The 56,096-nt window shown below is 65.3% G+C and carries 53 protein-coding genes and 1 riboswitch (2 of these 54 cut by a window edge); of the genes, 27 read left to right on the top strand and 26 right to left on the bottom strand.

All coding sequences use genetic code 11. The features are described from left to right. From EC845_RS05590 to EC845_RS05550, 9 genes are all read right to left on the bottom strand, one after another. On the bottom strand, positions 1–817 hold the 5' portion of the coding sequence (locus EC845_RS05590) for an NAD(P) transhydrogenase subunit alpha (RefSeq protein ID WP_123296180.1). The gene continues 329 nt to the left of window position 1, outside the view; 817 of the gene's 1,146 nt are visible here — the first part of the coding sequence; the start codon lies at positions 815–817; its stop codon lies beyond the left edge, outside the window. A 90-nt stretch (positions 818–907) separates the two neighbouring features. After that, a complete protein-coding gene (locus tag EC845_RS05585) occupies positions 908–1,660 on the bottom strand; it encodes an SDR family NAD(P)-dependent oxidoreductase (protein WP_123296179.1) in 753 nt (250 codons plus the stop codon). A gap of 98 nt (positions 1,661–1,758) precedes the next feature. Next, complete coding sequence (locus tag EC845_RS05580; RefSeq protein ID WP_123296178.1) at positions 1,759–3,180, bottom strand: mannitol dehydrogenase family protein; 1,422 nt, start codon at positions 3,178–3,180, stop codon at positions 1,759–1,761. A 28-nt stretch (positions 3,181–3,208) separates the two neighbouring features. After that, positions 3,209–4,348: a YncE family protein gene (locus EC845_RS05575; protein WP_123296177.1), complete on the bottom strand. Its 1,140-nt coding sequence runs from the start codon at positions 4,346–4,348 to the stop codon at positions 3,209–3,211. Further along, positions 4,345–5,406, bottom strand: a complete 1,062-nt coding sequence (locus tag EC845_RS05570) for an Ldh family oxidoreductase (RefSeq protein ID WP_123296176.1) — start codon at positions 5,404–5,406, stop codon at positions 4,345–4,347. Before EC845_RS05570 ends, EC845_RS05575 begins: the two co-directional genes overlap by 4 nt. 46 nt (positions 5,407–5,452) lie before the next feature. Further along, positions 5,453–6,184: an amino acid ABC transporter ATP-binding protein gene (locus EC845_RS05565; protein ID WP_123296175.1), complete on the bottom strand. Its 732-nt coding sequence runs from the start codon at positions 6,182–6,184 to the stop codon at positions 5,453–5,455. Then, positions 6,165–6,821, bottom strand: coding sequence for an amino acid ABC transporter permease (locus EC845_RS05560; RefSeq protein ID WP_199739743.1), 657 nt, complete (start codon positions 6,819–6,821; stop codon positions 6,165–6,167). The genes EC845_RS05565 and EC845_RS05560 overlap by 20 nt, the downstream gene beginning before the upstream one ends. Continuing rightward, complete coding sequence (locus tag EC845_RS05555) at positions 6,821–7,522, bottom strand: amino acid ABC transporter permease (RefSeq protein WP_123296173.1); 702 nt, start codon at positions 7,520–7,522, stop codon at positions 6,821–6,823. Before EC845_RS05555 ends, EC845_RS05560 begins: the two co-directional genes overlap by 1 nt. A 75-nt stretch (positions 7,523–7,597) precedes the next feature. Further along, positions 7,598–8,404, bottom strand: coding sequence for a transporter substrate-binding domain-containing protein (locus EC845_RS05550; protein WP_123296172.1), 807 nt, complete (start codon positions 8,402–8,404; stop codon positions 7,598–7,600). 282 nt (positions 8,405–8,686) lie between these two features. Here EC845_RS05550 and EC845_RS05545 point away from each other — a divergent pair, with 282 nt between their 5' ends. The 6 genes from EC845_RS05545 to EC845_RS05520 all read left to right on the top strand — a co-directional run bounded on the left by EC845_RS05545 (position 8,687) and on the right by EC845_RS05520 (position 16,105). After that, complete coding sequence (locus EC845_RS05545) at positions 8,687–9,445, top strand: FadR/GntR family transcriptional regulator (RefSeq protein WP_123296171.1); 759 nt, start codon at positions 8,687–8,689, stop codon at positions 9,443–9,445. Positions 9,446–9,488: 43 nt separating this feature from the next. Further along, positions 9,489–10,703: a D-mannonate dehydratase ManD gene (gene manD, locus EC845_RS05540; RefSeq protein WP_123296170.1), complete on the top strand. Its 1,215-nt coding sequence runs from the start codon at positions 9,489–9,491 to the stop codon at positions 10,701–10,703. Between the two features lie 25 nt (positions 10,704–10,728). Then, entirely contained in the window at positions 10,729–11,688 is a 960-nt protein-coding gene (locus EC845_RS05535; protein WP_123296169.1) for a sugar kinase, read from the top strand. Between the two features lie 216 nt (positions 11,689–11,904). Beyond that, complete coding sequence (locus EC845_RS05530) at positions 11,905–12,807, top strand: transporter (RefSeq protein WP_123296168.1); 903 nt, start codon at positions 11,905–11,907, stop codon at positions 12,805–12,807. A 36-nt stretch (positions 12,808–12,843) separates the two neighbouring features. Next, positions 12,844–14,289: an aldehyde dehydrogenase family protein gene (locus EC845_RS05525; RefSeq protein WP_123296167.1), complete on the top strand. Its 1,446-nt coding sequence runs from the start codon at positions 12,844–12,846 to the stop codon at positions 14,287–14,289. Between the two features lie 34 nt (positions 14,290–14,323). Then, positions 14,324–16,105, top strand: coding sequence for a GMC family oxidoreductase (locus tag EC845_RS05520; RefSeq protein WP_233597933.1), 1,782 nt, complete (start codon positions 14,324–14,326; stop codon positions 16,103–16,105). An 89-nt stretch (positions 16,106–16,194) separates the two neighbouring features. Here the strand turns inward: EC845_RS05520 and EC845_RS05515 are convergent, their stop codons facing one another. The 10 genes from EC845_RS05515 to EC845_RS05465 form a co-directional block, all read right to left on the bottom strand. Then, complete coding sequence (locus EC845_RS05515; RefSeq protein WP_158615630.1) at positions 16,195–18,111, bottom strand: sigma-54-dependent Fis family transcriptional regulator; 1,917 nt, start codon at positions 18,109–18,111, stop codon at positions 16,195–16,197. A gap of 274 nt (positions 18,112–18,385) precedes the next feature. Further along, positions 18,386–20,053 (bottom strand): tannase/feruloyl esterase family alpha/beta hydrolase, encoded by a 1,668-nt coding sequence (locus tag EC845_RS05510; RefSeq protein WP_158615629.1) that lies wholly within the window; start codon positions 20,051–20,053, stop codon positions 18,386–18,388. Positions 20,054–20,285: 232 nt separating this feature from the next. Then, the gene (locus EC845_RS05505) at positions 20,286–21,656 is read right to left on the bottom strand and encodes an ATP-binding protein (protein WP_158615628.1); all 1,371 of its coding nucleotides are present in this window, start codon (positions 21,654–21,656) and stop codon (positions 20,286–20,288) included. Beyond that, positions 21,646–22,338: a response regulator transcription factor gene (locus EC845_RS05500; protein ID WP_123296162.1), complete on the bottom strand. Its 693-nt coding sequence runs from the start codon at positions 22,336–22,338 to the stop codon at positions 21,646–21,648. Before EC845_RS05500 ends, EC845_RS05505 begins: the two co-directional genes overlap by 11 nt. A 14-nt stretch (positions 22,339–22,352) precedes the next feature. Beyond that, positions 22,353–23,120, bottom strand: a complete 768-nt coding sequence (locus tag EC845_RS05495; protein ID WP_158615627.1) for a MipA/OmpV family protein — start codon at positions 23,118–23,120, stop codon at positions 22,353–22,355. A gap of 432 nt (positions 23,121–23,552) precedes the next feature. Then, complete coding sequence (locus EC845_RS05485) at positions 23,553–24,719, bottom strand: HlyD family efflux transporter periplasmic adaptor subunit (protein WP_123296159.1); 1,167 nt, start codon at positions 24,717–24,719, stop codon at positions 23,553–23,555. Beyond that, positions 24,706–26,844, bottom strand: a complete 2,139-nt coding sequence (locus EC845_RS05480; RefSeq protein WP_123296158.1) for an ATP-binding cassette domain-containing protein — start codon at positions 26,842–26,844, stop codon at positions 24,706–24,708. Before EC845_RS05480 ends, EC845_RS05485 begins: the two co-directional genes overlap by 14 nt. Next, positions 26,841–28,091 (bottom strand): TolC family protein, encoded by a 1,251-nt coding sequence (locus EC845_RS05475; RefSeq protein WP_158615626.1) that lies wholly within the window; start codon positions 28,089–28,091, stop codon positions 26,841–26,843. The genes EC845_RS05480 and EC845_RS05475 overlap by 4 nt, the downstream gene beginning before the upstream one ends. A 318-nt stretch (positions 28,092–28,409) precedes the next feature. Further along, entirely contained in the window at positions 28,410–29,207 is a 798-nt protein-coding gene (locus EC845_RS05470) for an alpha/beta fold hydrolase (RefSeq protein WP_123296156.1), read from the bottom strand. Between the two features lie 42 nt (positions 29,208–29,249). Next, the gene (locus EC845_RS05465) at positions 29,250–30,230 is read right to left on the bottom strand and encodes a tripartite tricarboxylate transporter substrate binding protein (protein ID WP_123296155.1); all 981 of its coding nucleotides are present in this window, start codon (positions 30,228–30,230) and stop codon (positions 29,250–29,252) included. A 96-nt stretch (positions 30,231–30,326) separates the two neighbouring features. Between EC845_RS05465 and EC845_RS05460 the strand changes: the two genes are divergently transcribed. Beyond that, entirely contained in the window at positions 30,327–31,268 is a 942-nt protein-coding gene (locus tag EC845_RS05460) for a LysR family transcriptional regulator (RefSeq protein WP_123296154.1), read from the top strand. A gap of 70 nt (positions 31,269–31,338) precedes the next feature. Here EC845_RS05460 and EC845_RS05455 read toward each other — a convergent pair whose 3' ends face one another. Next, complete coding sequence (locus EC845_RS05455; RefSeq protein ID WP_123296153.1) at positions 31,339–32,124, bottom strand: IclR family transcriptional regulator; 786 nt, start codon at positions 32,122–32,124, stop codon at positions 31,339–31,341. 141 nt (positions 32,125–32,265) lie between these two features. Here EC845_RS05455 and EC845_RS05450 point away from each other — a divergent pair, with 141 nt between their 5' ends. The 3 genes from EC845_RS05450 to EC845_RS05440 are packed head-to-tail and all read left to right on the top strand — an operon-like array spanning position 32,266 to position 35,408. Then, positions 32,266–33,111 (top strand): sugar phosphate isomerase/epimerase, encoded by an 846-nt coding sequence (locus EC845_RS05450; RefSeq protein WP_123296152.1) that lies wholly within the window; start codon positions 32,266–32,268, stop codon positions 33,109–33,111. Between the two features lie 31 nt (positions 33,112–33,142). Continuing rightward, positions 33,143–34,519, top strand: coding sequence for an aromatic acid/H+ symport family MFS transporter (locus tag EC845_RS05445; RefSeq protein WP_123296151.1), 1,377 nt, complete (start codon positions 33,143–33,145; stop codon positions 34,517–34,519). Positions 34,520–34,532: 13 nt separating this feature from the next. Further along, on the top strand, positions 34,533–35,408 hold the full coding sequence (locus tag EC845_RS05440; RefSeq protein ID WP_199739726.1) for a shikimate dehydrogenase: 876 nt from the start codon (positions 34,533–34,535) through the stop codon (positions 35,406–35,408). A 54-nt stretch (positions 35,409–35,462) separates the two neighbouring features. Here EC845_RS05440 and glmS read toward each other — a convergent pair whose 3' ends face one another. Then, positions 35,463–37,355, bottom strand: coding sequence for a glutamine--fructose-6-phosphate transaminase (isomerizing) (gene glmS, locus EC845_RS05435; protein WP_123296150.1), 1,893 nt, complete (start codon positions 37,353–37,355; stop codon positions 35,463–35,465). A 185-nt stretch (positions 37,356–37,540) separates the two neighbouring features. Here glmS and EC845_RS05430 point away from each other — a divergent pair, with 185 nt between their 5' ends. From EC845_RS05430 to EC845_RS05410, 5 genes are all read left to right on the top strand, one after another. Beyond that, positions 37,541–38,044 carry an Lrp/AsnC family transcriptional regulator gene (locus EC845_RS05430; protein ID WP_123296149.1) on the top strand — a complete coding sequence of 168 codons (504 nt, stop codon included), beginning with the start codon at positions 37,541–37,543 and terminating at the stop codon, positions 38,042–38,044. A gap of 104 nt (positions 38,045–38,148) precedes the next feature. After that, the gene (ppk2, locus tag EC845_RS05425; protein WP_123296148.1) at positions 38,149–39,075 is read left to right on the top strand and encodes a polyphosphate kinase 2; all 927 of its coding nucleotides are present in this window, start codon (positions 38,149–38,151) and stop codon (positions 39,073–39,075) included. Between the two features lie 183 nt (positions 39,076–39,258). Next, positions 39,259–40,098 (top strand): GNAT family N-acetyltransferase, encoded by an 840-nt coding sequence (locus tag EC845_RS05420; RefSeq protein ID WP_123296147.1) that lies wholly within the window; start codon positions 39,259–39,261, stop codon positions 40,096–40,098. 85 nt (positions 40,099–40,183) lie between these two features. Further along, positions 40,184–40,645 (top strand): histidine phosphatase family protein, encoded by a 462-nt coding sequence (locus EC845_RS05415; RefSeq protein WP_123296146.1) that lies wholly within the window; start codon positions 40,184–40,186, stop codon positions 40,643–40,645. 167 nt (positions 40,646–40,812) lie between these two features. Beyond that, a riboswitch (FMN riboswitch) is annotated at positions 40,813–40,989 on the top strand. 114 nt (positions 40,990–41,103) lie between these two features. Then, a complete protein-coding gene (locus EC845_RS05410; protein WP_123296145.1) occupies positions 41,104–41,640 on the top strand; it encodes a 6,7-dimethyl-8-ribityllumazine synthase in 537 nt (178 codons plus the stop codon). A 119-nt stretch (positions 41,641–41,759) separates the two neighbouring features. On the opposite strand, the gene EC845_RS05405 is transcribed toward EC845_RS05410, so the two are convergent. After that, positions 41,760–42,428: a hypothetical protein gene (locus EC845_RS05405; protein WP_123296379.1), complete on the bottom strand. Its 669-nt coding sequence runs from the start codon at positions 42,426–42,428 to the stop codon at positions 41,760–41,762. A 151-nt stretch (positions 42,429–42,579) separates the two neighbouring features. Between EC845_RS05405 and EC845_RS05400 the strand changes: the two genes are divergently transcribed. The 3 genes from EC845_RS05400 to EC845_RS05390 all read left to right on the top strand — a co-directional run bounded on the left by EC845_RS05400 (position 42,580) and on the right by EC845_RS05390 (position 45,203). Then, entirely contained in the window at positions 42,580–43,407 is an 828-nt protein-coding gene (locus tag EC845_RS05400; protein ID WP_123296144.1) for a response regulator transcription factor, read from the top strand. After that, positions 43,404–44,807 (top strand): ATP-binding protein, encoded by a 1,404-nt coding sequence (locus EC845_RS05395; RefSeq protein WP_123296143.1) that lies wholly within the window; start codon positions 43,404–43,406, stop codon positions 44,805–44,807. The genes EC845_RS05400 and EC845_RS05395 overlap by 4 nt, the downstream gene beginning before the upstream one ends. Positions 44,808–45,002: 195 nt before the next feature. Further along, positions 45,003–45,203: a hypothetical protein gene (locus EC845_RS05390; protein ID WP_123296142.1), complete on the top strand. Its 201-nt coding sequence runs from the start codon at positions 45,003–45,005 to the stop codon at positions 45,201–45,203. Between the two features lie 456 nt (positions 45,204–45,659). On the opposite strand, the gene EC845_RS05385 is transcribed toward EC845_RS05390, so the two are convergent. Further along, positions 45,660–46,124 carry a cell division protein ZapA gene (locus tag EC845_RS05385; protein ID WP_123296141.1) on the bottom strand — a complete coding sequence of 155 codons (465 nt, stop codon included), beginning with the start codon at positions 46,122–46,124 and terminating at the stop codon, positions 45,660–45,662. Further along, a complete protein-coding gene (locus tag EC845_RS05380) occupies positions 46,121–46,351 on the bottom strand; it encodes a DUF904 domain-containing protein (protein WP_123296140.1) in 231 nt (76 codons plus the stop codon). Before EC845_RS05380 ends, EC845_RS05385 begins: the two co-directional genes overlap by 4 nt. Positions 46,352–46,488: 137 nt before the next feature. On the opposite strand from EC845_RS05380, the gene EC845_RS05375 reads away from it, so the two are divergent. From EC845_RS05375 to EC845_RS05360, 4 genes are all read left to right on the top strand, one after another. Further along, a complete protein-coding gene (locus tag EC845_RS05375) occupies positions 46,489–47,631 on the top strand; it encodes an NAD(P)/FAD-dependent oxidoreductase (RefSeq protein ID WP_123296139.1) in 1,143 nt (380 codons plus the stop codon). Between the two features lie 141 nt (positions 47,632–47,772). Further along, on the top strand, positions 47,773–48,087 hold the full coding sequence (locus EC845_RS05370; protein ID WP_123296138.1) for a DUF883 family protein: 315 nt from the start codon (positions 47,773–47,775) through the stop codon (positions 48,085–48,087). A gap of 166 nt (positions 48,088–48,253) precedes the next feature. Further along, complete coding sequence (locus tag EC845_RS05365; protein ID WP_123296137.1) at positions 48,254–48,655, top strand: phage holin family protein; 402 nt, start codon at positions 48,254–48,256, stop codon at positions 48,653–48,655. Beyond that, positions 48,652–49,074: a hypothetical protein gene (locus tag EC845_RS05360; protein WP_123296136.1), complete on the top strand. Its 423-nt coding sequence runs from the start codon at positions 48,652–48,654 to the stop codon at positions 49,072–49,074. The genes EC845_RS05365 and EC845_RS05360 overlap by 4 nt, the downstream gene beginning before the upstream one ends. 116 nt (positions 49,075–49,190) lie before the next feature. Here the strand turns inward: EC845_RS05360 and EC845_RS05355 are convergent, their stop codons facing one another. Continuing rightward, on the bottom strand, positions 49,191–50,270 hold the full coding sequence (locus tag EC845_RS05355; protein ID WP_123296135.1) for a quinone-dependent dihydroorotate dehydrogenase: 1,080 nt from the start codon (positions 50,268–50,270) through the stop codon (positions 49,191–49,193). 105 nt (positions 50,271–50,375) lie between these two features. Here EC845_RS05355 and rpiA point away from each other — a divergent pair, with 105 nt between their 5' ends. Further along, the gene (rpiA, locus tag EC845_RS05350; protein ID WP_123296134.1) at positions 50,376–51,059 is read left to right on the top strand and encodes a ribose-5-phosphate isomerase RpiA; all 684 of its coding nucleotides are present in this window, start codon (positions 50,376–50,378) and stop codon (positions 51,057–51,059) included. A gap of 49 nt (positions 51,060–51,108) precedes the next feature. Here rpiA and EC845_RS05345 read toward each other — a convergent pair whose 3' ends face one another. Beyond that, positions 51,109–51,702, bottom strand: a complete 594-nt coding sequence (locus EC845_RS05345; RefSeq protein WP_123296378.1) for a GbsR/MarR family transcriptional regulator — start codon at positions 51,700–51,702, stop codon at positions 51,109–51,111. Between the two features lie 213 nt (positions 51,703–51,915). Between EC845_RS05345 and EC845_RS05340 the strand changes: the two genes are divergently transcribed. The 4 genes from EC845_RS05340 to cysW form a co-directional block, all read left to right on the top strand. Next, complete coding sequence (locus EC845_RS05340) at positions 51,916–53,133, top strand: PA0069 family radical SAM protein (protein WP_123296377.1); 1,218 nt, start codon at positions 51,916–51,918, stop codon at positions 53,131–53,133. A gap of 234 nt (positions 53,134–53,367) precedes the next feature. Then, positions 53,368–54,384 carry a thiosulfate ABC transporter substrate-binding protein CysP gene (gene cysP / locus EC845_RS05335; protein ID WP_123296133.1) on the top strand — a complete coding sequence of 339 codons (1,017 nt, stop codon included), beginning with the start codon at positions 53,368–53,370 and terminating at the stop codon, positions 54,382–54,384. A 397-nt stretch (positions 54,385–54,781) separates the two neighbouring features. Then, on the top strand, positions 54,782–55,657 hold the full coding sequence (gene cysT / locus EC845_RS05330) for a sulfate ABC transporter permease subunit CysT (protein WP_123296132.1): 876 nt from the start codon (positions 54,782–54,784) through the stop codon (positions 55,655–55,657). 1 nt (position 55,658) lies between these two features. Beyond that, positions 55,659–56,096 carry the 5' portion of a sulfate ABC transporter permease subunit CysW gene (gene cysW, locus EC845_RS05325; RefSeq protein ID WP_123296131.1) on the top strand. The gene runs 408 nt beyond the window's last position, so the window shows 438 of its 846 coding nt (coding positions 1–438); its start codon is at positions 55,659–55,661; the stop codon falls past the right edge of the window.

The raw sequence follows: 56,096 nt of genomic DNA, 5'->3' as shown, positions 1-56,096 counted from the left end.
CGGTCACCAGGGTGGGGGCGGTCCGGCCGGGGATCAGGGCCGTCGTGATCACGACGTCGGCACCGGCCACCCGTTTGGCGACTTCGACCTGCTGGCGCGCGAGCCAGCCGGGCGGCATGGGACGGGCGTAGCCGCCGGTTCCTTGCGCGGCCTCCTGTTCTTCCGGCGTTTCGTAGGGGACATCGATGAACTTGGCGCCGAGCGATTCCACTTGCTCCTTCACGCCGGGCCGGACATCGCTGGCCTCGATCACGGCGCCCAGGCGTTTGGCGGTGGCGATGGCCTGCAGGCCGGCAACGCCCACGCCCAGAACCACGACGCGCGCGGCCTTGACCGTGCCGGCAGCCGTCATCAGCATGGGGAAAAAACGAGGGTAATGATGGGCCGCCAGCAGCACGGCCTTGTAGCCCGCCACATTGGCCTGGCTGGAGAGCACGTCGAGGCTCTGTGCGCGGCTCGTGCGCGGGGCGGCTTCGAGTGCGTAGGCGGTCAGTCCCGCGTCTGCCAGGCGGCCGAGGCCGTCCCGGTCGAACGGATCGAGCATGCCGATCACCGTCGTGCCCCGCTTCATGTGGGCGATCTCGGACGGGGAGGGCGCACGGACCTTGAGCACCGCTTCGCAGCTCAATGCACCGGCTGCATCCGTGAGGTCGACGCCCACGGCCTCGAAGGCTGCATCGGTCAGCTGGGCCGCCACGCCGGCTCCCCGTTGCAGCCGGATCGTGTGGCCGCCGGCCTTGAGTTTTCGGGCTGTTTCCGGGGTGAGGGCCACCCGCCGTTCTCCCTCCGCAGTCTCTGTGGCTACGCCTATCAGCATGTTGTCTCCATGATTAAGATGTCAAGACGCCAAACGGGAACAGGGCCATCATGCCGAGCATGCCCCACGAGCGCAAGCGACGTGCCGTGTTCAATCGAACTGCAGGCCACCGTTGAGGTCGAGCACTTCGCCGGTGATGAAGCCGCTCAGCGGATGGGCAAGGAACAGCACGCAATGGGCGAGTTCCTCGAGTTCGCAGAAGCGGCCGACCGGGATCTTCTGCCGCAGTTCGGCCTGCCGTTCGGCGCTGACCTGGTCGGTCAGCATCTGTGTTTTCACGAAAGTCGGCGCGAGCGCGTTGCAGGTGACGCCGAAGGCAGCATACTCGCGGGCAAAACTGAAGGTCAGGGAAATCACGCCGCCTTTGCTTGCCGCATAGGCGGGAACCGGGGAGAGTCCACCGGTCTTGGCACCGAACGAAGCCATGTTGACGATGCGCCCGAATCCCCGGGCTTTCATGCCCGGTGCCACCCGCTGGCTGACGTAGAAGACGCCGTCGAGATTGACCTGCAGGGTCTTGCGCCACAGCTCCGGGGTGGTCTGTTCGCAGTTGGCGTATTGCAGATAGCCCGCATTGTTGATGCAGACGTCGATGCGGCCGAAGTGGGCCTCGATCTGCCCGCATGCGGCATGCACCTGGTCGACATCCGTGACGTCCATGGTGAAACAGGCCAGGCGATCTCCGTGCTCGGCCAGCGCGGCCGCCACGTTGTCGGTCCGCAGGTCGGTGGCCGCAACGCGGTAGCCCGCATCGAGCAGGGCGCGGACCGTGGCGAGCCCCATGCCGGTGTTTGCTCCGGTGACGAGTGCGACCTGGTCGTGAATGGCGGGTGAGGTGTTCATGGCATGCAAGGGGTGATGGGAAGGATCGGACGATCGGCAACCGGAGGCGCGGAAATCCGTTCCGGAAGCCGAGGGAGGTGCGGATGAGGGGCCGGCGTTCAGCGCGGCAAGTGCGGCGCCGAGAGCAGCGTCGCGAGTGCCGCTTGGCTTCCGCTCGACTCGATGCGTGTCAGCCAATCGGTGACGCACTGGCGGAAGGGGGTGTCCTGTCCCACGTCCCGGCCCCAGATCGATTCCAGTGCCAGCAGTGCCCTCACAGTTGCCGGGACATCGCCCGCATGGCTCTGGACGATGGATTGCAGCAGCGCAGCCTGCGGGTCGGAGACGGCGTAGGCCTGGCCGCGTTCGTCGACGGCCGTCAGATAGCGCATCCATACCGCGGCGGCAAAGGCCAGGGGCTCCAGCTCTTGCCCCTGGCGAAGAGCGTCTCGCAAGGTGGGCAGCCAGCGCAGCGGGATCTTGAGTGAGCTGTCGGTGGCGATCTGGTGCACCTTGTGATGCAGTGCCGGATTCGCGAAACGTGCCAGCAGGGCATCCCGGTACTCGGGCAATCCAGGGCGCTGCAGATGGGGCATCACGATGTCCGTCATCAGCCGTTCGATGAACGAGCGCACGGCCGGCTGCTGCAGACCCTCGGCCACGGTCGCCCAGCCCTGTACGGCGCCCAGAACCGCGATGGCCGTGTGGCTGCCGTTGAGCATGCGCAGTTTGGCTTCCTCGAAAACCGTCACGTCGTCGACCACGTTCACGCCCGCCGAGCGCAGGGCCTGTGCATCGGACGGGTCGGAGAGCCGGTCTTCGATGACCCATTCCCAGAAGCCCTCGGTGGCCAGTGCACAGGCATCGACGAGGCCCAGTGCCTGAGCCGCCGCGTCTCGTTGGTCGCGGGTCGAGGCGGGCACGATGCGGTCGACCATGCTGTTGGGAAATGCGCAGCGGCTGGCGATCCAGTCTGCGAGGGCCTGGTTTTTCTGTGCGGCGGTGTCGACACACAGTCTTTGCAGGCGGCGCCCGTTGTCGGACAGGTTGTCGCAGGATGCGATCGTCAAGCCGCCCAGCCCCGCCTCGAAGCGCGCGGCCAGGCCCTCGATCAAGAGCTCGGCCAGCGGTGCGCCGTAGCCTTTTTCAGTCACGGTGAGGGTGATCCAGCGCGTGGCGGGTGCAGCGATCGCTGCGATGACGACCGAGGGCTCGCGTGCAGCCACGCAGGTCTCGACGAGCGAGCCGGGGATATGCCAGGCCAGGCCGTCCGCGCTGGCGACCTGCACGGCGTAGAGACCGTCCTGTGCCTGCAGGTCGTCGGCGAGGGTCGTGCTTCGCATGGCCACCCCGAGTACCGCCCAGCGCCGGTCGCCTGCATGCAGCAGCCGATCGAAGACCATGGCCTGGTGGGCTCGCTGAAACGCGCCCAGTCCCAGGTGGACCACCGACGCCTGCAGCGTCTCGCGGTCGTAGCTCGGCCGGATGACCCCGGGCGCAACCGTGGCGCCGATCATGGTGGATGAATTCAGTGGCTGCATGACGATGTGGAAGGTTGAGGGCTGGAGTTCAGATGGCGGCGAGGGGCGCGCTCGTGAAGTCGGCTGTGCGGATGGCCGCGAAGCTGCCTTGCGAGATCGGCAGCCGTACGCCGGAGTCCGCCGGCCCCTCCTCGTCGGTCACCCGAAAGACTTGCAGTTCGCGCTCCACGGTGTTCTGCACCACGAGAACCGAACCGTCGAGCGAGAACGTCGCCCCCTGTGCCCACCTGCCGATCGCATGCTCGGCATGCCTGACGAGCCGGTCGGACGCGACGCGAAAGACGATCAGGCTGCCTTGCGGATGGAAGAGCGCGGAGTCCTCGGTCCGGGTGCTGCCGTTGTGGCACACGGCCACGACCCATTTGCCGTCGGGCGATATCGCAACGGCCTCGGGGGTCGCGGCAACGCCCAGCGTATCCACGACCCGGAAAGGCTTGCGCGTCAGGTCGATGACACCGATCAAATCCGCATCGCCGCTGACACGCCCCACATTCGCGACGACCGCAAACCGGCCGTGTCCGGCCACGCACAGGCCGTAGGGCTTGAGGCCCGCACTGAGATGCCGGTCGGTGGGCTGAAGGGTGCCGTCGATCACGTCGAAGACGGATACATAGTGGTCGCCGTCGCGCGAGACCAGCAGGGTCTTGCCGTCGGGCGTGAATGCCGTGGATGCCGGCTGGCAGTGCGCGTCGCCGACGACGACGGTCGCGAGTGCCGCCAGCGTCCGGCCCTCCACACCAAAGACGGACAGGGTGCCGTCGTTGCGATTGGCCACGACCACCCTGCGGCCGTCGGGAGAGAACGAGACACCCGTGGGGCCGAGGCCGGCCGTCACGGTTTGCGCGACCCAGGCCGCATCGCCCTCGATGGCGATGAGCGTCACGCGGTTGTCGGGAACCGTGCGGGTGGCACATTGCGGATCGGTTGTCTGGGCTGCCGTCACCACGGCCAGCCGCTGGTCGGGCGAGACGGCCACGCTTTGCGGCGGCCCCGCAAGACTGGTGGGCACGGGCAGCGTGGCCAACTCGCGGGGCGGAAACACACCCAGGTCATAGACCGTGGCATGGTCGTGTTCGCCCTGGTTGATCACCCGAATGGCACCTTCGGCCAGCACGAGCTTGCCGTCCACTGCCGAAACCGCAATCTGCCGGCGGCGGTCGACGCTCATGCCTGCTCCAGTGGGGCGACGCCGAGCCGGTCGGCGCTGGCCGCCAACTGCGCCAGGGTGGCTTCGCTCAAGGCAATGCCCTGTTGCATGGCACGCAGGATGTTGCCGCTGGCCTGGTCGCCCGGCAAGCGGACCAGGCCCCCCTCCGCAACGGGCGTGCTGTCCCGGCAGGCCGCGCCGATGAAGTCCATCTGCGTCAGGAAGTGATCGCGGCCCGCAAAGGCATCGGGGTCCATCACCTGCAGAAACACGTTGGCGCCCCACCGGTTCGGCGCGTCGATGCGGCCGTGGCCCGACAGACCTTGCGTCAGGGCCTCGACCATCAGGGCCAGGCCGAAGCCCTTGTGACCGTACTCCGCGCCACCGAGCAGCATCAACGAACCGCGGGGAGACGTCTGTTCCAGCACGCGGGGTTCGGTGGTCGGGTGGCCGCTGTTGTCCATCAGCCAGGGGTGTTCGAACTGCGCGCCGGCGGCCGCTTTGGTTCGAGCCATCGACACCGTCGTGATCGATGCACAGATGTCGACCAGCACCGGCGACTGGGTGCCGGGGTAACCGATGGCAAACGGATTCGGCGTCAGCACCGGGTCGCGGCCGCCAAAGGGCGCGACGAACTTTCCGCCGGGATCGGAGGTCGCCAGAATGGCCACCAGGCCCCGGTCGGTCGCTTGCTTGACCAGCGCCGCCAGGCATGCGATGTGATGGCTGCGGCGCATGGCGAAGGTGACGACGCCGTGTTGCGCGACCCGTTCGAACGCCATGCCGAGGGCCTTGTCGACCAGCCAGAGTCCCGGCAGGTAATGGCCGTCCCAGACGACCGTGGAGCCGGTGTCGCGCACGACTTCCGGCTCGCCGCCGTCGCCCATGAGGTTCTTCTGGAGCTGGTCGATGTAGAGCGGGCAGAGTGCGACGCCGTGCGTGTGGCGCTGCATCATGTCGGTCAGGACCAGCAGCCGTGCTACCGTGTCGGCTTTGTCCTGGGGCATGCCGGCCGCCGCCAGCAGGCTGCTGGCGAACCGTGTCAGATCTGCGGGACTGTGTTTGGGCGTGTGTGTCATGACGTCTCTGGATATCGATTGAATGATGGGACGCAGCCGCGCCGGGCTACTTGAGGCTTCCGCCGATGAATTGCCTGAGTTCGGGGGTCTGCGGCGCCGAGAACAGCGTGGCCGATGGGCCGGACTCCCAGACCTTGCCTTGGTGCATGAACACCGTGATGTCGGCCACGCTTTTGGCGAAACCCATCTCATGGGTGACCAGCAGCATGGTCATGCCTTCCTTGGCCAGGTTTTCCATGACCACCAGCACTTCGCCGGTGAGCTCGGGGTCGAGCGCAGAGGTCACTTCGTCGAACAGCATGACCTTGGGCTGCATGGCCAGCGACCGGGCAATGGCCACGCGCTGCTGCTGACCGCCCGACAGCTTTTCCGGATAGGCGTCGAACTTCTCGGACAGGCCGACCTGCGCCAGCTTGTCCTTGGCGATCCGGTGCACGGCGTCATGCGACAGGCCTTTGGTGATGCGCGGCGCCAGCATGATGTTCTCGCCCACGGTGAGGTGGGGAAAGAGGTTGTAGCTCTGGAAGACGATGCCGACATCCTTGCGCAGTTCGCGCAGATGGTGGCCGCCGCTGTCCAGCCGGTGTCCGGCAATCTGGATGGAGCCCGAGGAGACGGCTTCGAGCCCGTTGAGGCAGCGCAGCATGGTGCTTTTGCCGGAGCCGCTGCGGCCGATGACGGCCACGACCTGGCCGGCGTCGACATTCAACGACACGCCTTTCAGGACTTCGATCGAGCCGAAGTGCTTGTGGATGTTTTCAACTTGAACGATGGGCATTCATTTTCCTCTCGAGAGCTTTGCTGAGATGCGACAGGGGGAAGCACAGCAGGAAATACATCAGCGCCACGATCCCGTAGATCTTGAATGGCGAGTGCAGACTGGCCTCGATGTGTTCGCCTGCACGCATCAGGTCGATGTAGCCCACGACGGAGACGATCGATGTGTTCTTCACCAACTGGACCAGGAAACCCACGGTCGGCGGCAGCGAGATGCGGATCGATTGCGGCAGGATGATGTAGCGGAACTGCTGGACTCGCGTCATGGCCAAAGACGAAGACGCTTCCCACTGCTGGAAGGGCACCGACTCCATGGCGCCGCGCCAGATGTCGGCGAGATAGGCCCCCGAGTAGAGTCCGAGAGCGACGGTCGCAATCACCAAGGCCGGCGGATCGAAGCCCAGGTAGGCCAGGCCGAAGTACGAGAGAAACAGCACCAGCAGGACGGGCAGGCCTTGCAGCAGCTGGATGTAGGCCACGGCGAACCGGCGTAGCAGGTTGTTGTGCGATACACGGGCGATCGCAAAGAAGCCGCCGATCAGGCTGCCCAGCAGCATGGCGCAGGCCGTCAACGCAAGGGTCCAGCCGAACGAGCGCAGCAGGAACATGAACTCGGGAAACCCGAAGCTTTCGATCATCATCCCAGACCTTTCGACGCCGAGGCGGAACGGGCATCCTGCAGGGCAGGGAACAGGGTTCGGCCCAGCCGGTTCAGCGCCCACTTCATGAGCAGCGCCACGAGCAGATACAGCGGCGCCGGGATCAGATAGGCTTCGAAGCCACGCGACGTATTCGCCTCGATGAACTTCGTGGCCGCCATCAGATCGGTGACGGGAATGAAGGAGCAGACACTGGTCGCCAGCATGGTCAGCACGAATTGGCTGCTGAGGGCCGGCCAGACCTTGCCGAGGGCCGGCATGATGACGACATGCCGGTACAGCTGCATGCGAGTCATGGCCAGCGACAGGCCCGCCTCCAACTGCGATTTGTGGATGGAGTCGATGCCTGCCCGGATGATTTCGGTGGAGTAGGCGCTGAGGTTGAGGGTCAGCGCCAGCAGCGCTCCCATGACGGGTGGGATGGGGAAACCGAGCGAGCCCAGTCCGAAGTAGATGTAGAACAACTGCACGATGAACGGCGTGTTGCGCAGGAACTCGACATACACCGTGACGAAGCGGGGGAAGGGCTCGGGCGCCAGCTTGCGTATCAATGCCAGCGCGACCGCCAGCGCGAATCCGAGCGGGATCACGCAGACCAGAAGGCCCAGCGTGCCCAGAAGCCCTTCGGCATACAGCTGCCAACTGGCAAATATGGTTTGGAAATGAAGCTCAGCTTTCACGGACTACTTTCACATGAAGAGTCAAGATGCAGCCGTCGCCCGTGTCTCCGGCGAACGGCTGACCGGGCCGGTTGCTCAGAACGTCGGGAGTTCGGGCAGCGAGGAGCCAATCCACTTGCGGGCGATCTCGTCGAGCTCGCCGTTGAGCTTGATGTAGTAGATGGTGTTGTTGAGCCATTGATGCAGTTCGAATGCATCCTTGCGTGTCGCCATGGAGTTGGGCTGCGTGCTGAAATTGAACTTCAGCACCATGTCGCCGTCGGGACGTGCCTTGATGCTCCGGTTGGCCACGGTGTCGGGTTCCGCGCAGGCATCGATCTGACCTGAGAACAGGGCTTGAATGACCGCCGCGTCGCTGTCGAACCGCACCACCTTGAGCCCGGTTGCCGCCGCCTGCTTGACCAAGGTCGGTTCGACACTCGAGCCACGGTTGACGCCGACGGTCTTGTCCTTGAGGTCGGCCCAGTTCTCGATCTTGCTGCCCTTCTTGGCGTAGATGCCGACCTGGAATCCGTTGTATGGAATGGTGAACATCACCGTCTTTGCACGCTCGGGTGTGGGCGCCAGCGTCGACACCAGGAAATCGACTTTTCCGGATTCAAGCGCAGGGATGCGGGCAGGGGGTTCCAGCGGCACCAGTTCGACGGGGACACCCAGATATTTGGCAATCAGCGTCGCGGTGTCGGCGTCATAGCCCACCGGACTGCCGGACGAGTCGACGGCACCCATCGGCGGTGCGCCGACCAGCACGCCGATCTTGACTTTGCCGCGCTTGACGATGTCCGAGGTGGTCTGGGCCCAGGCGCCGCTGGCACCGATGGCAGCGGCCGCGGACAGGGCCACTCCGGCCGTGGCGAGTCGAAGGATTTTCTTGATCTGCATAAGAGCTCCGCTTGGTTTGGATGACGCAGCGACCGGGACATGCAAGTCACCGCAACGCTCAGGCAGTGTATGTTTGGCAACCAAAATCACCATAGTGGTAAACCAGAAATGGCAAAATTGGTGTGCCAAATACAATCCGGTCACACCAGATCGATCCCGATGGTTTAAAAAAACGGCCGGATCGACGCTGCATCAGAGGAGAGGCCCCACGGAATGGCGCATTCAGCCAAAAATCTGGCTTAATTGGTAAACCACTTTGTCGAGCTCCACCATTACCCATCTATGAAGACTTCGTCACCTTCCCCCAGCACCGAAGCCTCCGTCTCCCCTGAAGATCAGGGCGTGGAGCGTCCCTATCTGCGCCTGGCCACACAGATCGGACATCTGCTTGTGCAAAAGGGCATCAAGGTCGGAGAGCGCCTGCCCTCCGAGCGCACGCTGGCCGACCACTTCGAAGTCAGCCGGACCGCCGTGCGCGAAGCCATCATCGCGCTCGAGCTGCAGGGCATGCTGGAGGTGCGTGGCGGCTCCGGCGCGTATGTGGTCCAGCTTCCGTCTGCCACGGGATCGACGGCACGCGCAGGTGCCGGCGCACCGTTCATGCCGAGTGCCGGACCCGGTCCCTTCGAGCTGCTTCGCGCCCGCTGCCTGATCGAGTCCGAGATCGCGGCCGTGGCCGCCGAGACCCGCAAGGACTCCGACCTCGATCTGATCTTCGAGGCCCTCGCCGACATGCGTCTGCACATGGACGACAAGGCGCTCAACGAAGCCGCGGATCGCCGGTTCCACCTGCGCATCGCCGAGTCCACCGGCAACAGCGTTCTGCTGCAGATGGTGACGGCGATGTGGGACCAGGCCAAGAGCCCGGTCTGGGCCAAGATCGATCAGCACTTTCACACCACGGCGCTGCGCGTGTCGTCGCAGGAAGACCACCAGCGCATCTTCGATGCCCTGATGAAACGCGATCCCCAAGCGGCTCGCGCAGCGATGCGTGCGCATCTCGAACGCGTCATCCAGGAATTCGCCCAGGCCTGGCGCTAGCCGTCGGGCCTGTCCATCCGCTCCTCAGAGAAATCGTCTGTTCATGAGAATCACCAACGCCCGAGTCATTGTCTGCAGCCCCGGCCGCAATTTCGTCACCTTGAAGATAGAAACCGACGAAGGCCTGACAGGCATCGGCGACGCCACGCTGAACGGGCGGGAGCTGGCGGTGGCCGCCTATCTCGAGGAGCACGTCGTTCCCTGTCTGATCGGCCGCGATGCCCACCAGATCGAGGACATCTGGCAGTACCTCTACAAAGGCGCCTACTGGCGTCGCGGCCCGGTGACCATGAGTGCCATTGCCGCCGTGGACACCGCGTTGTGGGACATCAAGGCCAAGGCGGCCAACATGCCGCTTTACCAGTTGCTGGGCGGCAAGAGCCGGACGGGCGTGATGGTCTACGGCCATGCAAACGGCACCGACATCGAACACACCGTGGACGAGGTTCTGCGTTATGCCGAGCAAGGCTACAAAGCCATCCGGGCACAGAGCGGTGTGCCGGGTCTCGACAAGGTGTACGGGATCGGCAAGGCGGGCGCCAAGGTGTACGACCCCGCCGATTCGAGCCTGCCGGGCGAACACGACTGGTCGACGGAAAAGTATTTGCAGTTCGTGCCCAAGCTGTTCGAGCGCGTGCGTGAGAAGCTCGGCTTCGAGCATCATCTTCTGCACGATGTGCATCACCGCCTGACACCGATCGAAGCGGCCCGGCTCGGCCAGTCCCTCGAGCCCTTCAAGCTGTTCTGGATCGAAGACCCGACGCCTGCCGAAAACCAGGAGGCCTTCAAGCTGATCCGTCAGCACACCACCACGCCCATCGCGGTCGGGGAGATCTTCAACAGCATCTGGGATTGCAAGGATCTGATCCAGAACCAGCTGATCGACTACATCCGCACCACGGTGACCCACGCGGGCGGCATCACGCACCTGCGCCGCATTGCCGATCTCGCGGCGCTGCATCAGGTTCGCACCGGCAGCCATGGTGCGACCGACCTGTCGCCGGTCTGCATGGGCGCGGCGTTGCATTTCGATCTGTGGGTGCCGAACTTCGGCATTCAGGAGTACATGAAGCACACCGAAGAAACCGATGCGGTCTTCCCGCACGCCTACACCTTCGAACAGGGCATGCTCTATCCCGGCGACGTGCCCGGCCACGGCGTGGACATCGACGAAAAGCTGGCCGCGAAGTACCCCTACGACCGCAAGTACCTGCCGGTGAACCGTCTGCAGCACGACGGGACCCTGTGGAACTGGTAAACCTTCGCGAGAACGGGGACGACTCATGCACAAGACATACGACGTGACCGCTTTGGGCGAAGCACTGGTGGAGTTCAATCAGACCCGCCCGGGCGACCGGCGATTCCTGCAGGGCTTCGGCGGCGACACCAGCAATGCCGTCATCGCTGCGGCGCGGGCCGGTGCCCAGGTCGCCTACCTGAGCCGCGTGGGCGACGACGCATTCGGCCAGGCCCTGCTGGATCTCTGGCACGAAGAGAAGGTCGATGTCGAAGGGGTGGAGCGGGATGCCGCTCATCCCACCGGCATCTACTTCGTCACCCACGGCGAGCAGGGCCACGCGTTCAGCTACCTGCGGGCCGGGTCGGCGGCCAGCCACATGACCCCGCAGTGGCTCGACGGCCCGGTCGCACAGACCATCGCCCAGTCTCGGGTGCTGCATGTGTCGGGCATCTCGCTGGCGATTTCTGCCACGGCGTGCGATACGGTCTTTGCCGCCATGCAACTGGCGCGCGAGGCCGGCACCCTGGTTTCGTTCGACTCCAACCTGCGGCTCAAGCTGTGGCCCTTGGCGCGTGCGCGCGCCTGCATCACGCAAGCCGTGTCGATGTGCGATGTGTTCCTGCCCAGCCTGGAGGATGTCGCCGCGCTGGTCGGTCTTCACGAACCCGATGCCGTGATCGATTGGGCGCACGCGCTGGGCGCTTCTTCCGTGGTTCTGAAGCTGGGTTCGGATGGCGCGCTGATCAGCCAACGCGTGGGCGATGAGTATCGCCGGGAGCGGATCCCCGGCCATGCCGTCGAGCTTGTCGATGCCACCGGTGCGGGCGATTGTTTCTGCGGCAACCTGCTGGCCCGGCTGGCTCGGGGTCAGCCGTTGGCCGATGCCGCACGTTACGCGAATGCGGCGGCCGCTTTGTCGGTGCAGGGTTTCGGCGCAGTGGCGCCCTTGCCGCGTGCAGATGCCGTGATCGCCCGGCTGCGTGACACGAACGATCGATCTTGACCGGGTCGTGGCCACGCGCCCTGCGCGGTGTCAATCTGACCGATTCAATCTGACCGGTGCGCGTTTCCAAGAGCCTTGCGGAGTGTGATCGTTTTTCGATAAAGCATTGAATCGATTGAAGAAAATCGAATGATCTGCAGACGGTTCGTGCGGGCATGACGATTGCGAAGTTCCTGTGACATCCACTTTTCGGATGGGGATTCACGAGGACTCGCCATGACAACTGCAATGCTGGCCCGCTTAAACCGGGCCTTTGTTCAATCGACACTGACCGCATGGGCCGCGCTGATGGCCTGCACGTCGGCCCAGGCCATCGACGTCGAAGCCGGCGACTACACCGCCGCGCCGGACGGCACGACGCTGGGGCTGATCTACCTGCAGCATGCCGATCGCCAGGCGTCGTATGCCGACGGCAGCAAGACGCCGGCCCATGGTCACATGCGCAGCGATGTGGGTGTGCTGCGCCTGATCCATTTCATGAAGCTGGGCGACTACATCGTCGACCCCCAGTTTCTGCTGCCGTTCGGCCATCTGCGGGGCACGGGCGACTTCCAGTCCCTGGGCTCCAACGGCGGGCTGGGCGACCTGACCCTGGCGGCGACGCTGTGGACCATCAACGATCCGGTGAATCGGCGTTACCTGGGGTTCACGCCTTTTGTCTACGCCCCCACGGGCAGCTACAGCCGGAACGAAGCACTCAACATGGGCGAGAACCGCTGGAAGTACGCCTTTCAGGTCGGCTACATCCAGGGCCTGGGACGCTTCTTCACCGTCGACCTGCTGGCCGACGTCACGCTGCATGGACGCAACGCCGATTACGGCGCGGCCGGCCAGTCCTTCAAGCAGGATCCGACTTACCAGTTGCAGGCTTTCGGCCGTTACCAGGTCACGCCGGCGCTCGACTTGCGCGTGGGTGTGGCCAAGTCCTGGGTGGGCTCGACCCAGGTCGATGGCCTTGAAGCCGCAGGTCGCGGACAGGTCACGAAGAGCACCGTGGGAGTGGGTTACCAGCTCGATGCACGCACGCAACTGCTGGCCTTGTATGGGCGCGACCTGAAAGTCACCGAAGGGTTGAAGGAAAAACACCGGATCAATCTGCGTGTGGCCTATGCGTTCTGAAACCCGATCTGTCCACTCGATCCGGAGCCTTTTTTCATGACCTTCGTTGATTACCCCGCCATTGCAGGCCTGGCTTCCCACCTGCGCGGCGATCCCCTGACCGTCCTCGAACCTGCAACCGGCGAACGACTCGCGGACGTGCCCAGTGCCTCGCCTGCCGACGTCGACGCCGCTGCGCGTGCCGCATCCGCCGCCCAGGCCGAATGGGCGGCCATGACCTTCGACCAGCGCGCTGCGGTCTTGCGGCGAGCCGCCGAGCGGCTGCGTTCCCAAGCCGACGTGTTCAACCGCTGCAACGTGCAGGAATGCGGCTCCACGCCGGCCAAGGCGCAGTGGGAGGTGGACGCCTCGTACGAACAGCTGCATGCGGCCGCCGGCCTGGCGGCACAGCCGTACGGCCAGTTGATTCCATCGTCCTTTCCCGGGCGTACCAATCTGTGGGCGCATGTTCCCATCGGGGTCGTGGCCATCATCACGCCATGGAACTACCCGCTGCTGCTGGCCATGCGTTCGCTGGCACCCGCGCTGGCCCTGGGCAATGCAGTGCTGCTCAAGCCGGCCGTGCAGGGGTCGCTGACCGGCGGGTTGCTGCTGGCCCGGATTTTTGCCGAGGCCGGTTTGCCGGAGGGCGTGTTGCAGGTGTTGCCCGGCGAAGTCCGGACGGGTGACGCATTGGTCAACCATCCCCTGGTCGGCATGGTGTCTTTCACGGGCTCGACCGGGGTGGGGCGCGCCATCGGTGCCACGTGCGGCCGCCTGCTCAAGAAGTGTGCGCTGGAACTCGGCGGCAACAACGCTTTCATCGTGCTCGACGATGCCGATGTCGAGGTCGCGGCATCGCATGGCGCCTGGGCTTCTTTCCTGCACCAGGGGCAGATCTGCATGCAGGGCGGCCGCCATCTGGTGCACCGTCGCGTGGCGGACGCGTACGCCCAGGCCCTGGCCGCGCGTGCCCGGGCGTTGACGGTGGGCGATCCGCACCGGCAGGACGTCCACCTGGGCCCGCTGATCAATGCGGCGCAATGCGCCAAGGTGCAGCAGGTGGTCGACGACAGCCTGGCGCAAGGTGCGCAGTTGCTGGCCGGTGGCCGTCATCGGGGCCTGTTCTTCCCGGCCACGGTGCTGGCTGGGGTGACGCCCTTCATGCCGGCCTTCGGTGCCGAGATCTTCGGACCCGTGGCGCCGATCACCGTGTTCGACAGCGACGACGAACTGGTCGAGCTCGTCAATGCATCCGACTACGGGCTGTCGGCCGGGCTGCATACGGCCCATGTCGCACGCGGGCTCGCCCTGGCCCGGCGCCTGAACACCGGCATGGTGCACATCAACGACCAGACCGTGAATGCCGAGTTCAACGTGCCGTTCGGCGGCATGGGGGCATCGGGCAACGGCGGGCGTTTTGGTGGCACGGTCAATGCTGAGGAATTCACCAAGAGCCAATGGATCTCGATGGTCGCCGCGCCGTCGGCCTATCCCTTCTAGATCAATCGCACGGACCTGTGCTGGAGAAACCAACGTGACTCATCAAAAATCTTCTTCTTTTTCTTCTTCCGAGCCGATGCACCCTTCGCGGCAGGCGATGCACGACGAGGTCGATCGGCTCGAATCGGCCTTGCTGCATGGCAGGGGCGACCGCCGCCAGTTCATGAAAGCGGCCAGCGCCGCCGGGTACTCGGCGGCGGCGGCGGCCGGCATGGCAGGCTTCGCCGAGAGGGCGCATGCCCAGCAGACCGCCAACCGGGCCGCACTGACTTCGGAATACGACTTCATCGTCTGCGGCTCGGGCTCGGCAGGCTGCGCCGTGGCCCGCCGCCTGGCCGACAACCCCGAAGTGCGTGTGCTGCTGATCGAGGCCGGTGGCAGCGACAACGTGCCCGAAGTCATGGACGGCACGCGCTGGCCCGAGAACATGGGCAGTGCGCGGGACTGGAACTTCACCGGCCAGCCGACGCCGACGCTCAATGGCCGCACGCCGCCTTTTCCCATGGGCAAGGTGCTGGGGGGCGGCTCCAGCATCAACGGCCTGGTCTGGGCGCGAGGCCACAAGAACGACTGGGACACCTGGGCCGAGCAGTCGGGCGACGCGGCCTGGAGCTATGAGTCGGTGCTGGGTATCTACCGGCGCATCGAGGACTGGCAGGGGCCTGCCAACGACCGCCTGCGTGGCAAGGGCGGCCTGGTTTCGGTCTCGCTGCCGCAGGCCCCCGTCAACCCGGTGGCGCCGGCGCTGATGAAAGCGGCCGCGGACTTCGGCATGCCGACGGTCGACGACCTGAATGCCGAGACCATGGAAGGCGAGGGCGGAGCGGGCATGCCCAACCTCATCGTCAAGAACGGTCGGCGCGTCTCGATGGCCGTGGCCTACATCCACCCCATCCTGGACAAGCCCAACCTCACCGTGCTCTTGCACACCCACGTCAACAAGCTGCTGATCAAGGGCAAACGAGCCGTCGGTGTCGAGGCGGTCATCGCCAATGGGCAGGTGCGCAACTTCCAGGCCAAACACGAGGTGATTCTGTCGACCGGCGCGATCAACACGCCACGCATCCTCATGCTCTCGGGGATCGGGCCGGAAGCCGAACTGCGCAAGCACGGCATCCCCCTGGTTCAGAAACTCGAGGGCGTCGGCCAGAATTTCCAGGATCACATCCTGCTGGGCGGCTGCATGTGGGAATACGTCACACCCGAGCCCGGCCGCAACAACTCGGCCGAGTTCACGTTCTTCTGGAAAAGCGACCCGGCCCTCAAGACGCCCGACCTGCAGCCTTTCCTCGAGGAGTTCCCTTACACCAGCGAGGTGACCCGAGAGCAGTACAACATTCCGGCCGCAGCCTGGGTGCTGGCGGCGGCGATCGTCAAGCCCACCAGCCGGGGGCATCTCACCCTGGGGGGCTCGCACCCGAACGACAAACCGCTGATCTACCCCAACTTCCTGTCGACCGAACAGGACATGAAGGCCCTCAAGCGATCGGTCGAGATCTGCCGCGAGCTCGGCAACTCCAGGCATCTCAAGCCCTATGCCAAACGCGAGATCATGCCGGGCGAGCTGAAGGGACAGGAACTCGATCGCTTCATCCGCAACGCGGCAGGCACCTATTTCCACGAGACCTGCACCTGCAAGATGGGCCGCGACGAGATGTCGGTGGTCGACGGCAAACTGCGGGTCTACGGCATCGATGCGCTGCGCATTGCCGATGGATCGATCATGCCGGAGATCCCCGCCGGCAACACCATGGCACCGTGTGTCGTCATCGGCGAGCGCTGTGCCGAGGAGCTGAAAAAGCAGTATCGGATCTGAGGCCGCAAGCCGGAGGGCGGCGGGCCGGTCGTGCGGCCGGTCGCCGGTCGCCGGTCGCCGGCACCGGTCTCGCGCTGCGGGATCGGGGTTCAGCGGCCGCGTGTGTGGTCGCGTGCTTCCCGCAGGGCCGCATTGCCGCGCATGCGGCGTTGCAGAGTCGAGCGGCTGATGCCGAGCAGATCGGCGGTCTGGCCGACATGGCCGTCGCAGCGCCGGAGAGCCTCGGTGATCGCCGTGGCCTCCAGTTCGTCGAGCGTGTGTTCGGACTCGGCGGCCTGCGAGACCGGTGGCGGCGTCATTCCTGAGGCCCCGGAGTCCAGCGCCTCCAGGATGTCTTGCCTGCCCAGCGGCCGGGATTCGTCGCACAGCAGCGTGGCCCGGCGCAGCACGTTGATGGCTTCGCGCACGTTGCCGGGCCATGCGTACCGGCACAGAACGTCCAGGGCATCGCCGGACAGCCCTGCGGCATGGCCGCATTCCAGCACCAGCTTGTCGAACAGTTGCGCGCGTTGTGCCCGCGAACGCAAAGGCGGGATGTGCAGCGTGTAGGCGGCGATGCGGTAGTACAGATCCGCGCGGAACCGGCCCTGCGCCGTCATGGCTGCCAGGTCCTGATGCGTGGCGCAAATCAGGTTGAACGAGACTTTGCGGGCCTTGCTTTCGCCCAGGCGGGTGACCTCCCGGCTGTCGAGTACCCGCAGCAGCCGGGCTTGCAGGGGCAAGGGCATGTCGCCGATCTCGTCGAGAAACAAGGTGCCGCCGTTGGCCTCTTCGATCCGGCCCGGCGAGCCGCCCTTGCGTCCGCCGGTGTAGGTGCCCTCGGCGTAACCGAAGAGTTCGGATTCGATCAGGGTCTCGGGAATGGCGGCACAGTTGATGGCGACCCTCGGCGCTGCGGAAGCACAGGTGGCCGCATGGAGCTGCGTGGCCACGACCTCCTTGCCGACACCGGTTTCGCCACGCAGCAAAACGGCCAAGCCCTTGCGCAAGGCCTTGGCGGCAACCGGAAGAGCCGCACTGAACACGCCGTCGCCGAATGCCGCACCGGATGCCTGCACGCCGTCGCGCCCGGATACGGGTTCGCTTGCGGACTCGGCGCTCCGGGGCACCGAGATGTTCTCGATATAGACCAGCAGACCGGAGCGCAACCGCATCGGAATGGCGGATCGGCTGTGGCTCATCATGTCCCGGGCGATGCCGAACCGCTGCTCGAACACCCGGTCGAAGGACAGCAAGGCAATCGGTGCATCGAACGGATTCAGAAAACGGCGCGCGTCCTGGGTCATGCCCAGCAGCTGGCCGTCGGTGCCGAAGGCCGCGACCGCATGGCTGTGCCGGTCGTCACGCGACCACGACACCCGCAGGAGACAGGCACCGGGGACCCTGGCCAGCATGTCGTGCTCGATGGCGGACGCAAAGCCTTCCGCGAGGCTCAGCGCACCGGCTTCGGGCCCGATGATGCGTTTGGTGAGATTGATGGCGCCCAGCATCCGGCCTTCGGGGCCGAAGACCGGTGCCGCCGCGCACTGGAAGTTGCCGTTGAGTTCGAAATAATGTTCACGGCCGACGACCTGAACCGGCCGCTGGACCGCCAGCGCGCAATTCATCGCGGCCGTGCCGATCGCCTGTTCGGACATGTCCGTGCCCAATGCCAGCGCCCGCTGCAGCTCGTCGCAGTCGGACGAGGAAGCGGGCCGGCTGGCGATGATGATCGATTGCGCGTCGGTCAGTACCGGATGGAATCCCGACTGCTGGAATGCCGGCCCGAATTTGCGCAGCGCTGCACCGAAATGTTCGATCAGTGCCTGATTGGCTGCGAGCAGGTCGCGTGTCCGTGCATCCGTGTGGCCATCGAACACGACGGCCTGCTCCGCCTGCTTGTTCATCTCCGCACACCGGACCCACGAGGCCAGGATGGCGTCGTCGATCAGGTCGCGCGGCAGTTGCCCGCGGCCGAAAAAGAGCTCACGGGCTTGCGTGCAATCGCGCATGGCGTAGTGCGTCATGGCTGTCATAGGCTCTGATAGGTGTCGTGGCGGGGTTTGGGATGTCGCAAGGCCACCTGCTTTTTGCGCTTGCGTTTTCACGGCGTTGTCTCCCTCGAACAACGCAAGAATCGGGCCATTGAGGGCCGGACTCGGTCATCGACACCGGTGAGCGGTGACACGGATCACGATCCCTCGACGGACAAAAAAACGGGCGGTTGAATTCAACCGCCCGTCGAAGAGAACACGAACGACCCGGCGGCGTCAGGCCCGGTCATCCGCCGTCGGCAAAACCTCAGAGCGAGGCGGCGGGGACCTTGCAACTGAAGCTGGAGGCGACTTCCGGATCGCCCGTGCCGTTGTAGATCGCTTCGGCCGGGTAGGGGCACAGGGGGCGGGTCCGTCCGGGGTTGGCCGATCCGGCTGCCGCACGGGCGGTGGCCACCATGGCATCGGGTGCGACGCCGTCCTCGGCCCACTTCCTGACTGCGCCGAAGGCGTCGAACTGATCGGTGCTGCCGGCGCCGCCCGAACAGTGGCTCATGCCCGGCACGTAGAAGGCGCGAACGAAATCCTGCGCTTGCGAGACCCCGCCGTAGCGGGTGCTGACCTTGTCGTAGTACGCCGTCACATCGTTCATCGAGAAGGCCGTGTCGCCGCCGCCGTTGAAGATGATCAGCTTGCCGCCCCTCTTCTTGAAGGCATCCATGTCGGGCGATTCGGCGTTGGTGAAGTCGTTGCCCGAGCGCTTGAACGTGGTCGTGGTGGCCGACAGCTTGCGGAACTCCGTGTCCATGTCGGCTGTCAGCGCGTACTGCAGCAGATCGGCCGTGAGCGTCGGTGGCGAGGTGTAGATGTGCGAGGCTTCGCCGGCGAAGATGCTGTAGAACGGGTTCGAGAACTGCGACACCATGGCGGGGTCGTAGGGCCAGGACGCATAGATCCGTTCTCCCGAGCGGGTGCTCGGACCTTCGAAGATGTCCTTGACGTACTGGGCCTTGTCCTGGCTCAGGCAGCCTTCTGTCTCACCCGTCTTGCAGACCCATTCCAGTGGATCGGGACGGCAGGCGCTCAGGCGGTTGACCATGCCGTCGGCCAGCCCGTCCAGCGCATCGCATGCGCCCAGAATCCGGTCGGCAACGACGGTCTTCTCGCTGGCGGTCAGGCCCAGCGTGATGTCGGGCGAACCGTCCGCTTTCTTCGGCGCGATCTGTGCCGTGCGCTGAATCTGGTAGATCGACCCCTGGATCGAAGCCTGCGTCAGGCGGAAGCCCGGCGCAGCGGCCACGATGCCGTCGAACAGGTCGGGATACTTCTGCGCCGCGATCATGGCCTGCCGTCCGCCGTTCGAGCATCCGACAAAATACGAATGCTGCGGAGCCGAACCGTATGCCTTCACCATGAGGGTCTGGGCTGCAGCGGTGACCTGCGGAATCTGCATGTCGCCGTACTCGTCGCGTGCCTGCGGGTCTGCGCCGAACAGGAAGGAGCCGTTGGCCACCCCGGTCTCGGCAATGTGGCCCGAGTCGGTCGTGACCACGGCATAACCGTCGAGCAGGGCATTGCGTTCGTTGCCGCCGCCGCTGTAGCTGCCCAGAGCCGTGAACAAGGTGCCGTCGACGCCGCTTCCGCCCTGGTAGTAGAAACGCGAGTTCCAGGCCGAGGCCTCGGGCAAGCGCAGTTCGAACTGCAGGGCATAAGGCTTGTTGTCGATGCCGGTGCGCTGGTTCATCACGCCCCGCACCAGGCAGTGGCTGGGCCACGATGCCGCCGAGACCGTGCCTTCGCTGGCCGCTGTCATCGTGGCCTGCGTGACGACCCCGCCTGCCACGGCCGTGCCGACCAGTGCCGAGCAGGTCTGGGCGAAGCTCGGAGAGGGCTCGTTGCCGGACGACTCTGCCGCATCCGTCTTGTCGCTGCCTCCGCAAGCCGATAGCAGTGTGGCGAGTGAAACGGCAAGCATGAGTGCCGGGGACGGGGGCCTGGCTGTTTTTATGGCGTTCTTCATTCTTGAGCGGTGTCCATGGAAAGCGATTGACGCAACGCGGTCGACGGCAGAGGAACGAGTGTGTACCTTGCAAAAGATTGAGATAGCAATCTTTATTCCAGCTTTTTATGGATTTAACTCAAGCGTATGCACTGTTTTGGTTGAATTCTGCATGCATCGGACGGCAGCCCGTGCAGGCCACGCACCATCATGACTTCCATTCGACCGCGAACACCGCGCCATGCCAGCCCGGCCTGTCCACCAGCGACAGCGTCCATTCATGCGTCAGCGCGATCTCCCGGCAGATCGAAAGTCCCAGACCCGCACCGCCGGTACCCGCTGCCATGCGCGAATTGCCGCGCCAGAACCGGGTGTAGAGCCGAGCTTTCTCTTCGTCCGTCACGGCCGGACCCAGATTCCTCACTTCCAGGCCCGTGGATGTCAGCTCCACCGTGACGGTGCTGGCCGGGTGGGCATGTTCGATGGCGTTCTCGACCAGGTTGCGGATGAGCACGAACACGGCACCGCGATCGAGCTGCAGCCAGACCGGCGTCTCGGGCGTGCGCAGATCCAGTGCGACGTTGTGCCGCCGTGCATGACGGTTCATGAAGTCGTGCACCTCGAATGCCACCCGTGCGATGTCCTGTGTCTCGAAGTGGTAGTTGCGCGATTCGCTGACCTCGGCCAGATGCAGCAGTTGATGAACCTGGCGCGCCATGAGGTCCACATCCTTGAGCAGTTGCAGGCGGTTCTCGCTGCCGACCTCGAGCTCGGCGCGGAAGAGGGCCAGCGGCGTCTTGAGTTCATGCGCGGCCGCCGCCAGGAACTCTTGCTGCACGCTGTAGCCTTTTTCCAGGCGCTCGAGGGCATGGTTGAATGCGGCGATGAGGGGTTGCAGTTCTGAGGGCAGGCCTTCGGGCTGCAGCCGGGCCCGCAGGTTGCGCGGGCCGATCGAGGCGGCGATGGCCGACGCCTTGCGCAAGGGGCTGACCAGACGCCGCACCGTTCCGATGACCACGGCGACGAACACCACCTGTGCGAGGCCGATGGCCACCAACAGCGTGGTCAGAAACGACTCGCTGTCGTATTCGCGCAGCAGCGATTCCATGCGATCGCTGCGCACCAGCCGAATCGCGTAGCGCGACCCGTCCGGGGTCCGCATGGATTGTTCCAGCAGATACATGACGATCCCGCTGGCCGATATCGTGGACCGCCGGGGCGAATCGCCGGCCGCCGTGGTCGGGGCCGGTTGGGTTCTCAGGGCAGCCAGCGCCGGACCCGGCGGGCTGGCGAACAGCTCCTGCCCCTGCGCGTCGAGGACCTGATAGGCCACGTCCTTGGACAAGGCGTCGTACATCGTGTCGAGCTTGTGCGAGGGCGCCAGTGCCAGCAGCCGGCCTTGCGCGTCGAACTGCAGGTTGTCCTCGATGAGCTCGAAATGGCTGGCCATCGATTGCTGAGCGAAATCCTGCGAGGACCAGGGCCAGACCCACAGCACCACCGTGCAGACCAATGCCCCGGTGAGATAGAGGGCTCCCATGGCGGCCAGCAGGAGCCGCATCGCCAGGCTACGGGGCATCGCCGGGTTCGGGTTTGAGTGCAAATCCATGGCCGCGCACGTTCACCAGTTGCAGCGGGCAGCCCACGGCCATCAGCTTGCGGCGCAGCCGGTGCAGCGCCACGTCCAGGGCATTGGGTGTCACGGCCTCGTTCAGGCCCCAGGCTGCGCGCTCGAGTTCGTTTCGCGAAACCAGTCCACCCGCTGCCCGCAGCAGAGAGGTCAGCATCTGCATTTCGGTTCGGGGCAACGGGACGGACTGTTCGCCGAACACCATATTGCCCTTGCGCAAGTCGGCCCGCAGGCCGGCGAACTCGGGTTCGACCTGGCGCAGGGGCGAAGCCGACCGGCGCATCAGTGCCCGCACCCGTGCCACCAGCTCTTCCATGGCAAAGGGTTTGGTGAGGTAATCGTCGGCACCGGCTTCGAGCCCATCGACCCGGTCATGAAGGGCGTCGCGCGCGGTCAACAGCAGGCAGGGCATGTGTTCACCGCGTTGCCGCACGGTACGCACCAGTGCCAGGCCGTCGCCGTCGGGCAGGCCCCGGTCGACGACCGCCGCGTCGTAGCGGGCGTGGGCCAAGGCATAGTCGGCTTCCCTCATGCTGGTCAGGACATCGACGGCGATGCCGGCCTGGCGGAGGCTGGCTGCGATGAGTTCGCCCAGACGCGGGTGGTCTTCGACAAGCAGGATGCGGTTCATCGCGGTCAGCGGGGTCAGAAACGGTAAAGATAACCCAACTTCACCGAAGGCAGTACCGAGCGGTCGACCAGCGGGCTGTCCTTGATGCCGCTGCCCAGCGCCGTCGCACCGACATCGGCGGTGAACACATGGCGAGGCGTCAGTGCATAACTGGCGCGCAGGCCCAACTGGACGTTGACGGCGGTCGATCCGTCATACCGCCGGCGGCCCGACGTCTCTTCGGCGGCCTTGACGCCGTAATAGTAGTTCACGTAATCCTTGTCCTGTACGGCCATGGCGGCATAGGGGGTCAGCGTGTAGCGGCCCATGGGGAAGTCGCGCTCGACGCCCAGTTTGCCTTGCAGGCCTTTGCTCTTGCCCGAAACGTCGCCCAGCAGCTCGAACGACAGGGTCGCCGCGTCGCCTCTCCAGGCTGCCGCACCGCCCATCCAGAACCCGGGCTTGCGGTCGTCCATGCCGTCGAGCACAGGAGCGTCGCCGCTGTCGTAGCCGTCGCCCAGGGCGTAGCGTGCACGCAGGGCAAACGTCCAGCGTTCGGGGTTGTAGACCTTCCAGTCCAGCGATGTCCCCGCGATCCGCCAGCGCTGTGTCTCGTAGTACAGAATGGGCAGCACGCTGTACTTGTCGCCGTCGGTATAGGCCTGCGGTGCATAACCGACGCCCAGTCCGATCCCTCCGACGGGCAGGGTGTTCTGGGCATGGACACCCAGGCTCAGGGCTGCGCCCAGGAAAACGACTGCGCCGCGAGCCAGGGGGGCGCAGCGTAACGGTTTGTGCAACATGGTCTTGATCGGGTCAGAGTGAAAGTGCGCCCATGATCGCGGGGTCAACATTACTGCCGACTTACCTGTTTCGAGGGCGAAGAGTGAGGTGTGCCGGGCTGTTCCGAGCGCATCGGGCCTGCGGGGGCGTCGGGTGGCGGCGTCTTGTTCCGTAGGTCGCCGTTCGTTGTTGCGGGGCCGGTGAAATGCGCGATCTCCTCGCTCTGCGAGTTGACGGATGTGTCGCCCGGGGCCGAAGAGTCGCTCGGAGGGGAGGCCGGGTGGACAAAAGCATTTTTGTAGCGCCGCGTGAGGTCGGTGTTCCACCAGAGGTAAGCCATCATCGGAAAGTCTCCATCAACGAAGTCTTTCCACTGTGCGCCGGCCTGCATGACTGGATTCTTACCGGCGTGCCTTGGACGGACGCATGGGGGCCGTCTCCCCCTCCAGGTTTCAACGCGGCAGGGTCGCACCTCTGAATGCCTTGACGATGGGCTTGGCCAGGAAATGGAGGATGCTGCGCTTTCCGGTCAGGATGTCGGCGGTGACGGTCATTCCCGGTTTGATGTCCTCTGCGCGGATACGCCGCTGAACCGCCTTCTCGCTCGTCCAGTCCAAGACCACCTCTGCCCGGTAATCGATCTGCTGCTGGCCATTGGGCCCCTGTTCGGTCAGCGTATCGGGGCTGACGTAGCGCACAACGCCCGGCACGCTGCCAAAGATGCTCGAATCGAGCGCATCGAAGCGCAAGACCACGGGCAGGCCTTCGAACAACTGGCCCACATCGGTCGGGTTGATGCGCAATTGCACGAGCATTTCGTCGTTCACCGGGCTGATCTGCATCAGTTCGTCTCCGGGGCGCAGCACACCGCCCACCGTGTTGATGCGCAGCAGCTTCACCACGCCGTCCATGGGCGCAAACAGCCGGGTGTGCGTCAGGCCGACCTGCCGCTCCTCCTGCCGGTGATGTCCGGCGGCCAGTTCGTCCTCCAGCCTGGCGATTTCAAGGCGGTTTTCCTGGAGGTACTTGTGGCGTGAAGCGTCGAGACGCCCCTGGTTGTCGAGCACCTGCCGTCGTGCCCGCATCACTTCCGCGAGGCTGATGTCGCCCGCTTCGTGCAGGCGCTGGTTCATGTCGAGTTCCTGGCTGGCCAGCTGGAGCGAAGCCGTCAGCACCGAAGTCTCTGCGTCCAGCCCCTGTTTGCGCTGAAGGTAGAGTCCTTGCTGTGCCGCCACGAACGCCGGCCATGCCCGACGGTCGGAGCGAGGGAAGTCGGGCGCCGTTCCCAGCAACTCGGCGCGTGCTCGCGTCAGCGCGATTCGGCGGCTGGCCAGCTCGGCAGCCCCTTGCGAATAGACGGCCTGCACCCGGTTGGGTTCGAGCTCCGCGAGCGGGTCGCCCGCCTTGACCTCAGCGCCCTCCCGGACGTGCAGTGCCGTCAGCATGCCGCCGTCGGCCGCCTGGATCACCTGGGTGCGAGAACCGGGGATCACTTGTCCCTGCGCCCTGACCGCCTGGTCGATCTCGAAGTAGGCGGCGAAGGCCAGCAAGCCCGCCACGGCGGAGGCGACCAGCCAGAGCATCGGAAAGTTCCGATGGGCGTTTTCAGGCTTGTCCATTTCGGCTTTCCGTCTTCTGGGGGGCCGGCGGGGCCATGCGCTTGAGGTGCGGCACCACCTCCGTCACCGGCCCATCCGCGGCGATGCCATGATGGGCGATCACGAGCACACGGTCGACCAGTTGCAGCAGGTCCAGGCGATGGGTCACGAGGATGAGCGTATCCTGCGGTCGGATCGCCTCCTGAAGTGCGGCGCGGACCGCCAGTTCGGAGGCCATGTCCAGCGACGCCGTCGGCTCGTCGAGCAGCCAGACGGTTGGACGGCGCAGAAAGACCCGTGTCAGGTTGACCAGTTGACGCTGGCCGTTGGACAGGCCGGTTCCGCCTTCGGCGATGACTTGCTGCAGACCGCTGGGGTGCGTGGCAATCACCGAGCGGTACAGTCCGGTCTGCCTTGCCGCAGCGAGGATGGCCTCGTCTCCGGGGTCCAGCAAACCGAGCACCAGGTTTTCGCGCAGCGTGCCGCTCAGCAGGCGGCCGTCCTGCTGCAGGTAACCGACGTGCTCGGCCAGCAAGGGCTTGGACAGGTGGGCAATGTCGACGTCGTCGAGGTGAATCCGGCCCTGTCCGGGCTTGTACATACCGGACAGCAGGCGCAACAGGGTGCTTTTGCCGGAACCTACGGGGCCCACGACACCGATGCGTTCACCGGCTGCAATGGACAACGACCCGACAGCCAGCGCGCGTTTGCCCGCCAGTGCGAAGTCGACGCCTGCCAGTCGGTAGTCGCCGCGCAGTCTCTCGAGCACCACGGGCTCGGGTTGCCCGTGATGATCGCCTTCGAGTTTCCACAGGGCATCGAGGTTGCGCAGCGAAGCCTGCGTGTTCGCCCAACTGCTGAGCAACATGCTCAGTTGTGTCACAGGTGTGAGGATGCGCCCGGAGAGGATCGAGCAGGCGATCAGACCGCCAAAGCTGAGCAGGCCCTGGGACGCCATCCATGCCCCCGCGGCAACCATCGACACGTAGGCGACCTGCTGCAGGGCCATCGCCAGATATTGGCCCCCTTCGTTGATGTGGCGCAGTTCCAATTCGGACGAGCGGGCTTCGTCCGTGGACAGGAGCCAGCGATTCAGCATGCGCCAGCCGCCCTGTCCCGACTTGATCGTCTCTGCCGCTTCGACGCTTTCGACCAAAAGTCCTGTCTTGAGATTGGCCAGTTGCTGGTTGCGTTGCGCCAGTGCGGCGATGCGCCGGGCACGCGCCAGACCCAGCACCACGCAGACGATCAGGAATCCCAGCGGGATGTAGAGCAGCGGTCCGGCGATGGCCCCGATGATGCCGACGAAGATCAGCGCGAAAGGCGCGTCCACGGCGACATGGCTGGTCAATGTCACCAGGAAAGCGCGGACACTCTCGTAGCCTCGCAACTGGCCGGCCAGGCTGCCCACGCTGCTGGGCATCTGATCGAGGCGTATGGACAGGAAACGCGTGTAGACCGAACGGGCCAGCGTTTGATCGACATGATCGATGACACGTTCGTACAGGCGCGAGCGCAGCAGCTTGGCGCTGTATTCGATCAGGATGGCCGTCAGCACGCCCAGGGTCAGGACCAGCAGGGTCTGCATGGCCGCGTTGGGAATGACCCGGTCGTAGACCTGCATGGAATAGAAGGAAACGAACACACCCAGAATGGCCAGCAGCAGTCCGCCGACGGCGGCCTCGGCCATCCGCCATCGCTGCGACCCCATGGCGTGCAGGACTTCGCGCAGGACGGGGCTGTTCGTGGCGACATAAGGCGGGGCCAATCGCAGGCTGGCGATCATGCATCCGGCGAGAGCTGCCGGTGCGATGGCTTTTTCTTGCCAACGGTGCGCCTGGGGGTCGAATGTCTCGACCACCCATTCGTCTTGGCCGTTGCGTCCCCGCACCACGATCCAGCGACCGTCGCCATCGGCCCCCAGCGCCGGCAGGGTGGCTGCGGCCACGTCGCGATACCAGCGTGGGGGTTTGAGTTGCAGGTGCGCCGTCACGCGGCGCAGGGCGCTGCGGGGATCGGTCTGGCCGGCGGCCTCTTGCGCGGCCTCTTGCAGTGCGACACGATCGACGGCCTCGCGCTGCAGTGCGGCGATGCGCATCAAGGCGTGCAGAAGTTCGGGGTGTTCAGGATGGCGTTGCGTGGTCATGGCAGGTCTGTGGCGACGGTCGGCAAGCCCCGTGTCAGGATGGCGAGTCGCCAGGCCGACAGTTGCTGGCTGCCGATCGCGTCGGCCAGTTGGGTGTCGGTCATGGCCTGGTCACGGGCCGAGTTCATCAGGTCCTGCCATTGCTTGCGGTCGGCCAGGAACTGGCGTTCCCACGAAGACGACACTTCTTCGTTGACGCGCCGCGCCTGTTCGAGCAGCGCACGCCGCCGGGTCGAGGCATCGAGAAGGAACAGATCGGTGCGGACCTGTTCCTCGAGCGACAGGCGCTGGCTTTGAAGTTCCTGCTCGGCTGCCCGCTGTTCGGCGCGTGCCGCCTCGATGTCGCTCAGGTTCGACAGGCCGGCGCCGAACGCGGTGCTCAAGCCCAGGAAGACCCGGCTCTGAGGACGGGCGTTGGGGTAGCCGTAGCTGCCGGACTGTCGTTCGACCCGCAGGTACACCTCCGGCATCGCCGAAGCCTGAACCGTGGCGATCTCGGCGCCGGCAAGACGCCATTGCGCCTCTGCCTTGCCGATCTGCGGGTTGCGCTCGAGGGCCTGGCCGAGCGCGGATTGCGGCTCGTCGATCGCCGGTGGCGGCGGCACGCCGTCGAGGGACTGCAGCTCGGCGGGGCGCCCGGCCAGCAGGGTCAGGTTGTTTCTGGCCGTCTCCTGGCGCAAACGTGCGGTTTCGAGCTCGGCAGACGCCGAGTGCAGGCGCGACTGCGCCAGGTCGAGATCCGATGGGGCCGAGGCGCCGGCTTGAACGCGGCGTTCGACCATGGCGAACAGGCGCAGGTGGGTCCGGTGATTGAGCTCGTGCGCCCGGACCGAGGACTGGGCGGAGACCGCATCGCTCCAGGCCTGCACCACACGCAAGGCGAGGGCCAGACGCAGGGCGTCGTCGTCGAGACGCTGGATCGCCTCTCGCAGTTGTGCCCGGCTGAGGTTGGCCGTGAGCCTGCCGCCGCTCCACAGGGTTTGCTGCAGTCGCAGGGTCGTCGTTTGCCGGTCGCCCCGATACTGCGGATCGTTGCCGCTGTAGGCGTGTTCGGTGGATACCGAGGGCGTCGGCCAGTAGCGCCACCGTGCGGACGCCACCCCCGCTGCGGCAGCCTGCACGCGTTCGTGCTGAGCACGCAGGCCGGGATGGCTGGCCAGGGTGTCGGCGATGAGGCGAGGGACCGATTCCTGCGCCGCAGCGACAGACGCCAGCCCCAGGAGCATCGACACGATGACCGTGGCCATGACGCTCCTGGACCGCATCCCGGTCGGCCGTGTGGCTGTCGAAGGCGGTATCGGCCCGGTGAACGACTCGGTCACCCGGGGGATGACACCGGAAAGCTTCGATGGGCAGCGGGGTGGCGGAGGTGGACCGTTGGAGCGCCACGGGGTGTGCATAGGGTTGGGCTGGAAGGTTCACAGGAGCGAAAATCGTATCCACTCATGCCCCGCCACAAACTCATGAAAACTCACTTCTGCTGCCCAGCCGCTCCAGTGACGGCGTGATCCGAGGGCCGTGGGACGGCACCGGCAGAGGCCTCGCCGCGTTTCTCGATCTCGCCGCTATCCCACGTTCTGCAGGAAGTCGAGCACACGCGCATTGAAGACGGCGGGCTTTTCGAAATATGCCGAGTGCCCTGCGTCGTCGATCACCAGAAGCGCGCTGCCGGCGATCAATTGGCGCGCCTCTTCCATCACCGCGACGGGAACCAGTGGATCTTCGCTGCCGACCACCAGCAAGGTCGGGCAGCCGATCTGGCGCACGCTGTCGAAGGGCAGGACCACGTCGGGAGCCATCAGGCTGGCGATGGCCGCGCCCCAGGCCGCGGCGGGGTAGCTGTGCGCGCTGGGGTTGAAATGGTTGATCTGCGCATACAACGCGGCCTTGTCCGGGTGGTGCTGCAGAAACCACTTGCCCAGCGAACGCTGTTCGACCGTCAGGGCCTGGGAGGAGGTCACCCGCCGGGCCATGCGTTCGATCAGCTCGGGATGGTCGACTGCCAGCGAGGTGTCGCAGGCGACAAAGGCCCACAGGCGATCAGGATGATGCAGGGCCAGCCGCAGGCCCACCATGCCGCCGAGGGATTGCCCCACCAAGGCCACGCGGTCGATGCGTTCGGCATCGAGGATGGCCAGCACGTCGTCCACGAACAGATCGAAGCGGAACTCCTCCAGCGGCGCGGTCGACCGGCCGAAACAGCGTTGGTCGAGCGTGATGCAGGTGTAGCCCGGCGTGAAGACCGGCAGTTGCTGCCACCAGGTGGCCGCGTTCGAGCCTGCGCCGTGGCAGAACATCACGGCGGGGCCGCTGCCGTGACGTTCGTAGTAGATCGGACGGTCGTGGGAAATGACGAAAGGCATGGGTCGTTCTTCAGGTCGGGTGGATGAGCGGCGTGCAGGGCATCACTGTGCCTTGAGTTGCAGGCTGCGGGTGAGCTGGCCCCAGCGTTCCGTGTCGCTGCGCACGAGCGCCGTGTACTGCGCGGGGCTCAGGGTCTGCGGGGTCATGCCGTCGGTTTCCAGGCGGGCGCGCAGCGCCGGGTCTTCGAGGGCTTTGGCGAGGGCACGGCTCAGGATCTGGACGATGGGTTCGGGTGTGCCCTTGGGGGCCGAAAGACCGACCCAGGAACTCGCCATCAGTTGGGGATAGCCCAGCTCCGAAAAGGTCGGCACGCCGGGCAGGGCGTTCGAGCGCTGCGCGGACGACACCGCCAGCACCTTCAGTTTGCCCGCATGGACATGGGGGATGGCCGTGTTGGGCGGCACCACGATGACCGAAACGACGCCGCCGAGCACGTCCTGCAGCGCCGGTGCACCGCCCTTGTAGGGCACATGGGTCAACGAGATGCCGGCTGCGCGCTGCAGCATCTCCATGAGCAGGTGGCCGGTGCTGCCCGCGCCCGAACTCGCGTAGTCGATCCGGCCGGGCTCGCGGCGGGCCCGGTCGAGCAGGGCGGGCAGATCGGCGTAACCCGAGTCGCTGCGGACCACCAGCCACTGGGCGGCGGCGCCGATCGATCCGATGTGGCTGAAGTCCTCGACGATGTCGAAGGACAGGTTGTCGTAGAGACCGGCCGAGATGGTGTTGACCATGCCGGTCATGGTGAGCGTGTAGCCGTCGGGCACCGATCGTGCGCCGGCCTGCGCGCCCACCACGTTGCCGCCGCTGGGCCGGTTCTCGATCACCACGGGCTGCCCCAGCGCATTGGACAGGGCCTGTGCCAGCGGGCGCATGGTGGCGTCGTAGGCGCCGCCGGGTGGCGCGGGCACGATGACGCGGATGGGCCTGGACGGCCAGGGCTGGGCTTGCTGCGCTGTCGCGTGGCGCATGCAGGCCAGCGAGGCCAGGGCCAGGCAGGCCGTGCGGCGGGTGAGGGCGTTCATGTCTTGTCTCCGTCGTTCTGGGTGTGCAGATCGTCCATGGTTCAGGCAATCACGACTAATTAATTTTTGGGCCCGTTGATTAGAATCGCTAATACCATGAGCATCCTGGCCTCGACCCTGATCAACCGCTTGCTGGCGCGGGGCAAGTTCCGTCACATCCAGGTGCTGCTGCGCCTGGCCGAACTCGGCAGCGTCAGGCGCACGGCCGAGGCCATCGGTGTCACGCAGTCCTCCGTCACGCAGACCCTGGCCTATCTCGAGGACCTGCTCGAAACGCCGCTGTTCCATCGCCATGCCAAGGGCGTGCGGCCGACCGATGCCTGCCGCGACCTGCTGCCCCTGGCCAAGCAGGTGATGCTGGGCGTGGCCGAAAGCGCCGAAGCCATTGCCGCACGGCACAGCCACGGCAGCGGTGTGGTGAGGTTGTTTGCATCGATCGCCGCCATCAACGGCCTGCTGCAGGAGAGCATGGGCGACTTCCATCGGCAGCGGCCCGGTATCCAGGTCCATCTGCGTGAAGCCGAGGGCAACGAACAACTGTTGGCCATCGCCCGGACCGAGGCGGATCTGATCGCCTGCCGCCAGCCGCCCGTGGTCCCGGAGGGCTGGACGTTCCATCCCTTGCTGCAGGATCGTTTTGCCATCGTCTGCCGCGCCCGTCACCCGCTGGCCTCGATACAGGGGCAGCCCGGCCGCCAGGCGCTTCAGGATGCCATCTGGCTGGCCTTGCCGGCCGGCTCGGCTGCCCGCCTGCAGTTCGATGCGCTGTCGAGCCGATGCGACAGGCCGCTGCAGCTGCATCCGCTCATCACCCGCGCGCCCACGATGATGTGGTGGCTGCTGCTCGAACACGATCTGCTGGCCGTACTGCCCTACACCCTGGTGCGTCCGCTGATCCGCAGCGGCCAGGTGGTGGAGCTGGCGGTGTCCGGCGAAGCGCCTCTCGAACCGCTGGGCCTGTTGCAGCCCGAACTGCGGCTGGGCGAGGCCGCGCAGCATTTCAGCGACTTCATGTGCGAGCGCTTTTCGGGTCTGTGATCTCCAGGCTGCGCCTTCGGCGGCCGGCCTGAGATAGACGTTCCGAAGGCCTGCGCCGCTGCGCTTGCGGTCAGTTCACCGACGCAAACAGCGGCGACTGACCGCTGGTCGCTCCCAGTGCTTTGGCGCACGCCAGGAGATCGGGGGCCAGCGCCTCCATGCGCTCGGGCGTCATGCGCACGGAGGGACCCGCGATGCTGACCGTCGCGATCGGCGCACCGTGGGTCGATGCGCAAACCACTGCCGCCATGGCGCTCGTGCCTTGTTCATAGGCATCGAACACGGTGGCATGGCCGCGCTGCCGCGTCTGGTCGATGCGTTCGAGCACCTCGCGCAGTGTCTGCGGGGCACCGGGCCCCATCCGCTTGGCCTGGTCCATGCCGTGTTGCGACAGCAGTTCCAGGGCGCGCTCGTCGGTGACTGCCGCAAGCCAGGCCAGGCCGTTTGCCGTGGCCGGCAGATACACGTCCAGTCCCGCATCCGGGTCGTAGCGCAGCCCCGATCGGGCACCCTGCGACTTGGCCACCCAGGTCAGTTGGTTGCCCTCGATCACCGCCAGCCGGACCAGTTCGCACGAGCGCTCGGCCAGATCGTCGAGCAGGGGTTGTGCGGCGTCTGTCACGCCGGTCGCCGCGAGATAGCTCAGGCCCAGCGCCGCCAGCTTGATCGTGAGCATGTAGTGGGTGGTGTGGGCGTTCTGCTTGACGTATCCCATTTCCTTCAGGTCGGCCAGCAGACGGTGTGCGGCGCTGCGGGGAATGCCCAGACGGTCACCGACCTCCGACATGGCGAGGCCCTGCACGTGTTGTGAGAGCAGTTCCAGGACGAGGACGGCACGGTCGCGGGCAGAAGGCATGAGCTGTCGAATGTGTATCTGTGGGGGTCGAACGATGGTAACGCATATGGAATAGCAGTTCATCTGGACTCCCGTACATCGGTGTTTTCACTGAAATGGAATATCGATCTAAATGGAACAATGATCCAAATTGGAGAAATCATGAAGTTAGCCATCGACTCGTACACCTATCACCGCCAGTTCGGAGAGATCTATCCCGGTCTCGAGCAGGATCCCGGCCACCGCATGACCATGGCCGATTTCATCGACCAGGCCCACGCGCTGGGCGTGGCCGGCGTATCGATCGAGTCCTGTTTCATTCCGGATCCGAGTGCCGCCGAAGTCGTCGCCATGCGCCGGCGACTGGCCGAGCTGAATCTGGATTGCGTGTGGGCCTGGGGACATCCCGGCGGCCTGGGGTCGGGTTTTGCGCCCGATCAGCTGGCCGACCTCAAAAGGCATACCGAAATCGCCGCAGCGGTCGGTGCGGGAGTCATGCGGATCTGTTGCGGTGGCCGGCGCACGCGCGTGGCCGATTGGCCGACCCACAAGGCCGCACTGGTGCCGCTGCTGCGCGAGGCGGCCGCGCATGCACGCGCGTTCGGGGTCGTGCTGGCCATCGAGAACCATATCGACTTCCTGGCCGACGAACTCGTCGAACTGGTCGAGACGCTCGACTCGCCCTGGCTGGGCGTGTGTCTCGACACCGCGAACAACCTTCGCATGCTGGAAGACCCGGGGGTGGCGATCGAGAAGCTCGCACCGCTGACGCGGGCAACGCATGTCAAGGACATCAAGGCCCAGGGCGGCGATCCGAGGGCGTTCGCATTCTGGCCCAGCGTGCCCACCGGGCAGGGACTGATCGACATGCCGCGTGCGTTTGCCGACCTGAAGAAGCATGGCTACACCGGCTTGCTGGCCCTCGAGATCGACTACCTCAGCCCCGACTACCCCGACCACGCACAGGCGGTTCAAGACAGCTTGAACTACATGCGCGGCCTGCTCTGACACCTCTTATTTTTCCAACAGGAGACATTCCGTGGCCCCGTCCAAACCGCTCGACATTCCAGCATTCCTGGATAGCCGCCCCTTCGGGGGCTTTCACTGGCGCATTCTGCTGCTCTGTCTGTTCATCCTGATTCTCGATGGCTTCGACATCGTCGCCATGGGATTCATCGCCCCCGCCCTGATCGCGGACTGGAAGATTCCGCGCGAGGCGCTGGGACCGGTGTTGAGCATGGGGCTGTTTGGCCTGGCGATCGGCGCGCTGGCCGGCGGACCGCTGGCCGACCGGTTCGGCCGCCGCAACATCATCATCGGTTCGGTGTTCTTCTTTGGCCTGATGAGCTTGCTGTCGACGTGGTCGACGAGCCTGGAAATGCTGGCTTTCCTGCGTTTCATGACCGGACTGGGACTGGGGGCTTCCCAACCCAACGCCGCGACGCTGGCATCGGAGTACGCGCCCAAGAAATACCGTGCCCTCATGGTGACGGTCGTGTACTGCGGCTTCACGCTGGGTGCGGCGGGCGGCGGTTTTCTGGCCAACACGCTGATCACGGGCTGGGGCTGGCACGCCATCCTGTTTGTCGGCGGTGTCGTGCCCATGCTGTTCGCCGGGGTGCTGTGGGCCGTGTTGCCCGAGTCCGCGAAGTTCCTGGCCGTGCAGGGCGACCGTCGCGAGGAGCTGATCAAGACCGTCAACCGCGTGCAGCCCCATGCCGCCGATGGCTCGACCCGGTTCGTCATGCCGGATGCTTCCGGCGGCGGCAAGGCGGCGATCAAGATGATCGTGTCCAAGCCGCATACCGTGACCACCGTCGCCTTGTGGACCGGGCTTTTCATGAATCTGCTGACGGTCTATTTCCTGAACAGCTGGCTGCCCATCATGGTGAAGGACGACGGTTTCACGCTGGCCGATGCCGCCATGGTCGGCGCCATGATGCAACTGGGAGGCACCTTCGGCAACATCGTGATCGGCTGGCTGATGGACCGCTGGGCGCAGCATTACGTGCAGATCGGCGCACTGACGTTCGCTGGGGCGCTGACGGTCGCGCTGGGCAATCTCGACCCGGATATCAACGGGCTCATGGCGCTCTGTTTTTTCCTGGGCTTCTGCATCAACTCGTCGAACACCGGGTGGACCGCGATGGCTGCGGGCTACTACCCGACGTCGATGCGTGCCACGGGCACCAGCTGGATGACGGGCATCGGTCGTTTCGGCGCCATCTCTGGCGCATCGATCGGTGCGGTGCTGCTGGGCCTGCAGTGGGATTTCGGCCAGCTGTTCCTGGCGCTGACGGTACCGATCGGCATCGCCGTGGTGGCCGCATTCGTCAAGGGCAGCCAACGCCGCTCGCGTGTGCAGACGCTGGATGAAGCGGACGCTGCGGTGCCGGTTCTGCGGCCACGGGCGTGAGGGGGCGAGGCACATGTCCCACGCCATCGAAACCCCTGCGGAAAGGGCGTCCACGCCGGACGGCGTGAAGGCGCCGGCCTTGTCCTCGATGTCGCCTTTGCCATCGCCCTCGGGCACCACCCGGTTGTTCGTGCACATCGGACACCCGATCGCACAGGTCCAGGCTCCTCGGCTCATGAACAGGCTGTTTGCCGAGCGCCAGGTCGATGCCGTGATGGTCGCCATCGATGTGCCGCCCGATCGGCTGTCCGCCACGGTGGCGGGTTTGCAGAACATCGCCAATCTGGACGGCATCCTGGTCACGGTGCCGCACAAGATCGCGATCTGCGGTCACGCGCAATCCTTGAGCCCGGCCGTGACATTGGCGGGCGCTGCCAATGCGCTGCGCCGCCGTCCGGACGGCCGATGGGAAGCCGACAACTTCGACGGCACCGGTTTTGTCGAAGGTTTGCGTGCGGCAGGCCATGCGGTCGAGGGCATCGATGTCGTGCTGGTCGGCGCAGGCGGGGCCGGCACGGCGATCGCGGCGTCGCTGGTGCTGGCCGGTGTCGCGAGGGTGGTCGTCCGGGACGTCGACACCGAGGCCGCACAGCGGCTGGTCGATCGTCTCGACCGGCATCGCCGGGGCGTTGCAGAACGCTGGCGGGAAGGGGTGGCCGAACAGGCCGATCTGTGGATCAACGCCACATCGATGGGCATGAAGCCGGACGATCCCTTGCCCCTGTCCGTCGATGCGATCAAGCCGGGCGCCGTGGTCGCCGACATCGTGATGAAGCCGGCCGAAACGCAGTTGCTGCGCCAGGCCGCGGCACGGGGTCTGGCCACGCATGCCGGCCTGCACATGCTGCAGCCGCAGATCGCGATGTACGCGGATTTTTTTCTGGGATGAACCGGCGAGGGGACCGGGACCCGGCCTGGCGGCCGGACGCCCGCAGCCGTCCCCTCATTCCACCGTCACGCTCTTCGCCAGATTCCGGGGCTTGTCCACATCGGTGCCGCGCAGGCAGGCGGTGTGATAGGCCAGCAACTGCAGCGGCACCACGTGCAGCAGCGGCGACAGCGCGCCATAGTGTTCGGGCATGCGGATGACGTGGATGCCGTCCTCGCCCTCGATGCGGCTGTCGGCATCGGCCAGGACATACAGCACGCCGCCGCGGGCATGGACTTCCTGCATGTTGCTCTTGAGTTTCTCGAGCAGTTGGTCGTTGGGCGCCACGGTCACGACGGGCATCTCGTTGGTGACCAGCGCCAGGGGGCCGTGCTTGAGCTCTCCGGCCGGATAGGCTTCGGCGTGGATGTAGCTGATCTCCTTGAGCTTGAGCGCGCCTTCCAGGGCAATCGGATAGTGCAGACCGCGACCCAGGAACAGGGCGTTTTCCTTGCGGGCAAAGTCCTCGGCCCACGCAATCACCTGCGGCTCGAGTGCCAGCACGGCCTGCAGGGCGGCGGGCAGGTGGCGCATGGCCGTCAGGTGCTGCTGTTCCTGTTGTTCGGTCAGCCGGCCCTTGCTTTGCGCCAGGGCCAGCGTCAGCAGGAACAAGGCGGCCAACTGCGTGGTGAAGGCCTTGGTCGAGGCCACGCCGATTTCCATGCCGGCGCGTGTGACGTAGGCCAACCGGCACTCACGGACCATCGCGCTGGTCGCCACATTGCAGATCGTCAGCGTCTGTTCCATGCCCAGGCTCTGCGCATGGCGCAATGCGGCCAGGGTGTCGGCGGTCTCGCCGCTTTGGCTGATGGTGACGACCAGGGTGCGCGGATTGGGCACGCTGGTGCGGTAGCGGTACTCGCTGGCGACCTCGACCTGGGTCGGGATGCCGGCGATGCCTTCCAGCCAGTACTTGGCTGCGCAGCCGCTGTAGTAGCTGGTGCCGCAGGCCAGGATGAGGACGTTGTCCACCGCCTTGAAGGTGTGGTGTGCATTGAGGCCGGGCTGTACGTTGGGGCCGTCGAACAGCTCGGGCACCACGCCGGCCACGCCTTCCAGCGTGTCCGCGATGGCACGCGGCTGTTCGAAGATCTCTTTCTGCATGTAGTGGCGGTAGGGGCCGAGCTCCACTGCGCCGCTGTGGGCCAGCACGGTCTTGGCCGGACGTTCCACCGGCTTGTGCCCGTCGGGCGTGCGCGCTTCGATCCAGTGACGGCCCAACTGCAGGTCGACCACGTCGCCTTCCTCGAGATACACGATCTGGTCGGTCACGCCGGCCAATGCCATCGCATCCGATGCCAGGAAGGTCTCGCCCTGGCCCACGCCGAGGACCAGGGGCGAGCCCGCACGTGCACCGACGATGCGCTGCGGCTCGTCGCGGCAGAACACGGCAATGGCATAGGCGCCATGCAGTTCGGCCGTCGCTTGCTTGACCGCGGCCAGCAGGTCGCCGTCGTAGTGCGAGTCGACCAGATGCACGATGACCTCGGTATCGGTCTGGCTGCTGAACACATAGCCCTTGGCCTGCAGGCTCTGGCGCAGTTCGATGTAGTTCTCGATGATGCCGTTGTGCACCAGCGCCACGCGCGGGGGCCGGCCTTCGGCCTTGCCGCCCGGCCCGAAACTGAAGTGGGGATGCGCGTTGTGCACGGCCGGAGCGCCGTGCGTGGCCCAGCGGGTGTGGGCGATGCCGGTGGTGCCTTGCACCGATTCCTGCTGCACCTGGGCTTCGAGCTCGGAGACACGCGAGGTGCTGCGTGTGCGCTGCAGGCCCCCGGTTCCCGGGGCGCCGGCCGCATGGATGGCGATGCCGCACGAGTCATAGCCGCGGTATTCCAACCGCTGCAGGCCTTGTACCAGCAAGGGGACGATGTTGCGCGTGGAAACGGCGCCGACGATACCGCACATAAAACTCTCCAATGTCTTTTCCGGATGATGGCCTGGGCGCCGACCTTCGTGGAAGGCCCCATGCCGCTCGCTGTCTGAAATCCTAAGGAAAGCGGTTCGAAATATGCGTTCTAATTCATATGAAATATGAAATTTAGTTTCGTTTTATGGGTGGTTGGTTCTTTTATTTCATAATTGCATGAATCATGGACATTGATTTCACGGATGCACAGATCCTCAATCTGTTGCAAGAGGACGCTACGCTCTCCAATCTGGCGCTCGCTCAGCGGGTCAACGTGTCGCCACCCACCTGCCTGCGCCGGGTCAAGCGGCTGGTCGAGGCCGGGCTGATCGAACGGCAGGTCGCCATCCTGGGCTCCACCCCGCTGGCACAGGTCCAAGGCTACGGATTGACGGCGATCGTCGAGGTGACGCTGGACCAGCAGGCCGACGACCGCATGCGGGCTTTCGAGCAGCGCGTGGTGGCCGACGCGGCCGTGCAGCAGTGCTATCGTGTCTCGCCGGGTCCCGATTTTGTCCTCGTGGTCTACGTGGCCGACATGCCGGCCTACCAGGCGCTGGCGCAGCGGTTGCTGGCCAGCGACAGCCATGTGCGCAACGTCAAGACCTACTTCAGTGTGCACCGAGCCAAGTTCCAGCCTGCCATTCCCGTTCAGGTCGGCTCGAGCCCGGTGACGCGGGTGCGTTGAAGACGGCGTCGTTGTCATATTGCTGACACATCATCGACTTATCTTGTGCAGGATAGTCCGGGCATGCTCGCTCGGATGCAGAAGCCGAAACAGGAGGGGGTTTCATGAATCTTCCGATTCCCGATGAAAAAGAGATGATGATGCGCATCCGGCAGGACCTGCTGGACAGCTATGACGAGGAACTGGAGCTCGAAGCCGAAGACGCGGTCTACGACTACGGCCGCGATCCCCTGAGCGACGACGAAGCCCGGAACATCGCACTCGAGCGGCAGCAGTATTTCCGTGAACTCTTTCGCCTTCAGGGCGAATTGGTCAAGCTGCAGGACTGGGTGGTGGCCAACCGGCAGAAGGTCGTGATCCTGTTCGAAGGACGGGATGCGGCGGGCAAGGGCGGTGCGATCAAGCGCATCACCCAGCGCCTTAACCCCCGCGTGTGCCGTGTGGCCGCGCTGCCTGCGCCCAACGACCGCGAACGCACCCAGTGGTATTTCCAGCGTTATGTGGCTCATCTGCCGGCAGCCGGCGAAGTCGTGCTGTTCGACCGCAGCTGGTACAACCGCGCAGGTGTCGAGCGCGTGATGGGTTTCTGCTCGGACGACGAGTACGAACAGTTCTTTCAGGATGCCCCGGAGTTCGAGCGCATGCTGGTGCGCTCGGGCATCAAGATCGTGAAGTACTGGTTCTCCATCACCGACGAAGAGCAGCATCTGCGTTTTCTGGGCCGCATGCACGATCCGCTCAAGCAGTGGAAACTCAGCCCGATGGATCTCGAGAGCCGCCGCCGCTGGGAGGCCTACACCAAGGCCAAGGAAATCATGTTCGAGCGCACCAACATCGCGGAAGCGCCGTGGTGGGTGGTGCAGGCCGTCGACAAGAAGAAGGCCCGCCTGAACTGCATTTCCCACCTGCTCACGCAACTGCCTTATCACGAGGTCGAGCACGAGACCATCGTCCTGCCCGAGCGCGTGCGGCACAAGGATTACCATCGCGAGCCCATTCCCAGCCAGATGATCGTCCCGACGCGCTACTGAGCGTCCACGAGCCCGTGCCGCCGCGTGCGGCCGTGTCATCCGATCCCGGTGTCCGCCTGTCCGCAGGCCAGGCAACCGGGATTTTTTCATGATCGCCGTATGTCATGAATTGTTCATCGATCTGAAAAATACGAGTCATCGACAAATTTGACACTACTGGCACAACAACAGGAGTGACATGACATGACACAGACGACGGGCATCTCCACCGGATGGGGCATCAAGGGCGCGGTCGCGCCGCGCCAAGCACCCGGTCCCGCCACGCCGAGCGACGTGAAGGTCACATGGGCCCGGCACCTCGACGAGGTCCGCGCCGTGCAGCGCCTGCGTTACGACGTCTTTGCACGCGAGATGGGTGCGCGCCTGCACACCCGCCTGGACGGGCACGATGTCGACCTGTTCGATGACTACTGCGAGCACCTGCTGGTGACCGACACCCGCACGGACGAGGTGATCGGAACATACCGCGTGCTCACGCCGGCCCAGGCCAAGCGTGCCGGCAGCACCTACAGCGATACCGAATTCGATCTCACCCGCCTGCGCATGCTGCGCCATCGCATGGTCGAGCTCGGCCGCAGCTGCGTGCATGCCGACTACCGGCAAGGCGCCGTGATCATGGCGTTGTGGGCCGCTCTGGCCGAGTTCATGGGCCGCAACCAGCTCGACATCATGATCGGCTGTGCCAGCATTCCGATGCAGATCCCGGGGCAGCGTGACGGCGTGGCCGGTGGCCATGCCGCGGCCAGCATCTGGCTGCAATTGCGCGAGCGTTATCTGGCGCCCATCGAGTACCAGGTGCTGCCGCGGCTGCCGCTGCCCGTCGACGAGCTGGAGGCGGGCATGCCTGCCGGCATGCTGGCCGAGCCGCCTGCGCTGATCAAGGCCTATCTGCGGCTGGGTACACGCATCTTGGGCGCACCGGCCTGGGATCCGGACTTCAACACCGCGGATCTGCCCATGATGATGAAGCTCGACGATCTGGCGCCGCGCTATCGCAAGCACTTCATGAAGCCCGCCAACTGAAGCCCGCCAATCGAACAGGTTTGCGGCCTTTCAACGCCTGCTGCGCCCGCTGGTGCGCAGGGGGTCCACTTCGCAGTCTGACTCTATGGATCTGATCCTGTGGCGCCACGCCGAAGTACAAGAAGCCGTCGAAGACATCGAGGACGAGCAGCGTGTGCTCACGCCGCGAGGCGAGAAGCAGGCCAGCCGCATGGCCGCCTGGCTCGATCGGCAACTGCCGGAAGGCGTACGCATCCTGTGCAGCCCGGCCGTCCGCGCCGAGCAGACGGCCCAGGCGCTGGGGCGCAAGTTCAAGCGCCGGGCCGAACTGCTGCCGGATGGCTCGATGGAGGATCTGCTGCGCCTGTCCCAATGGCCGGCTTCCCGGTCCCCCGTCCTGGTGGTGGGGCATCAGCCGATGCTGGGCCGGACCATCGCCCATCTGCTGCATCTGAGCGAGGCCGACTGTGCCGTCAAGAAAGGCTCGGTCTGGTGGCTGCGTCACCGCTCGCGCGGCGACCAGTCCTCGACCGTGGTGCTGACCGTACAGACGCCCGAGCTGCTTTGACCGCCGGCCGTCCCGACCGGATCCTGTGATCTTTGCCGGTCTGCGTTAAGCGCATATCGATCATTGTTCTGTGTGGGGTCGGTCGCCTGCAAGGATGGCCGAGTCGTTCTAGAATAGCCCCCGTTGAGTCGATGCAGAGGCGATTTTTTTGCCTTTTGTCGGCTTCGCAGCGTTTTCAGGGCAGGGTGCAATTCCCTACCGGCGGTGTTTGTGCCTGGTGCACATCAGCCCGCGAGCGCTTGCGTCGGCCCCATTGCCCTTGCGGCGTGGCTTGCTGCGCAAGGTCAGCAGATTCGGTTCGATTCCGAAGCCGACGGTCACAGTCCGGATGAAAGAAAACGCGACAGGCATGGCCGCGATGCGGGCAGTTGCGTTCCGTTCGGAGCGGCTGCCGGTGTGCTGGCCGCATGGCCTATCGTGTGCCCTGATTCAGGTCGTCATCTTCTTCAAGGTCACCCATGAGTCAGAATCTTCACGTCGCACCGGGCAGCAATGCCAACATCCACGCCTCGGCCAATCTGGCAGGCAAACGTTTTGCGTTCATCCACGCCAGCTGGCATGGCGACATCGTTGCACAGGCCCGCACCTCGTTCCTGGCCGAACTCCAGCGTCTGGGCGTGCCGTCCAGCCAGGTCGATGTCTTTGCATTGCCCGGCGCCTACGAAATCCCCCTGCACGCACAGGTCCTGGCCCGTACCGGCCGGTATGCGGGCATCGTGGCCAGCGGTTTTGTGGTCGACGGCGGCATCTACCGCCATGATTTCGTGGCGCAGGCCGTCATCGACGGGCTGATGAGGGTGCAGCTCGACACCGGCGTGCCGGTGTTTTCCGCGGTGCTCACGCCCCATCATTTCCACGAGCACGAACAGCATCGGGAGTTCTATTTCCAGCACTTCGTCAAGAAGGGCCAGGAAGCCGCCCAGGCCTGCGTACAGACGGTGTCCAGCCTGCAGGCGATCGCGCAGAGCGAGGGCGCACGCCAACTGGCGGCCTGAGATCGATCGGCGTCTGCCCGAAACAAAAAAAGCGGCCTGCGCAAGCGGCCGCTTTTTTTTCGATGGCATGGACCTCGGCAGGCCGGCAGGCCGGCAGGACGGCCCGCAGGAAGCCGTTGTTACTCGGACTTTGCCGGGCGGCCGGTCTTGAGCGTCGGCACCGATTGCAGGGTCTTGAGCAGGGCCGCGTCGGCCTGGGCGTTCAGGGCCAGCAGGCCGGCGCGCAGGATTTCGCTCTTCTTGATGGCCAGGCCCAGACCGAGGGCACGCTGCTTGAGCGTTTCGAGAGCCGCGTATTCATCCTTGGGGATGGTGAAGCTGTCGCGGACCAGCTTGGCCTTCTTGGCTTTCTTGTCCTTGACCGCAGGCTTGGTTTCCTTGACCGGCTTTTCGGCCTTGACGGGCTTGGCTGCGGATTTCGGGGCGCTCGGTGCGGCCTGGGTCTGAGCGGCGGCCGGAGTGGCCGGCGCAGCCTTGGGTGCGGCGGGTTTCTTGGTCACGCGGGCCTTGCGCTCGGCGGCCGGTGTCGGTGCGGCAGCGGTCTTGACTGCCTTGGCCGGGGCTTTTGCGGTCACCGCCTTGCCGGCTGCCGGAGCGGACGTCGTGGCGGGGGCGGGAGCCAGCGCCTTGGCTGCGGCCTTGGCCACGGCCTTGCGGGCCGCGGGTTTGCGTGCAGCAGCCGGTTTGGCCGCGGGGGTCAAAACGACCGACGGCACGATGGCGGGGGCCGATGCCTGATCGGCGGGCTTGTCGGTCGAGACGGGCAGATTGGATGCAGGGGTGTTCATGATTCTGGTCGGCATAGGGGTTTAAAGGTGTAAACAGTATATACGGTTATCGACTTTGTGAAATGCCCCTCCCTGGCATCGTCTCGATTCCAGTTCCGGCTCATCTTAAAATCGGGCGACAGATCCGCATCCCCTGGAGAACCTTTCCGATATGGCCGAACTCCCGACCGCCGAGTCGATCGCCCCCGCGCCGCGTGTGCTGGTGGTCGACGACAGCCGTGACATCCTCGAGCCCCTGGCCGAATACCTGGGTGCCCAAGGCCTGGACGTGGTGACGGCCGCCGATGGCATGGGCATGCGCCGTCAGCTCGCGGCCGGCCCGGTCGACCTGGTGGTGCTGGACGTGATGCTGCCCGATGAAAGCGGTTGGACGCTGTGTGCCGAGGTGGTCGATCGTTTCGGCATTCCCGTCATCATGCTCACCGCCGTGGCCGAGGTTCAGCAGCGCATCCACGGCCTGGGTCTGGGTGCTGACGACTATGTGACCAAGCCTTTTGCGCCGGGCGAGCTCCTGGCCCGCATCCGCACCGTGCTGCGGCGTGCGATGCGCCAGCAGACGCGAGCCGCGGGGCAGGCCGCCGCGAGCAGCGAAGCCCCTGCCGCCCCGGCCCCCGTCACTGCCGCAGCGCTCGACCCCGCAGCCCTGGCAGGCCGCTATCTGTTCGACGGCTGGCTCTTCGACACGCGTCGATACGAACTGCACGATCCGGCCGGTCAGCCCCTCGAACTCAACACGGCCGAGTTCAAGCTGCTTTGCGCCCTCGTGGCCCACCCCAACCAGGTCCTCAGCCGCGACCGCCTTCTCCAACTGACGCACGGCAGCGAGACGCCCCAGGTCTTCGATCGCAGCATCGATACCGTGGTCAGCCGCCTGCGCCGCAAGCTCGAAACCCGCACCGACGGCCAGCGTCTCATCAAGACGGCGTGGGGCAATGGCTACGTGTTCGCGGTCGACGTGCAAGAAGCCTCGACCGCGTGAGCGCGAGCCGCTGGCGACTGTGGCCCCGGCATCTGGGCAGCCAACTGGCCGCCGTGGTGATGCTGGGTGTGCTGGCTGCGCATGGCCTGGCGCTGCTGGTGACCTGGCATCGCACCGAGGTTCTCAATCCCATCTCGCAATCGCAGGTGGTCGAGCGCATGGTGGTGGCTTACCGGGTGGCCTCGTCGTCCAGCGTGGGGGACGATTTCCACACCATGCTGTGGACCGTCGGAACGGAGGACGCACGCTTCTGGATCGAGGACGTGGACAGCCGTCCCCTTCAGCCCATGAGCGAGCAGGAGCTGCGCATCGCCCAGAGCGTGGCGACCTACCTGCCCGAGGTGCCGTTCGACCAGATCGCCGTACACCTCACGGACAGCGGCGAGACACGGGAGTCTTCCCGCGAGGGCTGGCGGCTGGTCGATCTCAACATCGCCATGCCGCTGCCCAACGGCCAATGGCTCTACAGCTACCAGCAGCCCCTGGCCGGTTACCAGTGGCTGCAACTGCTCCGGTTTTCGCTGCCCGTGAGCACCTTGCCCATCCTTGCGCTCGTGCTGCTCTTCATCTACTGGGTGGTCAGGCCCCTCAAGACGCTGGCACGTGCCGCCGAGCGGGTCAGCCGGGGCGAGCGTCTCGACATGCTGGCGGTCGAGGGCGCTCAGGAGACCCGCGATCTGGCCGTCGCGTTCAATACCATGCAGACCACGCTGATGGACTACGTGCAAGGCCGCACGCAGATGCTGGCCGCCATCAGCCACGACATCCGGACGCCGATCACGTCGTTGCGGCTGCGCGTCGAGATGCTGCCGGAAGGCCGCTCGCGCGATGCCATGATCCGCACGCTGGAAGACATGCAGCGCATGGTCGAGCAGACCCTGCGGTTCGCACGCGGCGATGCGGTCGAGGAAAACACCGAGGACCTCGATCTGCGTGTGCTGCTCGATGGACTGGTCGACGACGCACGGCGCCGCCTGCTCGGCGAATCCGTGGGGCCGGGTCGATCGCGCGAGACCTCGTCGATCCGGCTGGATGCGCCCGAGACCGCGCCCTACCGAGGCCGTCCGCTGGCGCTGCAGCGTGCGTTGCAGAACCTGCTCGACAACGCCCTGCGTTTCGGCCGGCAGGTGTCCTTGCAATTGCGGCAGCAGGCATCGGCGAGCGGGCAATCCGGCTGGCTCGTCACGGTCGACGACGACGGTCCCGGCATACCGGCCGAGCTGATGGACAAGGTGTTCGAGCCCTTCTTCCAGGTCGATGCCGCACGCAGCCAGGGGGCCGGCGGGGTCGGGCTGGGCCTGTCGATCGCCCGTTCGGCGGTACAGGGCCATGGCGGCGTGCTCAGTCTGCATGAGCGCGACGGCGGTGGGCTGCGGGCCAGGGTCTGGCTGCCGACCTGAGCCCGGGGTGAATCCCGCCGCCGGCTTTCCAGGGCGCCGAGAAAACTCACGACTTGCAGCTCGCCTGTTTTCCTACACGCGAGCGTGACATATTTTTTTACGATACAGGCCATCCGGGCCGTATCCATGCCGTGTTCACGTCCATGTGCAGCGCGCCCGAACCCCCTCATCTCCGCGTCTACAGAGGTTCACGCCATGGCCAGAAAGAAGTCCAAGTACAAACGTGCACGTTTCATGCTGCCGTCGGTCGCGGCAGGTTTGATTCTGCTGTTCATGCAGCAGCAGGCCGGCCTCACGGGCACCGCCTGGCTGGCCGTGGGCCCGGTGCTGCTGTGTGCGGTGCTGTCCTTGTACTGGCTGTGGGCGGACTATGTCTACCCGTGGCCGCCACGCTGAAGAGGCCCGCGATGAAAAAAGACCCCGGCGACGACTCCACCGGCAAGACGGTCGAGACGGTGGCCATCGGCCTCATCGCGGTCGTGGTGACGGTCCTGTTCACCGTTCCCGTCTGGTGAAGACCCCATGTAAAACGCGCGCCGTGCAGAGCAGGGCGCGCGTGGAATAGGGTGTCTGCGAGTGCCACCGAGCCGTCATCCTGAACCGGGGGTTCAGGTGGGCGAGGTCAGAAAGGCATCGGGTTCATCTGACGCGAGATGATCACACCAGCCAGACGATTTTCCAAGCCCGGGCTCATATGAGCATTGGTTCAAGGAAATATAAAGCCCGGCATGCACTGCAGACGCCTCCATTTTAAGCCAGGCTGGCGGGGCCTACAACGGCCGCACTGTATTCTTTCGTCATAAGGCTCGGAGCGTTCATGCCTTGCCCGACAAGGCCGGCGGGATGTGCACGTCAGTTGCGTTGCGCCGGGTCCGCAGAGGGCTCTGCCAGGGCCTGGTCGAGTTTGGTGAGCAGCAGTTCGAGCTGGGGTTCGCGTTCGTCGAAAGCCTGGGAGGGCGAGCGCTGCTGCGGCAAGCCTGGCGCAGAGACCCCTGCGGCCGATGGGGGCGGCGTTGCGGCCATCCAGGTCGCCGACGGGGCGCGAGTCGCCGAGCCGGGCAGGCCCGCCGACAGTCCGGCCGCGGCTTGTGCGGCGGCTGCGGCATCTTCTGCCGCGTGGCGGTCCGTCAGATCGAAAGCCAGGTTCAGCGCGGCCAGAACGGCAATGCGATCGCGTGCGCGGACCTTGCCATGGTCGCGGATGGTGCACATGGCCGAGTCGACTTTCTCGACGGCAATGCGCAGGCGCTCCTCGCCGTCTTCGGGGCAGCCGAGCAGATAGCTCTGGCCCATGATCTGCACTTCGATCTGTTTCATGAATCTGCCTTTTCCGTGTGAGGCTGGGCTGCGGGAGGAAGCCGCTCGATCAGGGCATCGATGCGTGCGCGTGCAGCCCGCAGCCGGGACTGAAGGGAATCGCGTTCGTCGGTGAGTTGCTGGAGTTGCTGCTGCAAATCGCTGTGGTTTTGCTGCAAGGCGTGGTGGCGCGCCAGCAGGCGCTCTACGCGGTCGGTGATCTGCTCGATGTGCGGCGAAGATGTCATGGCGAGGAAATTCTACTGATTGCCGGCTCGGGCGGTTCCTGGATGTGGGGCCGATGGTGTTGCTGAAACCCGAATCGCGGCTAAAGTCGTATTTTGATATGGACTCGAGCCTTCGGTACTGCCGAAGCCCAAGCACTATGGAAAAAGTCGATGCAATCGTGATAGGTGCCGGCGTGGTCGGCCTGGCCGTGGGCCGCGAACTCGCCCGGCGTGGCCTGGAAACCGTGGTCACGGAAGCCCAGGGCACGATCGGCCAGGGGATGAGTTCACGCAACAGCGAGGTCATTCACGCAGGACTCTACTACGCACCCGGTTCGCTCAAGGCGCGCCTGTGCGTGCAGGGCAAGTCCATGCTGTATGCGCTTTGCGAACGGCAGGGCGTGGCACACCGGCGTTGCGGCAAGCTGGTGGTGGCGACCGAGCCGGCGCAACTGGCGGCGCTGCGGACCCTGGCGGGCAAGGCCGAGGCCAACGGCGTGCCGTTCGACATGCTCGATGCCGAGCAGGCCCGGGCCATGGAACCGGAATTGCGCTGCGTGGCCGCGCTGTCGTCGCCGACCACGGGCATTGTCGACAGCCACGGTTTCATGCTGGCGCTGCAGGGCGATCTCGAGCGCGCGGGCGGCAGTCTGGCATTGAGTTCGCCGGTCGACGGCGTCGAGCTGGCGTCGGCGGGCTCGAACCGGGGGCATGTGCTTCGATTGGGCGACTGGACGGTCGAGGCGGGCGTGGTGGTCAACGCCACCGGCCTGCATGCGCCCTTGCTGGCGAGGCAATTCCTCGGGCTGGATCAAGGCGATCTTCCCACGGCATCCTTCGCCAAGGGCAGCTATTACAGTCTGGCGGGGGCGGCGCCCTTCGGTCAGCTCATCTACCCGGCGCCAGTCGATGCATGGCTCGGTGTGCACCTCACGCTCGATCTGGGCGGACAGGCCCGCTTCGGGCCCGATCACGAGTGGCTGGACATCCAGTCGCCCGAGCAGATCGATTACGAGGTCGATCCCGCGCGGTCCGATGTTTTCTACGAAGCGGTTCGCCGTTATTGGCCCGGTCTGGCCGATGGCGCCCTGCAGCCGGCCTACAGCGGGGTGCGCGCAAAGATCCACCGCCCCGGCGAGCCGGCGCCCGATTTCCGCATCGACGGTCCGTCCCGGCATGGCGTGCCGGGCCTCGTGAATCTGTTCGGTGTCGAGTCCCCGGGGCTGACCAGTTCGATGGCGATCGGTGCGTACGTCGCCGACCTGCTGGCGCTTCCGGCACGGTCTGTCACCGAGGTGTAGGACTGCGTCGCGATGTCCGATGGAGGGCTTGCGATTGGTTACAACGCGCTTCTAGAATGGTTGCATCGATCGGCGATCTGCCTTTCTTTATCGAACATCCTTCGATCCTTTTCTTATCACGCTAGCTTCAGGAGAAAACCAATGCCTGCATCCATCAAGAAAGCCCAATCCGTCGCTCGCGCCGAGCTCGAGGATCTGGTTGCCGACCTGCGCGACATTTTGAGCAGCAGCGACACGCTGTCCGCATCGCCTGAAATCAAGGCCATTCGCGAACGCCTGGAAGACAGCCTGCAACGTGCCCGCAATGCCGCCACCGATGCCGCCCACGAGGCCGCCGAGCAGGCTCGCCGCGCTGCGCATGCAGCCGACGACTATGCGCACGACGAACCCTGGCGCGTGGCCGGCACGGCACTGGCCGTCGGCGCCGTGCTGGGCTTCCTGCTGGGCCGCCGTTAAGGCGTTCCCGGGTGCGCCACGAGGCGTGGCGTGCCGATGATCTGCCGTTCGCCCTGAGGGCTGCGGCCATGCCTGGTGGCGAACAGCATGCGGACTCGTTCCGCGGGGGCTGGCCAGCCAGGCTTTTTGTTTCACGAGTCAGCACATACCGCAGTTGGGGGGCTTCATGCTGGAACGACTCTATTCTTTGTTGGGCCTGGAGCTCTGGGTCAACCGTGCCCGGCACGCGGCAGCGGAAGGGGCGGTGGCGGTCGAAGACCGCTGGCTGCTGGCCCGCATCGAGTGGGCCGAGGAAAAACGGCGCATGCTCAAGCTGGTGCTGCTGACCATCGCCGCGCTGGCCCTGACCATCGTGGCGCTGGTCGTCCTGTCCTTCGCGGTGATGGCCTCGTACTGGGATACGCCGCATCGTGCCACGGCCGTCTGGGTGGTGGCCGGCATCTGGCTCGTCGGCTGGGCGGCAGCGCTCTACACCCTCATATCCACCGCGCGCGCCAGTGGCCAGGCGTTCCAGGGCACGCGTGACGAGCTGGCCCGAGACTGGGCCACGTTGAAGGAGAAGCTGTGAGCGATCTAGGCGAAAACATCCAGCATACGGCGCAGAAAGCCCGCGAAGCGGCCGAACTGGCCCGCAAGGCCACGCGCACCGAAAAAGAGGCGGTGATCGACCGCATCCGTGCGCGTCGCGATCGGCTCAGTCACGTGAAGGCGATTGCAGATGCCGAGACGGCATTGGCCGATCTCGATCGGCGCACCGCCCGTGAAGGGGCCGCGCGTGATCCGCTGGCGCCGGTCGAACCGCGGGTGCTGCCGCGTCGCGACCGCGCCGTCGGCATCTCCGACGAATTTCCGCGCAGCGCGACGCTGAAACTGGCTCTGCAGCATCCGGCAGTGCTGGCCCTGGGCGTCGGCCTGGTATGGAAACTGGGACCGGCCAAGCTGCTGGTGGTGGGCCGGCTGCTGCTGCCGCTGTTGCGCAAGCCCTGACCCCCGTGCCCTGGATCGCATGCGAGTCCCGGTTGCCGGGCACGCATGCGTTTCCGAACCTGCCCGAAGGCCGGCCCGGCGATCGACCCGCCGGCCGCCTTTTTTTTTGTAGGCCCTCAGGCCTTGCCGGCCAGGTGGTCGCGAATGGCGATCGCGCTGTCGCGGACCAGGCTGGGGCCGTTGTAGATCAGGCCCGTGTAGATCTGGACGACGTCGGCACCGGCATCGATCTTCGACACGGCGTCCTGAGCACTCAGGATGCCACCCACACCGATGATGGGGAAACCGGGACCCAGACCGGCGCGCAGCTTGCGAACCACGGCATTGCTGGCTTCGAGCACGGGGGCACCGCTCAGGCCGCCGGCTTCGTCGGCGTGGGGCAGACCTTGCACCGCAGCGCGGCTGAGCGTGGTGTTGGTGGCGATCACGCCCCAGGCCTGATTCGGTTGCCCCGCGGCATCGCTGCCATAGCGGCGCAGCGTCTGCACGATGACACTCAGTTGTTCGTCGTCGACGTCGGGTGCGATTTTCACGAACAGCGGCACGCTGCGGCGATGCAGAACGGTCAGTTGCTCGCGGGCTTCGGAAAGCTGACCGAGCAAGGCATCGAGCGCCGCATCGCTCTGCAGGTCGCGCAGGTTCTTGGTGTTGGGCGAACTGATGTTGATGGTCACGTAGTCGGCATGCGCATACACGCCACGCAGGCCCTTGACGTAATCCTCGTTGGCCTGCTCGATGGGCGTGGCCGCGTTCTTGCCGATGTTCAGTCCCAGCACCCGGCCCTGCTTGCGAAAGCGGGCCCGCTGCACGTTGTCGACGAAGGCCTGCAGACCGTCGTTGTTGAAGCCGAGCCGGTTGATCAGCGCGTGGCGCTCGGGAATGCGGAACATGCGCGGCTTGGCGTTGCCGGGTTGCGGCAGCGGCGTGACGGTGCCCACCTCGACGAAACCGAAGCCCATCGCGCCCAGCGCATCGATGCAGCGGGCATTCTTGTCCAGTCCGGCAGCCAGGCCGACCCGGTTCGGAAACTTGACGCCGGCGACCGTCACCGGATCGTTGACCAGGGGCGTGCTGTAGAGGCAGGCCAGGGGGGTGTTCTGCAGGCGTTGCAGCGAATCCAGCGTGATGTCGTGGGCCTTTTCCGCGTCGAGGTTGAACAGGACGGCTCTTGCGAGGGAATAGGGCAGCATGGGCATGGGAAAATCGGGGGAAGCTCCAGGGCTCGATGGCGGCATCCTTGAACGGGCCGCCAACCGTGTCCTGGCACAGTGTTGAATGAAATTTGCAGGATTGTCTCAAATATGACGCAAGACGAGTTGAAGACCTTGGTGGGCCAGGCTGCGCTGCAGTATGTGGTGCCCGGAGAGATCGTGGGCGTGGGTACGGGTTCGACGGTGAACAAGTTCATCGACGCCCTGGCCGGCATGAAGGATCGGATCCGCGGTGCGGTCAGCAGCTCGCTGGCCAGTACCGAGCGCCTGCAGGCCCTGGGCATTCCGGTGTTCGACGCCAACGAGGTGGAGCGGCTGGCGGTCTACATCGATGGCGCCGACGAGATCGATCGCAGCGGCCATATGGTCAAGGGCGGCGGGGCGGCCCTGACGCGCGAGAAGATCGTGGCCTCGTTGTCGGCCCGTTTTGTCTGCATCGCCGACGAGTCCAAGCTGGTCGATGTGCTGGGCGGCTTTCCGCTGCCGGTCGAGGTGATCCCCATGGCGGCCAGCGCCATCGCCCGCCACTTTCAGGCCATCGGTGGCGCGGCCACGCTGCGGCTGAAGGACGGCCAGCCTCTGGTCACCGACAACGGTCAGCACATCCTCGATGTGCGCGGTCTCAAGATCGCCGACCCGGTCAAGTTCGAAGCCGAGGTCAGTCAGTGGCCCGGTGTGGTGACCGTGGGCGTCTTCGCTTTTCAAAAGGCCCAGGTCTGCCTGCTGGGCACATCGACCGGCGTGCAGACGCTGGACTTCACCGCCGTGCAGTGAAGCGGTGGGCCCCCGGCATCGGCCCGCAGGGGCTGGCCGGGGCTCGGTGTCAGTTCGGCGTCGACGTGTCGTCGGCGGCACCGGCAGTCTTCTTGTCCTCGCGGCCGATCTTGAAACGATCCTTGAGCGTGAGCACGCGTGTGACCGCTGCGCCCATGCCCATGAGCTTCATGGCGGTCTCGGGCTGCAGGCGCTGAACGTCGTCGAACCACGTCAGCAGGCGGTCGATGAGCTCGTGCATCTCGCGCATGCGGGCCTGGGCGTGCTCTTCCTTGGGGTTGCTGGGTTTTTCGAGCAGCGCACTGCGCAGCAGCGACAGCGTCGGCTCGATTTCACGGCGGCGGCGTTCTTCGGCCAGCACACGGAATATTTCCCAGACGTCTTCGGGCGCCTGGAAGTACTCGCGCCGGTCGCCCGGCAGGTGGCGCATCTGGACCAGGCGCCACGCCTGCAGTTCCTTGAGGCCCATGCTCACGTTGGAGCGCGAAAAACCCAATGTCTGGGCGATGTCGTCCGCGTTGAGCGGCTCGTCCGAGAGATAGAGCAGCGCATAGATCTGGCCCACCGTGCGGCTGATGCCCCAACGGCTGCCCATCTCGCCGAAGTGGGACACGAATTGAAGGGAGAGAGGTGGCAATTGCATGATGTTGGGCGAGGAAGCGGTAGCGGGCACGGTGTTCTGAGGATTCCAGTTAGTTCTGAAAGTCTAGCTTTTTATGGGACGACTGTGTGGGGGTGGGGTCATTCAAGTCGCTTGCGCAGCGGCAGGGGCGAGACTGTACCCTAATTGAAACTGTTGTTTTGTACAGTATCATGGGGGATGGACAAACGTTCTCCTTCCCCGTTGCCCCGCCAGATGGATGGGGACGCCGGTGCCCGTCGGGTCGTGGCGGATGCCGATGCGGCGCAGCCGCTGCAGATCGCGATTCCGGTGACGGCGATCAAGGGGAGGGGCGCCGCCTCGCGGCTGGCCCATCGTTTCGAGTCGACCCTGCGCGAGCGTTTCGACGATGGCTGGAGCGGCGGCCAGGCCCATCCAACTGCGCCCGCAGCGGGGATTGGCGTCGAGGCGGCCGTTGCCGCCGACGGCACCTGTCGCATCGCCGAAGGCATGTCCGAACCCGACAGGCCGCCGCAGACCGAGGTGATCTGGGAAGATGCGCGCTCGGTGCTCACCCGCAACGATTCCCCCGATCTGCCGCTCGAGGTGTCGCTCAATCCGTATCGCGGCTGCGAGCACGGGTGCATCTATTGCTACGCCAGGCCCACGCACAGCTACCTGGGGTTTTCGCCCGGGCTCGACTTCGAGACCCGCATCGTTGCCAAGCGCAACGTGGTGGCCGTGCTGCAAAACGAATTGTCTGCGCCGGGCTACGAGCCGGTGCCGATCGCCTTGGGCAGTGCCACGGATGCCTATCAGCCGGTTGAACGCCAACTCCGGCTCACGCGCGGCGTGCTCGAGGTGTTGCATGCGACCCGGCATCCGTTCGGACTGGTGACCAAGTCCAGCCTGGTCGAACGCGATCTCGATGTCCTGGCGGCCATGGCCCGAGACCGGCTGGTCCGTGTCTACGTGACGATCACCACGCTCGACGGCGAACTGGCGCGCAAGCTCGAGCCGCGGGCCGCCTCGCCCCTGCGGCGGCTGGCGACCGTGCGCAGGCTGGCCGAAGCCGGCGTGCCGGTCGGTGTGAGTCTCGCGCCACAGATCCCCTTCGTGAACGAGGACATGGAACAGGTCATGCAGGCGGCCTGGGAGGCCGGTGCCCGCAGTGCCTTCTATGTGGTGCTTCGCCTGCCCTGGGAGCTGAGCCCCTTGTTTCGCGAGTGGCTGCAGGTTCACTATCCCGATCGTGTGCAACGGGTGATGGGACGGGTGCGCGAGCTCCATGGCGGGCGTGACTACCGCGCGCAGTTCGGGGATCGCATGCGGGGGCAGGGCCCCTGGGCGGATTTGCTGCGCAGCCGATTCCAGGTCGCTGCCCGGCGTCTGGGCTACAACCAGGATCGCGAGCCGCTTGAACGGGGCTTGTTCCGACCCGGGGCCGCGTTTGGGCAAGAAAGTCTGTTTTGAGTGCGGGGTGCCGCGACGGCTTTCCGCATTCGACGTTCCGGCGTGTTGTCTCGCCGGGCCGCCGACCGGGAGATCTCTTTTATATTCAAACGTGATTAACAAATCAAAATAAAGTCGTTGAATGGCATGAAGGGAGGCCGGACAATGCTGCTTATTCGAAAAACGTTTTCGAATGCCATCTTTAATGACTAAAAACAGCTAGGCCCAGGGCCGGTTGCCAGAGGAGTGTTGAATATGTTCAAGAAGTTGCTGGTCGCAGCGGGTGCTGCTTCCCTTCTCGTCACGGGGCAAGTCGCCTGGGCTCAAAGCCAGCCCAACATCCTCAACGCCTCTTACGACGTGGCGCGCGAGCTGTTTGCCGCCATCAATCCCAAGTTCGTCGACTACTGGAAAAAGCAGGGCGGCGAAGAGCCCAAGATCGACCAGTCCTTCGCCGGCACCTCGCGTCAGGCGCAGGACATCATCCAGGGCAAGAAGGTCGATACGGTCACCTTCAACCAAGTGACCGACGTGGACATCCTGGCCAAGCGCGGCCTGGTGAACAAGGATTGGGCCAAGGCTTTCCCCAACAACGCGTCGCCGTACTACAGCACCATCGCGTTCCTGGTCCGCAAGGGCAACCCCAAGAACATCAAGACCTGGGACGACCTGGTTCGTGACGATGTGAAGCTGGTGTTCCCCAACCCCAAGACCTCGGGCAATGCGCGCTACAGCTACCTGGGTGCTTGGCTGTATGCCAACGAGAAGTTCAAGGGCGACGAGGCCCAGACCAAGGCATTCGTGGGCAAGCTGCTGCACAACGTCGAGAGTTTCCCCACCGGCGGCCGCGGTGCAACGGTGGCCTTCGCGACCAACGGCCAGGGCGACGCGCTCCTGACGTTCGAGTCCGAAGTGGTGAACATCGCCAAGAGCGACGAGTTCAAGGCCGGTGGTTTCGAGGTGATCGTGCCTCCCGTGAGCGTGCTGGCCGAGTTCCCGGTGGCGGTGGTCGACAAGGTGGTCGACGAACGCGGCACCCGCAAGCTGGCGACCGAGTACCTGAAGTTCCAGTACACGAAGGACATCCAGCAACTGCTGACCACCTTCAACTACCGTGTGCACGATCCCGAAGTGGTCAAGGCGACGGCCAGCCAGTTCGCCACCGTGCGCCTGATCGATCCCACCAAGGTGCTGGGCACGTGGGACGACATCTCGGGCAAACATTTCGGCTCCAACGGCGTGCTCGACCAACTGCTGGCAGCCAAGCCCTGATGAACCGGCCCGGCGGCGTGCCGTTTCGGTGCCACCGGGTCCGTGCTTGAATGGCCCGTCGGACGGGCGAGTGTCTCTCCAGACCGGCGTTGCGGCTCCCGAGCGGGCCGCAACGCCGTTTGTGCGTCTGCCTGAAGGCGGGGCGCGAGAAGCATGGGTGTGCCCGGCCGGTGGATCGGTGCGGAGGATGCGTTGTGTTCTGCATACCGTTTCCCGGCCATGCGCGGTCCCGAGGATGCGGCTCGTTACACTACGCGTTTCGTCCGGGCCAGGGCGGTTGCCGCCTGCGCACGCGCCCGTACTTTTGTTGTTGCCCATGCCGTCCCGCCCGGGCCGGCTTCTCCACTGATCGACTGTGACTTCAGCTTCGACCGTTCCAGAACCGACCCGCCCGCCGATGGCCCGGCGTCGATCCCTGTTTTTCAAGCAGACCCCGACGCTGCCCGGCTTCGGGCTGAGCTTCGGCGTGAGCACGCTTTATCTGGCGCTCATCATCCTGCTGCCGGTGTCGGCTCTGTTCATCTACGTGAGCGACATGAGCTGGGCACAGTACTGGCAGGCGATCACCGATCGGCGTGTGGTGAGCAGTTATGTCGTGACGTTGCAAGGCGCGCTGTTCTCGACGCTGATCGCCAGCGCGATCGGGCTGCTGCTGGCCTGGATCATCACGCGCTACGAGTTTCCCGGCCGCCGGCTGCTCGACGCGCTGGTCGACCTGCCGTTCGCGCTGCCCACTGCAGTGGCCGGACTGACGCTGTCCGTGCTGCTGGTGCCGGGCGGCTGGATCGGTCAGTTCTTCACGCCGGAATGGCTGGGGCGGTTTTTGCCGGAAGGCTTCAAGATCGCCTATGCGTTCCCGGGTCTGCTGGTGGCGATGACGTTCACCAGCCTGCCTTTTGTGGTGCGTACCGTGCAGCCGGTGCTGCAAGACCTGGGTGCCGATCTCGAAGAGGCCGCCGACACGCTGGGGGCGACCCGGGCGCAGACGTTTTTCCGTGTGGTCTTGCCGATGCTGGTGCCTGCGCTGGTGACGGGGGCTTCGCAGGCCTTCATCCGCAGCCTGGGCGAGTTCGGTGCGGTGATCATGATCGCGGGCAACATTCCGTTCAAGACCGAAGTGTCGTCGCTGATGATCTTTGTCCGGCTGCAGGAGTACGAATATTCGGCCGCCGCCGCGATCGCCTCGGTCATCCTGATGGCATCGCTGACGTTGCTGTTTGCGCTGCAACTGGTGCAAGCGCGGTTTTTCAGCTGGCAAGGCAGGGGGCGCTGAGATGAACAAGAAACCACAAGGCTGGCACCAATGGGCGCTGATCGGCCTGGGCCTGGCCTGCGCCGGACTGCTGCTGATCGTGCCCTTGGCGCTGATCTTCACGCAGGCCCTGAGCGGCGGCTGGAAGCTGCTGCTGAGCAACCTGCAGGCCGATTTCATGCTGCATGCCATCGGGCTGACGATGCTGGCTGCGGTGATTTCCGTGCCGGTCAATCTGTGCTTCGGCATTCTGCTGGCCTGGTGCCTGACGCATTACGATTTCCACGGCCGCAAGTTGCTGGCGACGCTGGTCGATATTCCGTTTGCCACGTCGCCGGTGGTGGCCGGGCTGTGCTACCTGGTGGTGTACGGCGTGGAAGGACTGGTCGGGCGTCATCTGGCCGCGCACGACGTGCAGATCATTTTTGCCTGGCCCGGCATCGTGCTGGTGACGATCTTC

It is taken from the genome of Comamonas sp. BIGb0124, from assembly GCF_003752175.1.
Classification (GTDB): Bacteria; Pseudomonadota; Gammaproteobacteria; order Burkholderiales; family Burkholderiaceae_C; genus Comamonas_F.
The sequence above is the reverse complement of the archived record's forward strand: the minus strand, read 5'-3'. Positions and strand labels throughout refer to the sequence as shown.

Bases quoted from the DNA above. Each gene is read 5' to 3' on its own strand.
- EC845_RS05345 (WP_123296378.1), bottom strand. From the start codon at position 51,702: ATGCAATTGCCACCTCTCTCCCTTCAATTCGTGTCCCACTTCGGCGAG.
- EC845_RS05455 (WP_123296153.1), bottom strand. From the start codon at position 32,124: ATGCCTTCTGCCCGCGACCGTGCCGTCCTCGTCCTGGAACTGCTCTCA.
- EC845_RS05440 (WP_199739726.1), top strand. From the start codon at position 34,533: ATGTCCCACGCCATCGAAACCCCTGCGGAAAGGGCGTCCACGCCGGAC.
- EC845_RS05380 (WP_123296140.1), bottom strand. From the start codon at position 46,351: ATGACATCTTCGCCGCACATCGAGCAGATCACCGACCGCGTAGAGCGC.
- EC845_RS05370 (WP_123296138.1), top strand. From the start codon at position 47,773: ATGCCTGCATCCATCAAGAAAGCCCAATCCGTCGCTCGCGCCGAGCTC.
- cysP (WP_123296133.1), top strand. From the start codon at position 53,368: ATGTTCAAGAAGTTGCTGGTCGCAGCGGGTGCTGCTTCCCTTCTCGTC.
- EC845_RS05400 (WP_123296144.1), top strand. From the start codon at position 42,580: ATGGCCGAACTCCCGACCGCCGAGTCGATCGCCCCCGCGCCGCGTGTG.
- EC845_RS05355 (WP_123296135.1), bottom strand. From the start codon at position 50,270: ATGCCCATGCTGCCCTATTCCCTCGCAAGAGCCGTCCTGTTCAACCTC.
- EC845_RS05365 (WP_123296137.1), top strand. From the start codon at position 48,254: ATGCTGGAACGACTCTATTCTTTGTTGGGCCTGGAGCTCTGGGTCAAC.
- EC845_RS05480 (WP_123296158.1), bottom strand. From the start codon at position 26,844: ATGACCACGCAACGCCATCCTGAACACCCCGAACTTCTGCACGCCTTG.
- EC845_RS05485 (WP_123296159.1), bottom strand. From the start codon at position 24,719: ATGGACAAGCCTGAAAACGCCCATCGGAACTTTCCGATGCTCTGGCTG.
- rpiA (WP_123296134.1), top strand. From the start codon at position 50,376: ATGACGCAAGACGAGTTGAAGACCTTGGTGGGCCAGGCTGCGCTGCAG.
- manD (WP_123296170.1), top strand. From the start codon at position 9,489: ATGAGAATCACCAACGCCCGAGTCATTGTCTGCAGCCCCGGCCGCAAT.
- EC845_RS05575 (WP_123296177.1), bottom strand. From the start codon at position 4,348: ATGAGCGTCGACCGCCGCCGGCAGATTGCGGTTTCGGCAGTGGACGGC.
- EC845_RS05525 (WP_123296167.1), top strand. From the start codon at position 12,844: ATGACCTTCGTTGATTACCCCGCCATTGCAGGCCTGGCTTCCCACCTG.
- EC845_RS05475 (WP_158615626.1), bottom strand. From the start codon at position 28,091: ATGGCCACGGTCATCGTGTCGATGCTCCTGGGGCTGGCGTCTGTCGCT.
- EC845_RS05515 (WP_158615630.1), bottom strand. From the start codon at position 18,111: ATGACGCACTACGCCATGCGCGATTGCACGCAAGCCCGTGAGCTCTTT.
- EC845_RS05385 (WP_123296141.1), bottom strand. From the start codon at position 46,124: ATGAAACAGATCGAAGTGCAGATCATGGGCCAGAGCTATCTGCTCGGC.
- EC845_RS05470 (WP_123296156.1), bottom strand. From the start codon at position 29,207: ATGCCTTTCGTCATTTCCCACGACCGTCCGATCTACTACGAACGTCAC.
- EC845_RS05410 (WP_123296145.1), top strand. From the start codon at position 41,104: ATGAGTCAGAATCTTCACGTCGCACCGGGCAGCAATGCCAACATCCAC.
- EC845_RS05565 (WP_123296175.1), bottom strand. From the start codon at position 6,184: ATGCCCATCGTTCAAGTTGAAAACATCCACAAGCACTTCGGCTCGATC.
- glmS (WP_123296150.1), bottom strand. From the start codon at position 37,355: ATGTGCGGTATCGTCGGCGCCGTTTCCACGCGCAACATCGTCCCCTTG.
- EC845_RS05585 (WP_123296179.1), bottom strand. From the start codon at position 1,660: ATGAACACCTCACCCGCCATTCACGACCAGGTCGCACTCGTCACCGGA.
- EC845_RS05405 (WP_123296379.1), bottom strand. From the start codon at position 42,428: ATGAACACCCCTGCATCCAATCTGCCCGTCTCGACCGACAAGCCCGCC.
- cysT (WP_123296132.1), top strand. From the start codon at position 54,782: ATGGCCCGGCGTCGATCCCTGTTTTTCAAGCAGACCCCGACGCTGCCC.
- EC845_RS05510 (WP_158615629.1), bottom strand. From the start codon at position 20,053: ATGCTTGCCGTTTCACTCGCCACACTGCTATCGGCTTGCGGAGGCAGC.
- EC845_RS05580 (WP_123296178.1), bottom strand. From the start codon at position 3,180: ATGCAGCCACTGAATTCATCCACCATGATCGGCGCCACGGTTGCGCCC.
- EC845_RS05375 (WP_123296139.1), top strand. From the start codon at position 46,489: ATGGAAAAAGTCGATGCAATCGTGATAGGTGCCGGCGTGGTCGGCCTG.
- EC845_RS05390 (WP_123296142.1), top strand. From the start codon at position 45,003: ATGGCCAGAAAGAAGTCCAAGTACAAACGTGCACGTTTCATGCTGCCG.
- EC845_RS05530 (WP_123296168.1), top strand. From the start codon at position 11,905: ATGACAACTGCAATGCTGGCCCGCTTAAACCGGGCCTTTGTTCAATCG.
- EC845_RS05535 (WP_123296169.1), top strand. From the start codon at position 10,729: ATGCACAAGACATACGACGTGACCGCTTTGGGCGAAGCACTGGTGGAG.
- ppk2 (WP_123296148.1), top strand. From the start codon at position 38,149: ATGAATCTTCCGATTCCCGATGAAAAAGAGATGATGATGCGCATCCGG.
- EC845_RS05430 (WP_123296149.1), top strand. From the start codon at position 37,541: ATGGACATTGATTTCACGGATGCACAGATCCTCAATCTGTTGCAAGAG.
- EC845_RS05420 (WP_123296147.1), top strand. From the start codon at position 39,259: ATGACACAGACGACGGGCATCTCCACCGGATGGGGCATCAAGGGCGCG.
- EC845_RS05465 (WP_123296155.1), bottom strand. From the start codon at position 30,230: ATGAACGCCCTCACCCGCCGCACGGCCTGCCTGGCCCTGGCCTCGCTG.
- EC845_RS05560 (WP_199739743.1), bottom strand. From the start codon at position 6,821: ATGATCGAAAGCTTCGGGTTTCCCGAGTTCATGTTCCTGCTGCGCTCG.
- EC845_RS05340 (WP_123296377.1), top strand. From the start codon at position 51,916: ATGGATGGGGACGCCGGTGCCCGTCGGGTCGTGGCGGATGCCGATGCG.
- EC845_RS05450 (WP_123296152.1), top strand. From the start codon at position 32,266: ATGAAGTTAGCCATCGACTCGTACACCTATCACCGCCAGTTCGGAGAG.
- EC845_RS05495 (WP_158615627.1), bottom strand. From the start codon at position 23,120: ATGTTGCACAAACCGTTACGCTGCGCCCCCCTGGCTCGCGGCGCAGTC.
- EC845_RS05415 (WP_123296146.1), top strand. From the start codon at position 40,184: ATGGATCTGATCCTGTGGCGCCACGCCGAAGTACAAGAAGCCGTCGAA.
- EC845_RS05545 (WP_123296171.1), top strand. From the start codon at position 8,687: ATGAAGACTTCGTCACCTTCCCCCAGCACCGAAGCCTCCGTCTCCCCT.
- EC845_RS05570 (WP_123296176.1), bottom strand. From the start codon at position 5,406: ATGACACACACGCCCAAACACAGTCCCGCAGATCTGACACGGTTCGCC.
- EC845_RS05500 (WP_123296162.1), bottom strand. From the start codon at position 22,338: ATGAACCGCATCCTGCTTGTCGAAGACCACCCGCGTCTGGGCGAACTC.
- EC845_RS05460 (WP_123296154.1), top strand. From the start codon at position 30,327: ATGAGCATCCTGGCCTCGACCCTGATCAACCGCTTGCTGGCGCGGGGC.
- EC845_RS05505 (WP_158615628.1), bottom strand. From the start codon at position 21,656: ATGCCCCGTAGCCTGGCGATGCGGCTCCTGCTGGCCGCCATGGGAGCC.
- EC845_RS05550 (WP_123296172.1), bottom strand. From the start codon at position 8,404: ATGCAGATCAAGAAAATCCTTCGACTCGCCACGGCCGGAGTGGCCCTG.